The 55,815-nt window shown below is 65.4% G+C and carries 52 protein-coding genes and 1 pseudogene; 27 read left to right on the top strand and 26 right to left on the bottom strand.

Annotated elements, in window-relative coordinates:
- Nucleotides 1-82: 82 nt before the first annotated feature.
- Together D8Z78_RS02880 and D8Z78_RS02885 are read left to right on the top strand one after the other, a co-directional pair.
- Nucleotides 83-433, top strand: a complete 351-nt coding sequence (locus tag D8Z78_RS02880) for a hypothetical protein (protein WP_121629219.1) — start codon at nt 83-85, stop codon at nt 431-433.
- Nucleotides 430-2,280: a putative bifunctional diguanylate cyclase/phosphodiesterase gene (locus tag D8Z78_RS02885; RefSeq protein ID WP_121629218.1), complete on the top strand. Its 1,851-nt coding sequence runs from the start codon at nt 430-432 to the stop codon at nt 2,278-2,280. Before D8Z78_RS02880 ends, D8Z78_RS02885 begins: the two co-directional genes overlap by 4 nt.
- A gap of 29 nt (nt 2,281-2,309) precedes the next feature.
- Here D8Z78_RS02885 and D8Z78_RS02890 read toward each other — a convergent pair whose 3' ends face one another.
- Nucleotides 2,310-3,200 (bottom strand): LysR family transcriptional regulator, encoded by an 891-nt coding sequence (locus D8Z78_RS02890; protein ID WP_121629217.1) that lies wholly within the window; start codon nt 3,198-3,200, stop codon nt 2,310-2,312.
- 144 nt (nt 3,201-3,344) lie between these two features.
- On the opposite strand from D8Z78_RS02890, the gene D8Z78_RS02895 reads away from it, so the two are divergent.
- Nucleotides 3,345-4,571 (top strand): metallophosphoesterase family protein, encoded by a 1,227-nt coding sequence (locus D8Z78_RS02895; RefSeq protein WP_121629216.1) that lies wholly within the window; start codon nt 3,345-3,347, stop codon nt 4,569-4,571.
- On the opposite strand, the gene D8Z78_RS02900 is transcribed toward D8Z78_RS02895, so the two are convergent.
- The 5 genes and pseudogenes from D8Z78_RS02900 to D8Z78_RS02920 form a co-directional block, all read right to left on the bottom strand.
- Nucleotides 4,547-7,438 carry an error-prone DNA polymerase gene (locus D8Z78_RS02900; protein WP_121629215.1) on the bottom strand — a complete coding sequence of 964 codons (2,892 nt, stop codon included), beginning with the start codon at nt 7,436-7,438 and terminating at the stop codon, nt 4,547-4,549. The two genes, D8Z78_RS02895 and D8Z78_RS02900, sit on opposite strands and share 25 nt — an antisense overlap.
- A gap of 71 nt (nt 7,439-7,509) precedes the next feature.
- Nucleotides 7,510-8,418 carry a metal ABC transporter permease gene (locus tag D8Z78_RS02905; RefSeq protein WP_121629214.1) on the bottom strand — a complete coding sequence of 303 codons (909 nt, stop codon included), beginning with the start codon at nt 8,416-8,418 and terminating at the stop codon, nt 7,510-7,512.
- Between the two features lie 14 nt (nt 8,419-8,432).
- Nucleotides 8,433-9,296, bottom strand: a pseudogene (locus D8Z78_RS02910) (metal ABC transporter permease); the annotation flags it as partial.
- Complete coding sequence (locus tag D8Z78_RS02915; RefSeq protein WP_121629212.1) at nt 9,293-10,042, bottom strand: metal ABC transporter ATP-binding protein; 750 nt, start codon at nt 10,040-10,042, stop codon at nt 9,293-9,295. The pseudogene D8Z78_RS02910 and the gene D8Z78_RS02915, both read right to left, overlap by 4 nt.
- Nucleotides 10,039-10,989, bottom strand: coding sequence for a metal ABC transporter solute-binding protein, Zn/Mn family (locus D8Z78_RS02920; RefSeq protein ID WP_121629211.1), 951 nt, complete (start codon nt 10,987-10,989; stop codon nt 10,039-10,041). Before D8Z78_RS02920 ends, D8Z78_RS02915 begins: the two co-directional genes overlap by 4 nt.
- 210 nt (nt 10,990-11,199) lie before the next feature.
- Here D8Z78_RS02920 and deoC point away from each other — a divergent pair, with 210 nt between their 5' ends.
- The 5 genes from deoC to rlmH all read left to right on the top strand — a co-directional run bounded on the left by deoC (nt 11,200) and on the right by rlmH (nt 15,884).
- Nucleotides 11,200-12,192, top strand: a complete 993-nt coding sequence (gene deoC / locus D8Z78_RS02925; RefSeq protein ID WP_121629210.1) for a deoxyribose-phosphate aldolase — start codon at nt 11,200-11,202, stop codon at nt 12,190-12,192.
- A gap of 50 nt (nt 12,193-12,242) precedes the next feature.
- Nucleotides 12,243-12,533 (top strand): hypothetical protein, encoded by a 291-nt coding sequence (locus tag D8Z78_RS02930; RefSeq protein ID WP_164932865.1) that lies wholly within the window; start codon nt 12,243-12,245, stop codon nt 12,531-12,533.
- Nucleotides 12,530-14,860: an aldehyde dehydrogenase family protein gene (locus D8Z78_RS02935; RefSeq protein WP_121629208.1), complete on the top strand. Its 2,331-nt coding sequence runs from the start codon at nt 12,530-12,532 to the stop codon at nt 14,858-14,860. The genes D8Z78_RS02930 and D8Z78_RS02935 overlap by 4 nt, the downstream gene beginning before the upstream one ends.
- A gap of 183 nt (nt 14,861-15,043) precedes the next feature.
- Entirely contained in the window at nt 15,044-15,409 is a 366-nt protein-coding gene (gene rsfS, locus D8Z78_RS02940; RefSeq protein ID WP_121629207.1) for a ribosome silencing factor, read from the top strand.
- 4 nt (nt 15,410-15,413) lie between these two features.
- On the top strand, nt 15,414-15,884 hold the full coding sequence (gene rlmH / locus D8Z78_RS02945) for a 23S rRNA (pseudouridine(1915)-N(3))-methyltransferase RlmH (RefSeq protein WP_121629206.1): 471 nt from the start codon (nt 15,414-15,416) through the stop codon (nt 15,882-15,884).
- 60 nt (nt 15,885-15,944) lie between these two features.
- Here the strand turns inward: rlmH and D8Z78_RS02950 are convergent, their stop codons facing one another.
- A complete protein-coding gene (locus D8Z78_RS02950; RefSeq protein WP_121629205.1) occupies nt 15,945-16,748 on the bottom strand; it encodes an undecaprenyl-diphosphate phosphatase in 804 nt (267 codons plus the stop codon).
- Nucleotides 16,749-16,969: 221 nt separating this feature from the next.
- Between D8Z78_RS02950 and D8Z78_RS02955 the strand changes: the two genes are divergently transcribed.
- The 10 genes from D8Z78_RS02955 (at nt 16,970) to D8Z78_RS03000 (ending at nt 31,420) form a co-directional block, all read left to right on the top strand.
- Complete coding sequence (locus tag D8Z78_RS02955) at nt 16,970-18,409, top strand: NAD(P)-dependent oxidoreductase (protein WP_121629204.1); 1,440 nt, start codon at nt 16,970-16,972, stop codon at nt 18,407-18,409.
- The gene (locus D8Z78_RS02960; RefSeq protein WP_240671971.1) at nt 18,406-18,861 is read left to right on the top strand and encodes a GFA family protein; all 456 of its coding nucleotides are present in this window, start codon (nt 18,406-18,408) and stop codon (nt 18,859-18,861) included. The genes D8Z78_RS02955 and D8Z78_RS02960 overlap by 4 nt, the downstream gene beginning before the upstream one ends.
- Before the next feature lie 129 nt (nt 18,862-18,990).
- Entirely contained in the window at nt 18,991-23,523 is a 4,533-nt protein-coding gene (gltB, locus tag D8Z78_RS02965; RefSeq protein WP_121629202.1) for a glutamate synthase large subunit, read from the top strand.
- Nucleotides 23,524-23,844: 321 nt separating this feature from the next.
- The gene (gene mtgA, locus D8Z78_RS02970; protein ID WP_121629201.1) at nt 23,845-24,570 is read left to right on the top strand and encodes a monofunctional biosynthetic peptidoglycan transglycosylase; all 726 of its coding nucleotides are present in this window, start codon (nt 23,845-23,847) and stop codon (nt 24,568-24,570) included.
- Nucleotides 24,571-24,721: 151 nt separating this feature from the next.
- Nucleotides 24,722-25,390, top strand: a complete 669-nt coding sequence (gene fzlA, locus D8Z78_RS02975; RefSeq protein WP_121629200.1) for an FtsZ-binding protein FzlA — start codon at nt 24,722-24,724, stop codon at nt 25,388-25,390.
- Nucleotides 25,391-25,465: 75 nt separating this feature from the next.
- Nucleotides 25,466-26,518 carry a tRNA epoxyqueuosine(34) reductase QueG gene (gene queG / locus D8Z78_RS02980; protein WP_121629199.1) on the top strand — a complete coding sequence of 351 codons (1,053 nt, stop codon included), beginning with the start codon at nt 25,466-25,468 and terminating at the stop codon, nt 26,516-26,518.
- 212 nt (nt 26,519-26,730) lie between these two features.
- Nucleotides 26,731-27,177, top strand: coding sequence for a peptide-methionine (R)-S-oxide reductase MsrB (gene msrB, locus D8Z78_RS02985; RefSeq protein ID WP_121629198.1), 447 nt, complete (start codon nt 26,731-26,733; stop codon nt 27,175-27,177).
- Entirely contained in the window at nt 27,177-27,683 is a 507-nt protein-coding gene (gene msrA / locus D8Z78_RS02990; RefSeq protein ID WP_121629197.1) for a peptide-methionine (S)-S-oxide reductase MsrA, read from the top strand. The genes msrB and msrA overlap by 1 nt, the downstream gene beginning before the upstream one ends.
- 157 nt (nt 27,684-27,840) lie before the next feature.
- Complete coding sequence (locus D8Z78_RS02995; RefSeq protein ID WP_128910596.1) at nt 27,841-29,319, top strand: methyl-accepting chemotaxis protein; 1,479 nt, start codon at nt 27,841-27,843, stop codon at nt 29,317-29,319.
- A gap of 76 nt (nt 29,320-29,395) precedes the next feature.
- The gene (locus D8Z78_RS03000) at nt 29,396-31,420 is read left to right on the top strand and encodes an NADPH-dependent 2,4-dienoyl-CoA reductase (RefSeq protein ID WP_121629195.1); all 2,025 of its coding nucleotides are present in this window, start codon (nt 29,396-29,398) and stop codon (nt 31,418-31,420) included.
- A 5-nt stretch (nt 31,421-31,425) separates the two neighbouring features.
- On the opposite strand, the gene D8Z78_RS03005 is transcribed toward D8Z78_RS03000, so the two are convergent.
- Entirely contained in the window at nt 31,426-31,950 is a 525-nt protein-coding gene (locus D8Z78_RS03005) for a hypothetical protein (RefSeq protein WP_121629194.1), read from the bottom strand.
- 138 nt (nt 31,951-32,088) lie between these two features.
- Between D8Z78_RS03005 and D8Z78_RS03010 the strand changes: the two genes are divergently transcribed.
- A complete protein-coding gene (locus D8Z78_RS03010) occupies nt 32,089-32,649 on the top strand; it encodes a type 1 glutamine amidotransferase domain-containing protein (protein ID WP_121629193.1) in 561 nt (186 codons plus the stop codon).
- Between the two features lie 40 nt (nt 32,650-32,689).
- Here D8Z78_RS03010 and D8Z78_RS03015 read toward each other — a convergent pair whose 3' ends face one another.
- Nucleotides 32,690-33,094 carry a DUF4399 domain-containing protein gene (locus D8Z78_RS03015; RefSeq protein ID WP_121629290.1) on the bottom strand — a complete coding sequence of 135 codons (405 nt, stop codon included), beginning with the start codon at nt 33,092-33,094 and terminating at the stop codon, nt 32,690-32,692.
- Nucleotides 33,095-33,330: 236 nt separating this feature from the next.
- Between D8Z78_RS03015 and D8Z78_RS03020 the strand changes: the two genes are divergently transcribed.
- Nucleotides 33,331-34,236 (top strand): LysR family transcriptional regulator, encoded by a 906-nt coding sequence (locus D8Z78_RS03020; protein WP_121629192.1) that lies wholly within the window; start codon nt 33,331-33,333, stop codon nt 34,234-34,236.
- 144 nt (nt 34,237-34,380) lie between these two features.
- On the opposite strand, the gene D8Z78_RS03025 is transcribed toward D8Z78_RS03020, so the two are convergent.
- The 4 genes from D8Z78_RS03025 to D8Z78_RS03040 are packed head-to-tail and all read right to left on the bottom strand — an operon-like array spanning nt 34,381 to nt 37,324.
- Complete coding sequence (locus tag D8Z78_RS03025) at nt 34,381-35,283, bottom strand: OmpA family protein (RefSeq protein WP_164932866.1); 903 nt, start codon at nt 35,281-35,283, stop codon at nt 34,381-34,383.
- Nucleotides 35,283-35,852: a peroxidase-related enzyme gene (locus D8Z78_RS03030; protein WP_121629191.1), complete on the bottom strand. Its 570-nt coding sequence runs from the start codon at nt 35,850-35,852 to the stop codon at nt 35,283-35,285. The genes D8Z78_RS03025 and D8Z78_RS03030 overlap by 1 nt, the downstream gene beginning before the upstream one ends.
- Complete coding sequence (locus D8Z78_RS03035) at nt 35,849-36,595, bottom strand: GNAT family N-acetyltransferase (protein ID WP_121629190.1); 747 nt, start codon at nt 36,593-36,595, stop codon at nt 35,849-35,851. The genes D8Z78_RS03030 and D8Z78_RS03035 overlap by 4 nt, the downstream gene beginning before the upstream one ends.
- 3 nt (nt 36,596-36,598) lie before the next feature.
- Nucleotides 36,599-37,324, bottom strand: a complete 726-nt coding sequence (locus tag D8Z78_RS03040; RefSeq protein WP_121629189.1) for a competence/damage-inducible protein A — start codon at nt 37,322-37,324, stop codon at nt 36,599-36,601.
- A 48-nt stretch (nt 37,325-37,372) separates the two neighbouring features.
- Between D8Z78_RS03040 and sfsA the strand changes: the two genes are divergently transcribed.
- A complete protein-coding gene (gene sfsA / locus D8Z78_RS03045; RefSeq protein ID WP_121629188.1) occupies nt 37,373-38,077 on the top strand; it encodes a DNA/RNA nuclease SfsA in 705 nt (234 codons plus the stop codon).
- Between the two features lie 82 nt (nt 38,078-38,159).
- Here sfsA and D8Z78_RS03050 read toward each other — a convergent pair whose 3' ends face one another.
- The 3 genes from D8Z78_RS03050 to mutY form a co-directional block, all read right to left on the bottom strand.
- On the bottom strand, nt 38,160-39,080 hold the full coding sequence (locus D8Z78_RS03050) for a manganese-dependent inorganic pyrophosphatase (protein WP_121629187.1): 921 nt from the start codon (nt 39,078-39,080) through the stop codon (nt 38,160-38,162).
- Nucleotides 39,081-39,268: 188 nt separating this feature from the next.
- The gene (locus D8Z78_RS03055; RefSeq protein WP_121629186.1) at nt 39,269-40,399 is read right to left on the bottom strand and encodes an alkane 1-monooxygenase; all 1,131 of its coding nucleotides are present in this window, start codon (nt 40,397-40,399) and stop codon (nt 39,269-39,271) included.
- Between the two features lie 164 nt (nt 40,400-40,563).
- Nucleotides 40,564-41,616, bottom strand: a complete 1,053-nt coding sequence (mutY, locus tag D8Z78_RS03060) for an A/G-specific adenine glycosylase (protein ID WP_121629185.1) — start codon at nt 41,614-41,616, stop codon at nt 40,564-40,566.
- A gap of 84 nt (nt 41,617-41,700) precedes the next feature.
- Here mutY and D8Z78_RS03065 point away from each other — a divergent pair, with 84 nt between their 5' ends.
- The 3 genes from D8Z78_RS03065 to D8Z78_RS03075 are packed head-to-tail and all read left to right on the top strand — an operon-like array spanning nt 41,701 to nt 44,057.
- Nucleotides 41,701-42,213 carry a DUF721 domain-containing protein gene (locus D8Z78_RS03065; RefSeq protein ID WP_121629184.1) on the top strand — a complete coding sequence of 171 codons (513 nt, stop codon included), beginning with the start codon at nt 41,701-41,703 and terminating at the stop codon, nt 42,211-42,213.
- A gap of 36 nt (nt 42,214-42,249) precedes the next feature.
- Nucleotides 42,250-42,945 carry a DsbA family protein gene (locus tag D8Z78_RS03070; protein ID WP_420824299.1) on the top strand — a complete coding sequence of 232 codons (696 nt, stop codon included), beginning with the start codon at nt 42,250-42,252 and terminating at the stop codon, nt 42,943-42,945.
- Complete coding sequence (locus D8Z78_RS03075) at nt 42,942-44,057, top strand: CaiB/BaiF CoA transferase family protein (protein WP_121629183.1); 1,116 nt, start codon at nt 42,942-42,944, stop codon at nt 44,055-44,057. Before D8Z78_RS03070 ends, D8Z78_RS03075 begins: the two co-directional genes overlap by 4 nt.
- 24 nt (nt 44,058-44,081) lie before the next feature.
- Here D8Z78_RS03075 and D8Z78_RS03080 read toward each other — a convergent pair whose 3' ends face one another.
- The 5 genes from D8Z78_RS03080 to D8Z78_RS03100 form a co-directional block, all read right to left on the bottom strand.
- Nucleotides 44,082-44,534, bottom strand: a complete 453-nt coding sequence (locus D8Z78_RS03080; protein WP_121629182.1) for a hypothetical protein — start codon at nt 44,532-44,534, stop codon at nt 44,082-44,084.
- Nucleotides 44,531-45,661: a saccharopine dehydrogenase family protein gene (locus D8Z78_RS03085; RefSeq protein ID WP_121629181.1), complete on the bottom strand. Its 1,131-nt coding sequence runs from the start codon at nt 45,659-45,661 to the stop codon at nt 44,531-44,533. The genes D8Z78_RS03080 and D8Z78_RS03085 overlap by 4 nt, the downstream gene beginning before the upstream one ends.
- 4 nt (nt 45,662-45,665) lie before the next feature.
- Nucleotides 45,666-46,712 carry a saccharopine dehydrogenase gene (locus D8Z78_RS03090; protein ID WP_121629180.1) on the bottom strand — a complete coding sequence of 349 codons (1,047 nt, stop codon included), beginning with the start codon at nt 46,710-46,712 and terminating at the stop codon, nt 45,666-45,668.
- 210 nt (nt 46,713-46,922) lie between these two features.
- Nucleotides 46,923-47,573 (bottom strand): histidine phosphatase family protein, encoded by a 651-nt coding sequence (locus tag D8Z78_RS03095; RefSeq protein WP_121629179.1) that lies wholly within the window; start codon nt 47,571-47,573, stop codon nt 46,923-46,925.
- Nucleotides 47,574-47,633: 60 nt separating this feature from the next.
- Entirely contained in the window at nt 47,634-48,572 is a 939-nt protein-coding gene (locus D8Z78_RS03100) for a mechanosensitive ion channel family protein (RefSeq protein ID WP_121629178.1), read from the bottom strand.
- A gap of 125 nt (nt 48,573-48,697) precedes the next feature.
- Between D8Z78_RS03100 and map the strand changes: the two genes are divergently transcribed.
- A complete protein-coding gene (map, locus tag D8Z78_RS03105; protein WP_121629177.1) occupies nt 48,698-49,510 on the top strand; it encodes a type I methionyl aminopeptidase in 813 nt (270 codons plus the stop codon).
- 80 nt (nt 49,511-49,590) lie between these two features.
- Here map and D8Z78_RS03110 read toward each other — a convergent pair whose 3' ends face one another.
- A complete protein-coding gene (locus D8Z78_RS03110; protein ID WP_121629176.1) occupies nt 49,591-50,559 on the bottom strand; it encodes an MBL fold metallo-hydrolase in 969 nt (322 codons plus the stop codon).
- Nucleotides 50,560-50,859: 300 nt separating this feature from the next.
- On the opposite strand from D8Z78_RS03110, the gene D8Z78_RS03115 reads away from it, so the two are divergent.
- A complete protein-coding gene (locus D8Z78_RS03115) occupies nt 50,860-51,897 on the top strand; it encodes a TRAP transporter substrate-binding protein (RefSeq protein ID WP_121629175.1) in 1,038 nt (345 codons plus the stop codon).
- A 34-nt stretch (nt 51,898-51,931) separates the two neighbouring features.
- Here the strand turns inward: D8Z78_RS03115 and rsmD are convergent, their stop codons facing one another.
- Together rsmD and D8Z78_RS03125 are read right to left on the bottom strand one after the other, a co-directional pair.
- A complete protein-coding gene (gene rsmD, locus D8Z78_RS03120; RefSeq protein ID WP_121629174.1) occupies nt 51,932-52,483 on the bottom strand; it encodes a 16S rRNA (guanine(966)-N(2))-methyltransferase RsmD in 552 nt (183 codons plus the stop codon).
- Nucleotides 52,480-53,685, bottom strand: a complete 1,206-nt coding sequence (locus tag D8Z78_RS03125; protein ID WP_121629173.1) for an NAD(P)/FAD-dependent oxidoreductase — start codon at nt 53,683-53,685, stop codon at nt 52,480-52,482. The genes rsmD and D8Z78_RS03125 overlap by 4 nt, the downstream gene beginning before the upstream one ends.
- 82 nt (nt 53,686-53,767) lie before the next feature.
- Between D8Z78_RS03125 and D8Z78_RS03130 the strand changes: the two genes are divergently transcribed.
- Nucleotides 53,768-54,256: a peroxiredoxin gene (locus D8Z78_RS03130; protein WP_121629172.1), complete on the top strand. Its 489-nt coding sequence runs from the start codon at nt 53,768-53,770 to the stop codon at nt 54,254-54,256.
- 88 nt (nt 54,257-54,344) lie between these two features.
- Here the strand turns inward: D8Z78_RS03130 and D8Z78_RS03135 are convergent, their stop codons facing one another.
- Together D8Z78_RS03135 and D8Z78_RS03140 are read right to left on the bottom strand one after the other, a co-directional pair.
- Nucleotides 54,345-54,635 (bottom strand): 4a-hydroxytetrahydrobiopterin dehydratase, encoded by a 291-nt coding sequence (locus tag D8Z78_RS03135; RefSeq protein ID WP_121629171.1) that lies wholly within the window; start codon nt 54,633-54,635, stop codon nt 54,345-54,347.
- Entirely contained in the window at nt 54,632-55,810 is a 1,179-nt protein-coding gene (locus tag D8Z78_RS03140; protein ID WP_121629170.1) for a GNAT family N-acetyltransferase, read from the bottom strand. The genes D8Z78_RS03135 and D8Z78_RS03140 overlap by 4 nt, the downstream gene beginning before the upstream one ends.
- Nucleotides 55,811-55,815 lie beyond the last annotated feature (5 nt).

Genomic DNA, 55,815 nt, shown 5'->3' on the forward strand with positions numbered 1-55,815 from the left:
AAAGGGTGGAACGCATAGTCTGGCCGCAAAGCCATGTCGAGATAAGCCCGTGTTCGTCACACGGATGACAGGAGACGCCGTGTTGCGCCGGAACGCCTTGCAAATCATCGGTTTGCCCTGCCTGATCACGGGATTCGCGATCGTATGGTCGCTGGGACTGATCGCGATGCGCGGTGCGGGCGAGCCAAGGGCGCTTTCGCTCGCCGTCTTCCCGCCTTGGTGGGGCGAAAAACGCGTCTTCATGGCCGCCGCCGCAAGCGGCAGCCGAATCGTCGGACCGGGGCCGGTCGACTGGCTGCTGATCGTCTCGCCCGATACCCGCTCGCAAACTCTGGGCCTGAAGGCGGAGGGCGCCGTCTTCCTGCTGAACGCGACCGCAGCCAAGGCATGTTCGACCGGGGCGACGGCCCTTTCAGGTGACCAATCCACATGATGATGTCGTCGCAATTCCGCCAGCAGGACCTGCGGGGCGAGCGTCTGGACGAGCTCCGCAGCATATGCAGCCGGGTGATCGTCGCCTATTACTGGCTGATGACGCTTGGCGTCTCGGGCATGGCCGTGTTCATGGATATCCCGGTCGAAAGCGTCGCCGTGCCGATGATCGTGATCGGAGTGCTGGCCATGATGCGCTGGTGCCAGCACCGCCACGAACTGGCCACCCGGCTGGTGCTGACGGTGGCGATCAATACCACGTGGATGATGGCGCTTTACGTCGTGGCGGACCTGCATGGCGGGCAATACATGCTCGAAGTGCACATGTTCTATTTCATCAACAGCGGGCTTGTCGTCGCCTTTGCCTGCTGGCGGTCGGTGGTCACGACGCTGGTTGTCGCGCTGGTGCATCATGGCATCCTGAGCTTTGCGCTGCCCTCGCTGGTCTGGCCTGCCGACAGTTACCAGTGGATTCACTTCCTCAATCACGTGGGGCTTGGGGGGCTGAACTGCGCGCTTGGTGTGACCATGGCGATCCTGATCGCCGGCTATCTGCGCCGGATGGAGTACCAAGCCAGCCATGACGAGCTGACGGGATTGCTGAACCGGCGCGGCATCTACCGCAAGCTGCGTCAGGAACTGAACGTCGGCAACGCCGTCCTGCATGTGCTCGAGATGGATCTGGACGGATTCAAGCAGATCAACGATACGGCCGGGCACGCGGTCGGTGACGAATTGTTGCGCGAGATGGCGCAGGAGCTTGGCAGGCTGGCGCCGCGCCACGCGTTTCTGGGCCGGACCGGCGGGGACGAGTTCATCGTCGTGATTCCCGGCGGCAAACAGGAAGTGGCGGATAAGCTGGCCGAGGACATCGTCGCGTGGGCGCGCAGGCCGCTGATGTTGCGGGGCCGCGAATTGCGCTTCGGGGTGTCCGTGGGTCTTGCCAGCACGTTGCTTGGCACCCGTGATCCCGATGCCCTGATCGTCGAGGCCGATTTTGCGCTATACCGGGCGAAGGCGGCGGGAAAGAACCAGACCCACGCCTACAGCACGGCGCTGCGCAAGCAAGCCCAAAAGCGGAAATGCCTCGCCGACGAGATCGTGCGCGGCCTCGAACGGGATGAATTCATCCCGTATTTCCAGACGCAGCACGACGCCGAGGATGGCCGGGTCGTCGGCCTTGAGGCGCTGGCGCGCTGGCAGCACCCGACGCGGGGGCTGATCGGACCGGACGGCTTCATCGACATCGCCGAGGAAATGTCCCGGATCGGCGATATCGACGCCGTCATCATGAAGAAGGCGGCGCAGCAGGTCTGCGCGCTGGAGCAGCAGGGGCTGGATATTGGCAAGCTGTCGGTCAATGTCAGCTTTGCACGGCTGCGCGACCCGCTGCTGGTCGAGACGACGCTGACGCTGCCCGAGATGCGCGCCGAACTCGCGCTCGAAATCGTCGAGACGGTGCTGATCGACAAGCTGTCCGTGCGCGATCAGTGGATGATCGACAAGCTGCGCGAACGTGCCATCAGGATCGAGATCGACGATTTCGGGACCGGGCATGCCTCGCTGGTCGCCCTGACCCGCCTGCGCCCGGACCGGGTCAAGATCGACCGCGAGCTGGTGGCCCCCATCGTGCAAAGCGCCGAACAGCGGTTGATCGTCCGCGCGATCATCGACATGGCGAGCGCGCTTGGCGTCGCCACGACGGCGGAAGGGGTCGAAACCCCCGAACAGGCCGCGCTGCTGAAGGAGATGGGCGTGACCTCGCTGCAGGGGTTCCTGTTCAGCAGGCCGATGCCGTCAGAGGAGCTGTCCGCCTACCTGTGCAAACGGTCGCGGATTGCCTCCTGACGAACTGACTGATTGGCGGGTGCAAGGGCTCAGGCCTTGGGCCGCGACAGGCGATCGGCGGCGGCCAGCAGGGCCTCGATGACCGGGGTATGCGGGTCGCGATGCGGCACCACGAGCCCGACCGAATGGCGCTGGGCATCGCCCTCGATCGGAACGATGCGCAGCGGCTGCCCGCTGGCCAGAAACCGCGCGATGTCATCGGGCAGGACGGTCATGCACCGCCCGCCCAGCACGCTTGAGACGAGAGCGATCAGGGAATTCGATTCGATCAGCGGGGCCGGGGCCGCGCCGTAATCCGCGAAGACCTGGTTGATGATGCGGCGGTTCTGCATTTCGGGCGTCAGCAGGGCCAGCGGCTCGGCGTCGAGGTCTTCCCATGTGACCGATTTGCGGCTGGCAAGGCGCGCGTCGTCCCGGCACAGCAGGACGTAGCGTTCGCGGTACAGGGCCGCCGTGTCGACCCGGCCCAGCGGCTCGTTGTCGAGATAGGAGATGCCGGCATCGGCCTCGAAACTGTCGAGCATCACTTGGATCTCGCGAGAGCTGTGCGACAGGATGGTGAAGCGCACATTGGGATGCCGGTCGGCGAAACGGCTGGACAGGTGCGCAGCCCATGTCAGCGCGGTCGGGATCACGGCGAGGCGGATTTCCCCGGACAAGCCGTGGCGCTTGGCGCGCATCTCGTCGCGCAACTGCCGGGTGTCGGCGGTGATGCGCCGCGCCCAGACCAGCGCCGACTGACCTTCGGGCGTCAACCCGCCATAGCGCGAGCCACGGATGACCAGTTGCACGCCCAGTTGCTCTTCGAGTTGTTTGATGCCCGCCGACAGGGTCGGTTGCGAGATGTTGAGGCTTTCGGCAGCGCGGCCAAAATGGCTTTCGCGGGCCAGCGCGATGAACATTTCCAGCTTGTCGAGCATGATCGGGTGTCCTGAGCGCGGGCGTGGGGTCGATCGGAAAGGTGAGGCCAACGGGCGGGCAGGTCAACCGAGGCTGTGACCGTGGTCATTGGCAGGTGCGCTTTGCCGTGCAACCTTGCCGTTTGTCCAACTGGAGAAAATCTCATGAAGCGTGTCATTCCGTCGGGCCTTGTTGCCCTTTGCTTGCTGGCCGCGCCAGCGCAGGCCGATGTGGCCCATGCCTGGGTCCAGCTTTTGCCCGACGGCAAGGCGACGCTGCGGGTCATTGCCTCGGGCGAGTGCGCCTCGGTTGGCGCCTCGGTGCCGCTGAGCCTGCGCAACCGCGACGGCTTGCAGGGTATGGTCGACGGGGCAGGTGCGGCCTTGTCGGTCTGCGAGGCGACCTTCGACCGCGCGGCGCAGGCTTCGGTCACGGTGGGCGGCCAGACCTTGACGGTGCCGCAAGAGGCCCCGCGCCGCGTCGCCGTGATCGGCGATACCGGCTGCCGCAAGGAGCACCCGGACAGCGGGCAGCGCTGTGCTGCGCCTGACTGGATATTCGACACCGTGGCGCAGGGGGTTGCTGCGGCGGGGCCGGATCTGGTCGTGCATGTGGGCGATTTCGTCTACCAGTGGAATTGCTGGAATGGCGATGAGGGCTGCGGGACGGAAAGCCAGCTGCGCGAATGGGAGTATTGGCAGTCGGATTTCTTTTCCAAGGCCAAGACGTTGCTGCCCGCCGCGCCGTGGGTCTTTGTCCGGGGCAACCACGAGGATTGCCGCCAGACGGATCGCGGCTGGCGCGGCTGGTCGATCTTTTTCGCGCCGGAGGGGTCGGAAAGCGATCAGGCAACCTGCGCCAAGGATCAGGCGGCGGATCTGTCCTACATGATCTCGCTGCCCGGTGGCACCGCGCCCGCGCTGGACTTGCTGGTCTATGACAGCGCCGATGAAATCCCCTTCAAGGCCAGCGATTTCGCCAAGGCCGAGGGGCGCAGCGATGCGGTCTGGCTGCTGACCCATGTGCCGCTCTGGTCGGTTTACCAGACCTATGATGACAGCTTGCCCGACAGCATTCAGATGGTCCTCAGCGGTCACGAGCACCTGTTCGAGATGGTGCAGGCCAGCGCGGAGGACCCGCCGCAACTGGTCGTCGGCGGCAGCGGGACCAAGCTGGAAGCTCCGCATAGACGCCCGCGCTTCCACCTGTTCGAGATGGATTTCTACAATTTCAGCTTTGTCATCATCGACCGCCCCGCCAGTGGCCCGGTGGTGGTGACGGAATGCATCGTGCCGGCCTCCGGTCAGGTGCAGGCGGCGAAAAGCTGGACGGTGCAGGGGCGCACCATCAGCGCGATCACGGCGGTTCAGGACGCCTGCGTGCCGTCCTGAGGCGTCAGGATGTGCCGCAGCAGGGCCACCGGGTGACGGCGCAGGGTCAGGCGGGTCGCGATGTAATCCTCGACCACCTCCTGACCTTCGGTCATGGCGGGCAGGTTCGGCGCGGCCTCGTCATGCACCTCGCCATCCATGTCCTGCGCGAACAGCGGCAGTTCGGGGCCTTTGGACAGGGCCTTGGCCTGCCACAGCGCCTCGCGCCGGGTCAGGCCGAGGCAGGCAAAGACATCGGCCTCTGACAGTTTTTCCAACAGATGCGGGGCGGTGCCAGCGCGGCGCCAGACGTCGCGGACGGATTGATAGCCATTGCCGCGCGCGGCGGCGATCCAGGCTGCGTCTTCCTCGGCCAGCCCCTTGAGCTGCCGGAACCCCAGCCGCAACGCCAGCCCGCCCAGACCATCCGGCTCCATCACGTTGTCCCAATAGCTGGCATTGATGCAGACCGGGCGCACTGTGACGCCGTGTTCGCGGGCATCGCGGACGATCTGCGCGGGGGCGTAGAAGCCCATCGGCTGGGAATTCAGCAGCGCGCAGGCGAAAATGCCGGGATGGTGGCACTTGATCCAGGCCGAGGCATAGACCAGTAGGGCGAAACTGGCGGCGTGGCTTTCGGGAAAGCCATAGGACCCGAACCCCTCGATCTGGGAAAAACACCGCTCGGCAAAGTCGGGGGCATAGCCGTTGCGCGCCATGCCCAGCAGAAAGCGGTCGCGGAATTCGCTGACATTGCCGTGCTTCTTGAAGGTGGCGAGGCTGCGGCGCAGGCGGTCTGCCTCGGTCGGCGAAAACCCGGCACCGATGATGGCGATCTGCATCGCCTGTTCCTGAAACAACGGCACGCCCAGCGTCTTGCCCAAGACTTCCCCAAGCGCATCCGACGGAAACGACACCGGCTCTTCGCCGTTGCGGCGGCGGATATAGGGGTGGACCATGTCGCCCTGGATCGGGCCGGGGCGGATGATGGCGACCTCGATCACCAGATCGTAAAACGTGCGCGGGCGCATACGCGGCAGGAAGTTCATCTGCGCGCGGGATTCGACCTGAAACACGCCGACGCTGTCGGCGCGGCAGAGCATGTCGTAGACCTTGGGGTCTTCGGACGGGATCGACGCCAGATTGTGGCGGATACCGTGATGGGTGGCCAGCAGGTCCAGCGCCTTGCGGATGCAGGTCAGCATGCCAAGGCTCAGCACGTCGACCTTGAGGATGCCGAGCGCGTCGATATCGTCCTTGTCCCAGCAGATGACGGTCCGCCCCTCCATCGTGGCGTTCTCGATGGGGACCAGTTCGTCCAGCCGCCACTCGGTCACGATGAAGCCGCCCACATGCTGGGAGAGGTGCCTTGGAAACCCGATGATCTCTTGGATCAGGTCCAGCGTCATCAGCAGGTGGCGGTCGGTCGGGTCAAGGCCGATCTCGCGCAGGCGTTCGGGCTGGATGCCGTCCGAGGAAAAGAACCCCCACAACTGAGAGGACAGCGCGCCGACAGTGTCTTGGCTCAGGCCCATGGCGGTGCCGACCTCGCGCACGGCGCGCTTGCCGCGATAGTGGATGACGGTGGCGCACAGCCCCGCGCGGTGCCGCCCGTAGCGGTCATAGATGTGCTGGATCACCTCCTCGCGGCGTTCATGCTCGAAATCCACGTCGATATCGGGCGGCTCGTCGCGCGCCTCTGACACGAAACGCTCAAAGACCATCGTACCGATCTCGGGCGAGACCGAGGTCACGCCGAGGCAGTAGCAGACCACGGAATTGGCGGCGCTCCCGCGCCCCTGACACAGGATATTGCGCGAGCGGGCAAAGGCCACGATGTCGCGCACGGTCAGGAAATACGGTTCGTATTTCAGCTTGGCGATCAGGTCCAACTCATGCGCGAGCATGGCGCGCACCTTGTCCGGCGCGCCATGCGGATAGCGCCAGTTCAGCCCCTCATGGGCGAGGCGGGACAGGCGTTGGGTCGCGGTCTCGTCCCCGGTGATCTCGGAGGGGTATTCATAGCGCAACTCGCCCAGATCGAAGCTGCATTGCTCGGCAAGGGCGGCGGCGCGGGTGACGGCCGTTTCATGGCGACCGAGGATGCGGCGCATCTCGGCCTCGGAGCGCAGGCGCTGTTCGCCATTGGGCAGGGCAAAGCGGCCCAGTTGGTCGATCCGGCAGCCCTGTCGGATGGCGGTCAGCACGTCGGCCATGCGGCGGCGACGGCCATGATGCATCATGGGTGCGGCGCTGGCGAGGGTGGGCACGTTCAGCCGTTGCGCCAGCTTGTCATGGGCGTCGAAGCGGGCCACGTCATGCCCGTCATAGCGGGGCGTCAGGGCAAGGTGGCAGGCATGGCGGGCCAGCATCTGGGCCTGCGCCATCCAGTCGTCAGACGGGGTCAGCGCGGCGGGCGGGTGCAGGATCAACTGCACCCCGTCCAGCGTCTTGGGCAGGTCGGTCAGGTGCAGCTCGCACGCGCCCTTGGGCGCGCGGCGGCGGCCCAGCGTCAGCAGGCGGCAGAGCGTGGCCCAGCCCTGACGGGTGGCGGCAAGCGCGGTGGCTTCGATCCCGTCGGTGAAGCACAGCCGCGCGGCGGGGATCAGCCGGGGCAGGTTGGTGACGGGCAGGCTGGCGGGGCGGGGAATGTGCTCGGGGCAGGGCGGGCCGATGGGGCCGTCTGGCAAGGCGGCGGCGCGTTCGGCGATCTGGTGGCGAATCTCGCGCAGCTGCGACCACGCCCGGACGATGCCCGCGACGGAATTGCTGTCGGCGATGGCGATGGCCGAGAGGCCGATCAGGGCGGCACGCTCGGCATATTCCTCGGGGTGGGAGGCCCCGGTGAGAAAGGTGAAGTTGGATGTGATGCAGAGCTCGGCGAACATGTGCCCGAGTTTAGTTCCTGATTTGTTCTTTTTGGAGTCCTTTTCGGAGGGGGGCGGGGCGCAGCCCCGCCCTACGCCATGTTCCGCCGAAACGGAGTCAGCAGCGCCGCTGCGCCCAAGAGCAGGCCCGAGACGGTGGCGATCATTCCCGCCGCAGACACCGCGCTGTCATGGCCCAGCCAGAGCGGCAGATAGGTGGCGAGCACAAAGCCCGACACCGCCGAGGCCAGTGCAAAGACCAGCGACCACGCGATCTGCGCGCCCAGCCGGTCGGTGATCAGCCGAGCCGTGGCGGGGGGGCAGATGAACATGGCGATCGGGATGATCGCCCCCACCGCGTCAAACGCCGCCACGGCGGCCAGCGCGGCGGACAAGCTGACGCCCAGCCCGATGGCTGCCACCGGCAGGCCGAGCGCGCGGGCAAAGCCTTCGTCGAAGCTGCTGAGCGCGAGCGGACGCCAGAACACCCATGTCAGGACAGTCAGGACCAAAAGCGCCCCGACCATGCGCGGCAGTTCCGGCGGCAGGCCCTGCAAGGCCTGCCAGTCCAGCAGCGAGCCCCAGCCGGTCGCATCGATCCAGATCAGGCTTTCGAGATTGCCGTAGAGCGCGTGTTCCACATCGAGATGGACGCTCGACGTATCCGTCTGTTCTAGCAGCAACACCCCGGCGGCGAACAGCGTGGTAAAGACCACGCCCATCGCCACACCGTTCTCGACGCCCGCGCGGCGCAGCGCCTCGATCAGGGCCACGGCCAGCACGCTGGCCCCGGCCGCGCCCAGCAGCATCGGCCATGTGCTGGCGCTGCCGGTCAGCAGAAAGCCCAGCACGATCCCCGGCAGGACGACGTGGCTGATGGCATCGCCCAAAAGCGCCTGCCGCCGCAGGATCAGGAAATTGCCGGGAAGGGCGCAGGCCAGCGCGGCGCAGATCCCGATCAGCAGCGGGGCGAGCGAGAGCATGACGAAATCCGCCCCCATCACGCGCGTCTCCACAGCAGGCCGCGCGCCGGGGCGGCAAACAGCGACAGAGTGAACAGCGCGCTTGCTGTCAGCACGATCAGCGGGCCCGTGGGCAGGTCCGGTGCCGTGGCCGACAGTGCCGCGCCCACATAGCCCGACAGAGCGCCGATCCCGCCCGAGATGGCGACCACGCGGGCCGCGCTTTCGGACCAGAACCGCGCGGCTGCTGACGGGATGATCAGCAGCGCCACGATCAGGATCAGGCCGACGATCTTCAGCCCCGTCACGGTCACGGCCAGCACCAGCAGCATCAAGGCGCGGTCCAGCCGGTCGGTGTCGATGCCCGTCACGCGGGCATAGCCGGGGTCGAAGGCGGCGATCAGCAGCGGGCGGCGCAGCGCCAGCGTGGCCGCCAGCACCAGCGCACCCCCGGCGGCAATGGTCAGCGCCTCGCTGCGCAGCATCCCGGCGGTGGCACCAAGGAGGAAGTCTTCGAGCCCGGCCTGCTGGCCCGTCGACAGGGTCTGGATCACCGTCAGCAGAACGATTCCCGCCCCGAAGAAGACCGACAGGATCGCGCCGATCGCGGTGTCTTCGGTCAGGCGGGTGCGGCGCGTGAGCCAGCCCATGACCCACAGGCCCGCAGCGGCGGACAGCGCCGAGCCCAGCATCAGGCCGGGCAAGAACCGCCCGTCGCCGCCAAGCGACACCATGACCAGAAAGGCCAGCGCCAGCCCGGGCAGGGTGGCATGGCTGATCGCATCCGAGACGAGCGCGCGCTTGCGCAGGGTCAAAAACGCCCCGACCGTGCCCGCCGCCAGCCCGAGTGCCGTGGCACCAAGGGCGACCAGCGTGGCGTTATAGCCCAGTTGCAGCGTCAGCGCGTCCAGCATCAATGCCCCGGCAGGGTGCCCCCATAGGTGCGAGCCAGCGTGGCGCGGGTAAAGGTGGTGGCGACAGGGCCTTCGGCCATGGCATGGCGGTTGAGCAGGAAGACCCGGTCGAAATAGGCCTCGACCGTGGACAGGTCGTGATGCACGGCGACCACGGTCTTGCCCGCGTCGCGCAGGCCCTGAAGCACGGCGATGATCGCCGCTTCGGTGGCGGCATCGACCCCGGCCAAAGGTTCGTCGAGCAGGTAGAGGTCGGCCTCTTGGGCCAGCGCCCGCGCAAGGAAGACGCGCTGCTGCTGGCCGCCCGAAAGCTGGCCGATCTGGCGGGTGGCGTAATCCTCCATGCCCACGCGGGCAAGGCAGGCCTGCGCGCGGTCCAGATGCTGCGCCTTGACCCGGCCGAGCAGGCCCAGATCGCGGTAGAGACCCATCATCACCACGTCGAGCGCCCGGGCCGGAAACTCCCAATCGACCGAGGCGCGCTGCGGCACATAGGCGATGCGGGCGCGCTGACGGGGCAGGGGGTCGCCCCAGAACCGCACCAGCCCGCTGCGGGCCGATACAAGGCCGAGGCAGGTCTTGAGCAGGGTCGATTTGCCCGCGCCGTTGGGGCCGATGATCGCGGTCATCTGGCCCGGCGCGATGGTCATGTGGATGCCGTCCAGCACCGGCGCGCCGCGATAGGCGACGGTCAGGTCCTGCACCGAAAGCGGGCTATGGATCTGGCGCGCCACGTCGAACGGGCTCATGCCGGGCCTCCGAGCTTGCCGAAGAGGCCGGTTTCCGGTGCTTCGCCACCAAGCGCGCGGGTGATCGTGGTCACGTTATGGTCGATCATGCCCAGATAGGTGCCCTCATAGGTGCCGGGCTGGCCCATCGCGTCGGAATAGAGCGTGCCGCCGATCCGAACCTCGTGGCCCTCGGCGGCGGCGCCTTCGATCAGCGCGCGGATGTTGCGATCGGAGACCGAGCTTTCGACGAAGACCGCCTTGATTTGGCGGGAGACAAGAGTGTCGACCAGTTCGGCAATGCGGGCAAGCCCCGCCTCGGACTGGGTCGAGAGGCCTTGGATGCCCATCACCTCAAACCCGTAATCGGCGCCGAAGTAGCCGAACGCGTCGTGGGCTGTGACCAGCACGCGCGCCGCGTCCGGCACCGTGGCCAGCGCCGCGCGGGCGCGGGTGTCGCAGGTGTCTATGGCGTCGAGGTAGCGGGCCGCGTTGGTGCCGAACTCGGGGGCGTCCCGCTGTGCTGAGATCGCGTCGCGCGTGGCGGCAACCGCGTAGCGCCACAGGCGCGGCGCCATCCACAGATGCGGATCGGCGCGGCCCTCGTAATCGGCGTGGCGCAAGAGATGCTCGGCCGGGGTGGCCTCGGCCACGGCGGTCACCGGCACGCGCCGGGACAGGTCCGTCAGAAGGCGTTCCAGTTGCGCCTCCAGATAGAGGCCGTTCCACAGCACCAGATCGGCACGCGCGAGCGTGGCCACATCGCTGCGGGTCTGGCGGTAGGCGTGGGGGTCGACGCCGCTGCCCATCAGCTGGGTGACCTCGACCAGATCGCCGCCGATGGCGCGGGCCGCGTCGGCGATCATGCCGGTCGTGGCCACCACGTTGAGACGGGTTTGAGCAAACGCCGGGCGCGCCAGCAAGGGCGCGGCAAGGGCTCCGGTCAGGAATGAGCGACGTGTGGGCATGGGGCCTCCTTTGATTGTGCATATGCGAGGCACTCGCAACAAGTCAAGGTTTTTGAGAATGATTCTCAAAAGGGGGTCGGGGCAAAGCCCCGACCTACAGGCCGTCGTGAGGATATTGAGGACATGCATGGCCCCGAGGGAAGGCTTGAACTCGGGATCAGGGCAAGGCAGGCTTGGCAGGTTCCGGCCTGATGCCGTGCGGAGACTGCGATGACCTCAAGCCCTTTGAAACCCGGGATCGATCACCTGCCGCAGGTGCAGGATGCGCGCAATCCCGGCATGGAGCTGGACATGGACTGGGTGATGCGGGCGCGGGCGAACCGCTCTGCCATCGAGCGGCGCGCGGCGACCCTGCCGGGGCGGAGGTCGGTCAAGAAGGACTATCAGGCTGCATGGCTGGCGCGGGCGATTTCCTGCATCGACCTGACGACGCTGGCCGGGGATGACACGCCGGGCCGTGTCGCGCGGCTGTGCGCCAAGGCGCGCCAGCCGGTGCGCGCCGATCTTTTGCAGGCTTTGGGGCTTGAGGGGCTGACCGTGGGCGCGGTCTGCGTCTATCACGACATGATCGCCCCTGCGGTTGCGGCGCTTGAGGGCTCGGGCATCCCGGTGGCCGCTGTCAGCACCGGTTTTCCGGCGGGGCTGTCGCCGATGCATCTGCGGGTTGCCGAGATCGAGGAAAGCGTCAAGGCCGGTGCAGAGGAGATCGACATCGTGATTTCCCGCCGCAAGGTGCTGAGCGGCGATTGGCAGGGGCTTTATGACGAGATGCGGGCCTTTCGCGCCGCCTGCGGCCCGGCCCATGTCAAGGCGATCCTCGCCACGGGCGAGTTGGGGACGTTGCAGAACGTGGCAAAGGCCTCTCTGGTCTGCATGATGGCGGGGGCGGATTTCATCAAGACCTCAACCGGCAAGGAAAGCGTCAACGCGACGCTGCCCGTGTCGCTGGTGATGATCCGCGCGATCCGGGAGTATCATGAAAAGACGGGCTGCCGTGTCGGCTACAAGCCCGCGGGCGGGATTTCCAAGGCCAAGGACGCGCTGGTCTACCTGTCCCTGATCAAGGAGGAACTGGGCGACCGCTGGCTGCGCCCGGATCTGTTCCGCTTTGGGGCCTCGTCGCTATTGGGCGATATCGAGCGGCAGTTGGAGCATCATGTGACGGGCGCCTACTCCGCCTCGTGGCGGCACGCGATCGGGTGAGCGGGCATGGGTATTTTGACCAAGAAGAAACAGGGGGTCCGGTCGGCATGATGCGGAGCAATCCCTATATGCTGCTGTTCGGCCTGTTCTTTGCCCTGTTTCTGGGCGCGCGGGGGTGGCGGCGGCGCGTGTTGAAGCGCGCGGTGCGTGATCTGCCGACGCGGTTGCGGCGCAGGGTGGGCGAGGAGCCCGGCTATGAGCCGCCCGACGATCTGCCCGAGGAGATGGAGGGATATGCCGCCCTGCATCGCCGCTCGGCGCGGATCATGCATGCCGTCTGGGCCGTCGCCTTTTGCTGGCTGGCTTACGTGATTTACCTCCTGTTGGAGCATCTGCAATGACCGTCAAAGAGATATTCGAGACCATGGAGTACGGCCCTGCCCCCGAAAGCGCGGGCGACGCGCTGGCTTGGATCACTGATCAGGGCGCGCGGTTCGGTTGCTTCATCGACGGGGCCTTTGCCGCGCCGGGCGAGGTGTTCGAAACCCGCAACCCGGCCACCGGCGAGGTGCTGGCGGAAGTGACGCAGGCGTCGCAGGCGGATATCGATGCGGCGGTTCGGGCGGCGCGGGCGGCACAGCCGAAATGGGAAAAGCTGGGCGGACCGGGGCGGGCGCGGTATCTGTACGCGCTGGCGCGGCTGGTGCAGAAACACGCGCGCCTGCTGACCGTGCTGGAAACGCTCGACAACGGCAAGCCGATCCGCGAGGCGCGCGACATCGACGTGCCCTTGGTGGCACGGCATTTCTATCACCATGCCGGGATGGCGCAGCTGATGGAAACGGAACTGCCCGGGCGGCAGGCGCTGGGCGTGTGCGGGCAAATCATCCCGTGGAATTTCCCGCTGCTGATGCTGGCATGGAAGATCGCGCCGGCCTTGGCCATGGGCAATACGGTTGTGCTGAAACCGGCGGAGTGGACGTCTTTGACCGCCTTGTGCTTTGCCGATCTGTGTCGGCAGGCGGGCTTGCCCAAAGGTGTGGTGAACATCGTCACGGGTGATGGGGCGGTGGGCGAGAGGATCGTCGCGGCGGATGTGGATAAGATCGCTTTTACCGGTTCGACCGAGGTGGGGCGCAAGATCCGCGCGGCCACGGCGGGGCGCGGGATCGCGCTGACCTTGGAGCTGGGGGGCAAGTCGCCCTATATCGTCTTCGACGATGCCGATCTCGACTCGGCAGTCGAGGGGCTGGTGGATGCGATCTGGCTGAATGGCGGGCAGGTCTGCTGTGCTGGCTCGCGCCTGTTGGTGCAGGAAGGCGTGTCCGAGACGTTCTATACCCGCCTGCGCGAACGCATGGACAAGCTGCGCACCGGCAACCCGCTGGACAAGTGCATCGACGTGGGGGCCATCGTCGATCCGGTGCAACGCGAGAGGATCGCGGCGCTGGTCGAGGGCTGCGGCGGGCAGGTGCATCGGGGCGCAGCGCCCGAGGGCTGTTTTTATCCGCCGACGCTGATCACCGGCCTGTCGCCAGCGGATGCGCTGATGCAGGAGGAGATCTTTGGGCCGGTGCTGGTGGCCACGACCTTCCGCACGCCAGCCGAGGCGGTGCAGGTGGCGAATGACACGCGCTATGGGCTGGCGGCGAGCGTCTGGTCCGAGAACATCAACACCGCCTTGGATGTCGCGCCGAAACTGGCGGCGGGCGTGGTCTGGGTGAACGGGTCGAACATGTTCGACGCGGCCGCGCCCTTTGGCGGCGTGCGCGAAAGCGGCTTTGGCCGGGAAGGCGGCTGGGAAGGCTTGCAGGCCTATACGCGGCCCATGGGCAAGGCGAAGGCGCTGAAGCGGGTCGAGCCCTTTGCCGGGGACGAGGCCGAGCCGCAGCCCGTGGACCGCACCGCCAAGATGTATATCGGCGGCAAGCAGGCCCGGCCCGATGGCGGCTACGCCCGGAACGTCTTTGACAAGCGGGGGCGGCTGATCGGGCAGGCCCCGCTGGCCAATCGCAAGGATATCCGCAACGCGGTCGAGGCGGCGCGCGGGGCCTCGGCGTGGTCCGGGGCGAGCGCCCATAACCGCGCGCAGGTGATCTATTACATCGCCGAGAACATGGCTGCCCGGAGCAAGGAGCTGGCGGCGCGGATCGACGCGCTGACCGGCGGCAAGGAGGGCGCCAAGGAGGTCGATCTGGCGGTGAACCGCCTGTTCACCTACGGCGCTTGGGCGGACAAGTTCGATGGCCGCGTGGCGCAGGCGCCGGTGCGCGGGCTGGCCGTGGCCTTGCGCGAGCCATGTGGCGTGATCGGAATGCTCTGCCCGGATGAGGCGCCCTTGCTGGGGATGATCTCGCTGATCGCGCCTGCGATTGCCATGGGCAACCGGGTGGTCTGTGTCGCCTCCGATCCCTTCCCGTTGATGGCGGCGGAGCTGATGCAGGTGCTGGAAACCTCGGATGTGCCGGGCGGCGTGGTGAATCTGCTCACCGGCGATCACGAGGAACTGGCGGGGACCTTGGCCACGCATATGGACGTGGACGCGGTCTGGTCCTTTTCGGGGGCGGATGTCTCGCTTGAGATCGAGCGCGGCGCGGCGGGTGTGCTGAAGCGGACTTGGGTCAATGACGGCATGGCGCGTGACTGGTCCGGGCCGGAGGGCGAAGGGCGGGCGTTTCTGGACGCCGCGACGGAGGTCAAGACCGTCTGGGTGCCCTATGGGGCGTGACGTTGGGGAGGATGGGTTGAAACCCATCCTACGGACAGGCCTGCCTACATTGAGATTTCACGACTCCGGTGTTATATCTGGGATAGGCCCAGCGTCGGGGCGTGATCGACGTGTGACCCATAGGAGGACAATGTCCTGTCATCTTTGGCAAATGCGGGTTCACCCGCAGAACGGGGACAGCCCATGGCGGGTGTGACCCTTAACGCAGTGACCAGCGAGATGATCCTCGCCAAGGTGCTGGAAATTCTCGACGACAACAAGGCCGAGGACGTCGTGCAGGTCGATCTGCGCGGCAAATCGTCCGTGTGCGATCACATGGTGATCTGCTCGGGGCGGTCGTCGCGTCAGGTCGCGGCGATCTCGGAAAAACTGTCGGAACAGCTCAAGGCCGATCTGGGCGTGATGTCCAAGATGGAAGGCAAGGAGACCGGCGACTGGGTGCTGATCGACACGGGCGACGTGGTCGTGCATGTCTTCCGGCCCGAGGTGCGAGAGTTCTACCAGTTGGAGAAGATGTGGCTGCCCGCAGCGCCGGGGGCGCAGGCCTGAGGCCATGCGCGTGCATCTTTGCGTGGTCGGGCGCCTGCGAAAGGGGCCCGAGCGCGAGCTGATCGACGATTACCTGACACGGTTCGACAAGACCGGGCGGTCCATGGGACTTGGCCCGGTTTCCGTCGTCGAGGTCGAGGACAAGAAGGGCGGCGGCATGGCGGCCGAGGCGGCGCTGCTGCGCGCCAAGCTGCCCGCCGGGGCTGTTCTGTGTTGTCTGGATGAGCGGGGCGAGGTGATCTCATCTCCGGATTTCGCCGACCGTCTGGCGCGCTGGCGCGATACCGGGCGGCAGGATTTGGCCTTGGTCATTGGCGGGGCGGACGGGATCGACCCGGCCCTGCGGGCCGAGGCGGATATGCTGCTATCCTTCGGCAAGATGGTCTGGCCGCATATGCTGGTGCGGGTCATGCTGGCCGAGCAGTTGTACCGGGCGGCCTCGATCTTGGGCGGTTCGCCGTATCATCGGGTGTAAGGGGCTTTGCCCCTCGGCCCTGCGGGCCTCACCCCACGGTATTTCGGGCCAGAAGAAGCGTTATGTATACGCAATCCACAGCAGGATGACGCCGAGGATCACGCGGTAGACCACGTAAGGCGTAAAGCTGACCGAACGCAGCAGGCGCATCATCAGGGTCAGGGCGAGCAAAGCCGAGACGAAAGCAAGTGCGGCGGCAATCGCCCCGTCCTTGGCGGCCTGCAGATCGGCGGTGCTGGCGACTTCGAGGCCGAGCAGCGTGCCCGAGGCGATGATCGTCGGGATCGACATCAGCATCGAGAGTTTCGCAGCGTCGTGGCGCTTGTAGCCCAGTTGCCGCGCGGCGGTGATGGTGATGCCCGAACGGGATGTGCCGGGGATCAGGGCGATGGCCTGCGCCACGCCCATATACATCGCGTGTTTCAGAGACCAGTCGCGATCCTCGCGGATTTCGGGGGCGCGGGTGTCGGCCCACCACAGCACGATACCAAAGCCAAGCATCGTCCAGCCGATCACCGCGATCGAGCGCAGGCTGTCGTCAAGGCCGGTGAGTTTCAGGGCGAGGCCGAACAGCACGACGGGGATGGTCGCCATGATCAGCAGAAAGGCCAGTCGGCTGCCCGGGGTGTCGATCTTGCCGGTGACGAGGCGTGGCAGCCCCGCGACGGCGGTGCGCACATCGGCCCAGAAATACAGGATCACCGCGAACAGCGTGCCCACATGCACGGCAACGTCGATGACCTGTCCTTGGTCCTGCATGCCGCTCAGCGAGGGCAGGAGAATCAGGTGGCCCGACGAAGAAATCGGCAAGAACTCGGTAATGCCCTGAATAAGGGCGAGAATCAGAAGCTGGGTAAAGGTCATGGCAATGGGTCCGTCGCGTCGATGTCCGTGGTATAAACCCTTGGTTTGCAGGGGGAAGGAGATAATTGGGTCCGGTTTGTAACCTAAAATCGCCGCGATGCCGCAAGATTTCGATGGGGCGGCAGGCTGTTTCTGCAATATAGGTCAGTATAATTGACTTTTATTCCATTTGGACATTGTGTAACAGGCTGCAAACGGATCTTCAGGAGAGGGCGTGGATTATGGCCAAGCAGCCGATGCTCAAATTCGTCAACGTCGAACGGCAGATGCCGGAAAAGCGCGAGGCGACCGTCCGCCGCGCGGATTTCGACGAGATTTATGCCGAATACGCCGCCGCCAAGGCCGAGGAACAGGCCGCGCGGTGCAGCCAGTGTGGCGTGCCCTATTGCCAGTCGCATTGTCCGCTGCACAACAATATCCCGGACTGGCTGCGTCTGACCGCGACCGGCCGTCTGGAAGAAGCCTACGAGATCAGCCAAGCCACCAACACCTTCCCGGAAATCTGTGGCCGCATCTGCCCGCAGGATCGCCTGTGCGAAGGCAATTGCGTGATCGAACAGTCGGGCCACGGCACCGTGACCATCGGCTCGGTCGAGAAATACATCACCGACACCGCGTGGGAGCGCGGCTGGGTCAAGCCCGCCGCCCCCGCACAGGAACGCCCTGAATCGGTTGGCATCATTGGCGCAGGCCCCGGGGGCCTTGCCGCCGCCGACATGCTGCGCCGCGCCGGTGTGCAGGTCACGGTCTATGACCGCTACGACCGTGCGGGCGGCTTGCTGACCTATGGCATCCCCGGCTTCAAGCTGGAGAAGGACATCGTGATGCGCCGCAACCAGCAGTTGACCGATGGCGGCGTGCGCTTTGTGATGAACTGCAACGTCGGCGAGGACATGTCCTTTGACGAGATCCGCGCGCAGCATGACGCGGTCATCATCGCCACAGGCGTCTACAAGTCGCGTGATCTGGGCGGGCCGGGTGCCGGGGCCAAGGGCATCGTCAAAGCCATCGACTATCTGACCGCGTCCAACCGCGTGGCCAATTTCGGTGACAGCGTGGCCGAGTACGAGTCGGGCGAGCTGAACGCCAAGGGCAAGAAGGTCGTCGTGATCGGCGGCGGCGACACGGCGATGGACTGTGTGCGCACCGCGATCCGTCAGGGTGCAGAGTCGGTGAAGTGTCTCTATCGCCGCGACCGTGCGAACATGCCGGGGTCGCAGCGCGAAACGCAGAACGCCGAGGAAGAAGGCGTGATCTTCGAATGGCTGACCGCGCCCGCAGGCTTCAAGGGCGGTGACGTTGTCAGCGCCGTCACCGTGCAAAAGATGCGCCTTGGCGCGCCGGATGCCACGGGTCGCCAAAGCCCGGAACTGGTCGAGGGCAGCGACTATGACGAGCCCGCCGATCTGGTGATCAAGGCGCTGGGCTTCGAGCCGGAAGAGGTGCAGACACTCTGGGGCGCGCCCGAGCTGGAAGTGACCCGCTGGGGCACCGTCAAGGCCGAGTTCACCACGGGTCGCACATCCTTGGATGGCGTCTACGCGGTGGGCGACATCGTGCGTGGCGCGTCTCTGGTGGTCTGGGCGATCCGCGACGGGCGCGATTGCGCCGAGGCGGTTCTGGCCGATCTGAACGCCAAAGCCTCGGTCGCGGCGGAGTGACCGGCGCGGTTCGTCAGGGCGGCTGCATGTGTGGCGCGGTGCGGTTCGAGGCGCGCGACGTGCCGTCGAAATGCGGGGCGTGTCATTGCGAGATGTGTCGCCGCTGGACCGGATCGGCGCTGATCGGGGTGACGGTGCCGACCGATAGCATCACCTGGACCGGGCCGGTCAAAACGCTCCAGTCCAGCGACTGGGCCGAGCGGGGGTTTTGCCCGGACTGCGGCACGGGGCTGTTCTTTCGGGTGACGATGCAGGGCCAGTGGTTCGGCTCGACGGAACTGCCCGTTGGCGTGTTCGACGACCCGAACGGTTTCGAGATGACGAACGAGATCTATATCGACCACAAGCCCGACAGCTTTGCCTATGAGGGCCAGTCGGGGCGGCGGTTGCTGACGCGGCAGGACTGCGTGGAAAAGTACGGTGTGCTGGAAGGTGGCGGGCCGGAAGATTGACGGGACGGGACCGGGGGCCAGCCCCCGGACCCCCGAGGTATTTGGGGACCAAAGAAGCCGAGGCGGTCTTCACGGTCCGAGACGAGATAACGGTGCCGCGCAAGTGGCCATTCATGGAGGATGTGAACCATGACCAAGTATGATGCAGACTGGGCGGCAGCCGAGGAAGCCAAGCGCAAGTGGATGTCGGAAAACGGCATGTACCACGAAAGCGAGGAGCATTCTTCGTGCGGGGTGGGCCTTGTGGTCAGCCTGAATGGCAAGCCGTCGCGCAAGGTGGTCGAGGCGGGCATCACCGCGCTGAAGGCCGTCTGGCACCGGGGCGCTGTCGATGCCGATGGCAAGACCGGCGATGGCGCGGGCATCCATGTGCAGATCCCGGTTCCCTTCTTCTACGACCAGATCGAGCGGACGGGGCATACCCCGCGCAAGAACGAGCTGATCGCCGTGGGGCAGGTCTTTCTGCCGCGTACGGATCATGGCGCGCAGGAGATGTGCCGGACCATCGTCGAGTCCGAAGTGCTGCGCATGGGCTACTACATCTATGGCTGGCGGCATGTGCCGGTGAAGGTCGACTGCCTTGGTGAAAAGGCCAACGCGACCCGGCCCGAGATCGAGCAGATCCTGATCTCCAACGCCAAGGGCGTGGATGAGGAGCAGTTCGAGCGCGAGCTGTATGTCATCCGTCGCCGCATCGAAAAGGCCGCTGCTGCCGGTGGCGTGAACGGGCTGTATATCGCCTCGCTGTCCTGCCGGTCGATCATCTACAAGGGTATGATGCTGGCCGAGCAGGTGTCGGAATTCTATCCCGACCTTCAGGATGACCGTTTTGAATCGGCCTTCGCGATCTACCATCAGCGCTATTCGACCAACACTTTCCCGCAGTGGTGGCTGGCGCAGCCGTTCCGGATGCTGGCCCATAACGGCGAGATCAACACGCTCAAGGGCAACGTCAACTGGATGAAGTCGCACGAGATCCGCATGGCGAGCGGCACGTTCGGCGACACAGCCGAGGACATCAAGCCGATCATCCCGAACGGCTCGTCGGATTCGGCGGCGCTGGATGCGGTGTTCGAGGTGCTGGTCCGCGCCGGGCGCAACGCGCCGATGGCCAAGACGATGCTGGTGCCGGAATCGTGGTCCAAGCAGGCGGTCGAGCTGCCCGAGGCGTGGCGCGACATGTATTCCTACTGCAACTCGGTGATGGAGCCGTGGGACGGCCCCGCCGCCCTTGCGATGACCGATGGCCGTTGGGTCTGTGGCGGTCTGGACCGTAACGGGTTGCGTCCCATGCGTTATGTCGTGACCGGCGACGGACTGCTGATCGCCGGATCGGAAATCGGCATGGTGCCGACGGACGAGGCGACCGCGCGCGAAAAAGGCGCGCTTGGGCCGGGCCAGATGATCGCCGTCGACATGAAAGAGGGCAAGCTTTACCACGACGTCGAGATCAAGAACGCGCTGGCGGCCAGCCAGCCGTTCGGCGAGTGGGTCGGCAAGATCAACGAGCTGGACGAGGAACTGGCCAGCGTGACCGAAAAGCCGATCTACGAGGGCGCAGAACTGCGCCGCCGCCAGATCGCTGCCGGCTACACCATCGAGGAACTGGAACAGATCCTTGCGCCCATGGCCGAGGATGCCAAGGAAACGCTGGCGTCGATGGGTGACGACACGCCCTCTGCCGTGCTGTCGAAAAAGTACCGCCCGCTGAGCCATTACTTCCGCCAGAACTTCAGCCAGGTGACCAACCCGCCGATCGACTCGTTGCGCGAATTCCGCGTCATGAGCCTGAAAACGCGGTTCGGGAACCTCAAGAACGTGCTGGATGAATCCAGCGCGCAGACCGAGATTCTGGTCGTGGACAGCCCGTTTGTCGGCAATGCACAGTTCGAGGAGCTGACCAAGCAGTTCAACGCGCCCTGCACGACCATCGATTGTACCTTTGGCGACGGGCCGAACGCCCTGCGTGACGGGCTGGCCCGCATCCGCGCCGAGGCCGAGGATGCCGTGCGCTCGGGTGCCGGCCACCTGATCCTGACGGATCAGAACGTGTCCGAAGACAAGGTCGCGATGCCGATGATCCTTGCCACCAGCGCGGTGCACAGCCACCTGACGCGCAAGGGGCTGCGGACCTTCTGCTCGATCAACGTGCGCTCTGCCGAATGCATCGACCCGCACTATTTCGCCGTGCTGATTGGCGCCGGCGCGACCGTCGTGAACGCCTATCTGGCCGAGGACAGCCTTGCCGACCGCATCAATCGCGGCCTGCTGGATGGCACCTTGACCGAAAACGTCGCGCGCTATCGCGAGGCGGTGGACCAAGGTCTGCTCAAGATCATGGCCAAGATGGGGATTTCCGTCGTGTCGTCCTATCGCGGCGGTCTGAACTTCGAGGCGGTGGGCCTGTCGCGCGCCATGTGCGCCGAATACTTCCCCGGCATGATCTCGCGCATTTCCGGCATCGGTCTGAACGGCTTGCAGCGCAAGGCGGTGGATGTGCATGCGTTGGGTTTCAAGGGGACCAATGTCCTGCCCATCGGTGGCTTCTACAAGGCGCGCAAATCGGGCGAGACGCATGCTTGGGGTGCGCAGACCATGCACCTGATGCAGGCGGCCTGTGACAAGGCGTCGTTCGAGCTGTGGAAGCAGTATTCCAACGCGATGCAGGCCAACCCGCCGATCCATCTGCGCGACCTGCTGGCGATCAAGCCGCTGGGCAAGGCGATCCCGATCGAAGAGGTCGAAAGCATCACCTCGATCCGCAAGCGGTTCGTGACGCCGGGCATGTCGCTGGGCGCGCTGAGCCCGGAGGCACACAAGACGCTGAACGTCGCGATGAACCGCATCGGGGCCAAGTCGGACTCGGGTGAGGGAGGCGAAGATCCGGCACATTTCGTGCCGGAGCCGAATGGCGACAACCCGTCGGCCAAGATCAAGCAGGTGGCCTCGGGTCGCTTTGGTGTGACCGCCGAATACCTGAACCATTGCGAGGAACTGGAAATCAAGGTCGCGCAGGGTGCCAAGCCCGGCGAGGGTGGCCAGTTGCCCGGCATGAAGGTCACCGACCTGATCGCGCGTCTGCGGCACTCGACCAAGGGCGTGACGCTGATCTCGCCGCCGCCGCACCACGACATCTACTCGATTGAGGACCTCGCGCAGCTGATCTACGACCTCAAGCAGATCAACCCCACCGTGAAGGTGACGGTGAAGCTGGTGGCGTCTTCCGGTGTCGGCACGATTGCCGCTGGTGTGGCCAAGGCCGAGGCCGACGTGATCCTGATCTCGGGTCACAATGGTGGTACAGGCGCGTCGCCCGCGACCTCGATCAAATATGCCGGTCTGCCGTGGGAAATGGGCCTGACCGAGGCGCATCAGGTTCTGGCGATGAACAACCTGCGGAGCCGCGTGCTGCTGCGGACCGATGGTGGTCTGCGCACGGGTCGTGACATCGTCATGGCCGCGATGCTGGGGGCCGAGGAATACGGCATCGGCACGGCGGCGCTGATCGCCATGGGCTGCATCATGGTGCGCCAGTGCCAGTCGAACACCTGCCCGGTCGGTGTCTGCACGCAGGATGAATCCCTGCGGGCCAAGTTCACCGGCAATGCGGACAAGGTCGTGAACCTGATCACCTTCTACGCGCAGGAAGTGCGCGAGATACTGGCGTCGATTGGTGCCCGGTCGCTGGAAGAGGTCATCGGTCGCGCCGATCTGCTGTCGCAGGTCAGCCGTGGCTCTGAACACTTGGACGATCTCGACCTGAACCCGCTGCTGATCCGCGTCGATGGCTCGGACAAAATCAAGTACGATCTGAACCGCCCCCGCAACGAGGTGCCGGAAACGCTGGACGCGGAAATCGTCCGCGATGCCGCGCGCTTCCTGAAGGATGGCGAAAAGATGCAGCTGTCCTACGCGGTGATGAACACGCACCGCACCGTGGGCACGCGGGTGTCGTCGCATATCGTGCGCAAGTTCGGGATGCGCAACGCGCTGCAGCCCGATCACCTGCACGTCAAGCTGACGGGCTCTGCCGGTCAGTCGTTGGGCGCGTTCGCCGCACCGGGGCTGAAGCTGGAAGTGTCGGGCGATGCCAACGACTACGTGGGCAAAGGGCTTTCGGGTGGTCTGATCGTCGTGCGCCCGCCGCTGGTCTCGCCGCTGGAGGCGTCCGAGAACACGATCATCGGCAACACCGTGCTGTACGGCGCGACCGATGGCCACCTGTTTGCCGCCGGTAAGGCGGGGGAGCGGTTCGCTGTGCGCAACTCGGGCGCCAAGGTGGTGATCGAGGGCTGTGGATCGAACGGCTGTGAATACATGACCGGCGGTGTCGCTGTCATTCTGGGCGAGATCGGTGCGAACTTTGGCGCGGGCATGACCGGCGGCATGGCGTACCTGTACGACCCCGAGGGCAAGTCGGCGGACATGATGAACATGGAAAGCCTCGTCACCTGCAAGGTGCGCACCCCGGAATGGGAAGCGCAGCTCAAGGGCTTGATCGAAGCGCATGTGACCGAGACTCGCTCGCGCAAGGGCGAGTCGATCTTGCAGAACTGGGACCTGGAAAAGGACAACTTCGTTCAGGTCTGTCCGAAGGAGATGCTCAACAAGATCGAGTACCCCTTGGGAATCGAAGAGGACCTCGCCGTTCCGGCAGAGTGATCCGATCCGAGCAAAGACACGAAGCCCGGGCGATTGCCCGGGCTTTTTCGTCGCAGGGTTGCACGATGCGCGCCCGACGTGCATCCACTTTAGGTTTCAACCTGACGTTGGGTCAAATTCCATAATTTGGCCACAGTTCAAACGCCCCGGGAACCAATTGCGCGGGCATAAAGAAACTGTTCTCACGTGGTATCAAGCGTATCCGGTTCAGGTAGATGGTCAGTGAATGCCGCATGGGCGTTTCGGTGTATGGCGGGGTCCCCTTGCGGGGCCTCGCCTTTTTCCTGTCGCAAAACCGGCCATGCAGGGTATGAAAAAGCCATGGCGAAAAAGGCAAAACAGGCAAGGAAAACCGGCAATACGCCGCGCCGGGTGCGCCCGGTGCGCTGGCTGTTGCGGCAATGCTTGCGGATCGGGGGGCTGGCCGTGGGTCTGATACTGGCGATGGTGGTGGTCTATGCCGGGTTGAACCCGCCCACCACGCACACGATCTGGAGCGAGGGCCGCCGCCTTGGCGGTGTCGACCGCAGTTGGGTCGAGATCGACCGGGTGGCGCCGGTCATGCTGCGCTCTGTCGTGGCGGCAGAGGATGCGAATTTCTGCAATCACTGGGGGTTCGACATGTCGGCGATCCGCGCGGCGATCGCCGATGGCGCTGCGCGTGGCGGATCGACGATCAGCCAGCAAGTGGTCAAGAACGTCTATCTCTGGCAGGACCGCAGCTGGCTGCGCAAACTGCTGGAAGCGGGCATGACACCGCTGGTCGAGGCGGTCTGGTCGAAACGGCGCATTCTGGAGGTCTATCTGAACGTGGCCGAGTTCGACGAGGGCGTGTTCGGGGTCGAGGCTGCGGCGCGGCATTATTTCGACACCGGTCCGGACAGGCTGACGGCGCGACAGGCGGCCTTGCTGGCGGCGGTGCTGCCCTCGCCGAAACGCCGCGACGCGGCGAACCCGACGGCGGCGGTGTCGCGCCGGGCGCGATCCATTCAGGACGGGGCGGCGACGATCGCCGCGGATGGCCGCGCCGCCTGTTTCGAAAACTGAGCAGGTGCGCGGGGCTCAGCCCCGGCCCGCCATCGGACCGGTGGCCGAAAGGCCCCGGCGCGCGTGATCCCGCCGGCGCGCGGGCGGCGCTTGAATCCGGGGCGGCTTCGCCTGTATCAGGGGGCGTATTCCCCAAGTCTCAGGGTTCTCGATGGCTGCCATCCTCTATCACGTTCCGCTCTCCCCATTCTGTCGCAAGGTGCGCCTGTCGCTGGCGGAGAAGCGCATCGAATGCAATCTCGAGAGCGAGCCCTACTGGGAAAAGGACCCGGATTTCCTGCGCCGCAACCCGGCGGCCAAGGTGCCGGTGCTGAAGATCGACGGCAAGACCATGGCCGAAAGCGCCGCCATTTGCGAATGGCTGGAGGAAAAGTACCCAGAGCCCGCCTTGATGCCCAAGGGCGCCGATGCGCGGCTCGAAGTGCGGCGGCTGGTGGGGTGGTTCGACGACAAGTTCCACAACGAGGTCACCTCGAAGCTGCTCTATGAGCGGGTCAACAAGAAGGTGATGAAGATGGGCTTCCCCGACAGCGGCAACGTGAAGGCCGGGGCCAAGGCGATCAAGTATCATCTCGATTACATGGCTTGGCTGCTGGATCACCGGCGCTGGCTGGCCGGGGATAGCATGACGCTGGCGGATTTTGCCGCTGCGGCGCACTTGTCGTCGCTGGATTATATCTCGGATGTGGATTGGAACCGCAGCCAGACCGTGAAGGACTGGTATGCCAAGATCAAGTCGCGCCCGGCCTTCCGCAGCATCCTGGCTGACCAGGTACCGGGCTTTCCGCCGCCGCCGCATTATGCCGATCTGGATTTCTGAGATCGGCTGTCGGAGCGAGGGGCCAGCCCCTCGCGCTCCCCGAGGTATTTGGGGACCAAAGAAGCAGGGGGTTTCGTGCAGGATCTCGCGGCACGGCTGAAGGCGGAGGCAGAGGCGGTCGGGTTCTCGGCCTGCCGGGTCTGCAAGCCTTGGGATGTGCCGCAGGTGGCCGAGCGGCTGGCGGCGTTCGTGGCGCAGGGGCGTCATGGGCAGATGGGCTGGATGGCTGAGCGGATGCATTGGCGCGGCGCGCCGGATGTGCTTTGGCCAGAGGCGCGGTCGGTGATCATGCTGGCAGAGGAGTACGGGCCGGATCACGATCCGCTGGAGGTGCTGGGCCAGCGCGACCGCGCGGCGATTTCTGTCTATGCGCAGAACCGCGACTATCACGACGTGGTCAAGAAGCGGCTGAAGCGGCTGGGGCGCTGGTTGATCGAGGCTGCGGGCGGGGCGCCGGAAATCAAGGTTTTCGTCGACACGGCGCCGGTCATGGAAAAGCCGCTGGGGCAGGCGGCGGGCCTTGGCTGGCAGGGCAAGCATACCAACCTCGTCAGCCGCGATCTGGGGTCGTGGTTTTTCCTGGGCTGTATCTTTACGACCTTGGAATTGCCGGTGGACGGGGCCGAGGTCGATCATTGCGGCTCCTGCAGGCGCTGTCTGGATGTGTGCCCGACCGATGCCTTTCCGGCGCCCTACCAGCTGGATGCACGTCGCTGCATTTCCTACCTGACGATCGAGCATCACGGGCCGGTGCCGGTCGACTTGCGCGCGAAAATGGGCAACCGGATCTATGGCTGTGACGATTGCCTTGCGGTCTGCCCGTGGAACAAGTTCGCCCGGCAGGCCCACGAGGTGAAGTATCATGCGCGCGACGATCTGCGCGCGCCCGAGTTGCGCGGTTTGGCAGGGCTGGACGATGCGGGGTTTCGCGCGCGGTTCTCGGGCTCGCCGATCAAGCGGATCGGGCGCGACCGCTTCGTGCGCAATGTTCTGTATGCGATCGGCAATTCCGGCGATTCCAAATTGCTGGACGCGGCGCAAGCGCTATGTGAGGATGCGGACGAGGTGGTCCGGGATGCGGCGCGATGGGCCGTGGACCGTCTCGGGGGGATCCACGGCGGGTCATGACGGGCGCCAGGCTGCCATCCCAGCGCCCGGAGCGACTCCTTCGATCCTTGGGAGAAAAAAGAATGTCACCCGCCTGTTAGATAGGCGGGCCATCCCCGTTCGCGCAAGCACAACGCACACAGATGTGCGTGTTGTTTCAGATGGGTTCCCTTTTTGCATCCATGCCCCATTTAAGGAACTGAGTTTGAGCCTGCACTAAACAGGAGGGGAAATTGGCAAAATATGAGCGAAGACCGGAGGTTATCCACAGCCTGACGCCCGAGCAATACCGCGTGACCCAAGAGAACGGGACAGAGCGGCCGGGCACCGGCGAATATCTGCACAACAAGGCGTCTGGCCTGTATGTGGACGTGGTTTCGGGCGAACCGCTGTTCGTCAGCGCCGCCAAATACGAATCGGGCTGCGGCTGGCCGAGCTTTGTGAAGCCGGTGGAACCTGACAATATTGTCGAGCTGCGCGATACCACGCACGGGATGATCCGGGTCGAGGTCCGCTCGCGCCACGGCGACAGCCATCTTGGCCATGTCTTTCCGGACGGGCCGCAGGACCGGGGCGGGCTGCGCTACTGCATCAACTCGGCCTCGCTGCGCTTCATCCCCAAGGAAGAGATGGAAGCCGAGGGCTATGGCCAATATATCGACCAAGTGGAGGATTTGTGATGACCGAACGCGCCGTTCTGGCGGGGGGCTGCTTCTGGGGTATGGAAGAGCTGATCCGCAAGCTGCCGGGGGTCGAAAAGACCCGCGTCGGCTATACCGGGGGCGATGTGCCCAACGCGACCTATCGCAACCATGGCACCCATGCAGAGGGGATCGAGATCCTGTTCGATCCCGAGCGCATCAGCTATCGCCGCATCCTGGAATATTTCTTTCAGATCCACGATCCGACCACGATGAATCGTCAGGGCAATGACGTGGGCATGAGCTATCGCTCGGCGATCTACTACTGCTCGGACGAACAGCGCGCCTGCGCGCTGGAGACCATCGCCGATGTCGAGGCCTCGGGCCTGTGGCCGGGCAAGGTGGTGACCGAGGTCGAGCCGGTGGGCGATTTCTGGGAGGCCGAGCCCGAGCATCAGGATTACCTGCAACGCTATCCGGGCGGCTATACCTGCCACTTCCCGCGGGTCGACTGGGTCTTGCCGCGACGGGATGCCGCCGAATAGCGGGCGTTAATCTCGTCGTAAACGCGGTCGGATATCAGGGGGTTACAAATCGAAGGAACCCCCAGTGACGACCCGACCAAACTTGGACACGCTCAAGGACCGCAAGCTTGCGGTCCTTTCCCTTTTGTTGATTGCGCCCTTTCCGATCGGGGCGGCCATGGTCGCAGGCAATGCGATCATGCCGGAGGCCATCGCGGCCGTGCTGCTGCTCGGGCTGGGTCTGGCCTGCACCCGCCTGAAGGCAAGCGCGGCGGAGTATGGCCTTGTCGCGGCGCTGGTCGGGATGCCGATGCTGGCGGTGGCGGCGGCCTCCGGGCAGGCTTGGCAGTTGGACATGCATATGCTGTTCTTCGTCCAGTTGGCTGCGGTGTCGATGCTGTCGCGGGTGCGGCTGCTGATCTGGGGGGCGGGGCTGATCGCCGTGCATCACGTGCTGTTGACGGTCGTCATGCCGCAGCTTGTCTATCCCTCGTTCGACCTGTGGGCGAATGTGCTGCGCAGCGGTCTGCATGCTGTCGTCGTGGTGATCGAGACTTTCGGTCTGGCTATGATCGTGCTCAACCGGAACGCGGCGCTGTCACAGGCCGCGACCGCCGTGCAGGAGGCGGCCCGTCAGACCGGGCTCGCCAGCGAGGCGCAGACGGCCTCTGCCCGTGCCGAAGAGGCGGCGAACACCGTGGTCGACCTGCTGCGCGCGCATCTGGGCCGACTTGCCAATCGCGACCTGACCTGCACCATCGAGGCCCCGCTCGATGGCCGGTACGAGGCGATGCGGCAGGACTTCAACCGCGCGGTGGATATCCTGCGCGACACGATTCGCGACACCGCCGAGGCCGCCTGCGCCTTCCGAGACGAGGCATCGGGCCTGAACGGCGCAGCGATCGAGATGTCGCAACGCGGTGAGCGGCAGGCCAGCGACCTGAGCGCGGCGAATGAGGGCTTTGCCGCCATGTCCGGCAGCGTCCGCATGACCGCGCAGCGCGCCGCCGAGGCATTTCGGCTGGCCACCGAGGCGAACGAGCGCGCGGCGCGCTCGGGCGAGGTGACGACGCGGGCGGTCGAGGCGATGAAATCCATCGAGTCCTCGTCGGGGGAGATCGCGCGGATCATCGACCTGATCGACGACATCTCTTTCCAGACCAACCTGCTGGCGCTGAATGCCGGGGTCGAGGCCGCGCGGGCTGGTGTCGCGGGCAAGGGCTTTGCCGTGGTGGCCACCGAGGTCCAGCAATTGGCGCAACGCACCGCGCAGGCCGCCAGCGGCATCCGCACGCTCATCGTCGACAGCGAGCAGCGGGTCAGCGAGGGCGTGGAACTGGTGTCCAACGCCATCGCCTCGCTGGGGGAAATCCGCGAGACGGTGCATGCGGTCAGCCGGGTCAATCAGGATATCAACGCCGAGAGCGCCCAGCAGAGCAAGGCGCTGGATGCCTTCACCGATACGATTGGTGCGATCGACAGCAATACACAGGCGAATGCCGCCATGGGCGAGCAGATGGCCGCCCTGTCCGAACGCATCGCCACCGCGGCGCAGGAACTGGCCCAGCGGATGAGCGGGTTTGGCGTGGCGCAACCGGCCGAGGCTGGCTTTGCCGCCCCCGACCCGCACCGGGAGGCGGTGTTGGCGGTGGCGTGACGGCTCTGACGCGACGTTTCACCGTGACAGCGCGGGCCGGATCGGGTGAGGTGCGGGACAAACAGGGAGGCCCGCCATGACCGACTATCCGCATATGCTGTCGCCGCTGGACCTTGGGTTCACCACGCTGAAGAATCGCGTGTTGATGGGGTCCATGCACACCAATCTCGAAGAGCGCGGCGACTGGAACGCCGTGGCCGAGTTCTATGCCACGCGGGCGCGCGGTGGGGTCGGCCTGATGGTCACCGGAGGTATGGCACCAAACCGCGAGGGCGGGGTCTTTCCGGGGGCCGAGGGGCTTTATACCGACGCGGATATCGCCAACCATCGCATCGTGACAGACCGGGTCCATGACGCGGGCGGCAAGATCTGCATGCAGATCCTGCATGCGGGGCGCTATGCTTATGGGCCCGAATGCGTGGCGCCCTCGCCGATCAAGTCGCCGATCTCGCCCTTTCCGCCGAAGGAGCTGGACGAGGATGGGATCGAGAAACAGATCGCCGATATCGTCACCGCCGCCGTTCGCTCACGCGAGGCGGGCTATGACGGCGTCGAGGTGATGGGGTCCGAGGGGTATTTCCTCAACCAGTTCCTCGTGACGCATACCAACAAGCGGACGGATCGCTGGGGCGGGTCCTACGAGAACCGCATGCGCCTGCCGCTGGAGGTGGTGCGCCGGGTGCGCGCCGCCGTGGGGCCGGATTACATCGTGATCTATCGTCTCAGCATGATCGACCTCGTCCCTGATGGCTCGACCTTCGACGAGGTGGTGCAGCTGGCGCAGGCGGTGGAGGCTGCGGGCGCGACGATCCTGAACACTGGCATCGGCTGGCACGAGGCGCGGGTGCCGACGATTGCCACATCTGTGCCGCGCGCGGGCTTTGCCTGGGTGACGCGGAAATTGATGGGCAAGGTGGGAATCCCGGTGATCACCTCGAACCGCATCAACACGCCGGATGTGGCGGAACAGGTGCTGGCCGAGGGCTGCGCCGACATGGTGTCGATGGCGCGGCCCTTCCTTGCGGACCCGGATTTCGTCGCCAAGGCCGAGGCGGGCCGGGCGGACCTGATCGCGCCCTGCATCGCCTGCAATCAGGCCTGTCTGGATCACACCTTCTCGGGCAAGGTGTCGTCCTGTCTGGTCAACCCGAAGGCCGCGTTCGAGACGAGTTTGGTCGTCGAAAAGGCCGCAACGGCCAAATCGGTCGCGGTGGTGGGCGCGGGGCCTGCGGGCCTGTCGGCGGCGATCACCGCAGCAGAGCGCGGGCACAAGGTCGTGCTGTTCGACAAGGCCGACCAGATCGGTGGGCAGTTGAACATGGCCAAGGTCGTGCCGGGTAAGGAGGAATTCCACGGGCTGGTCGATTGGTTCGCCGCCATGTTGGCCGAGCGCGGCGTCGAGCTGCGGCTGGGCGCAGCGGCGGGGGTGGACGACCTGACCGGCTTTGACGAGGTGATCGTGGCCACGGGCGTGAACCCGCGCGATCCGGAGATCGCCGGGCAGGATCATCCGTCGGTGGTGGGCTATGTCGATGTGTTGCGCGGCGGGGCAGAAGTCGGCAAGCGCGTCGCGGTGATCGGCGCGGGCGGCATCGGCTTTGACGTCAGTGAATATCTCGTGACCGGCGACAGCCCGACCTTGGACGTGGCCGCGTGGCGGCGCGAATGGGGCGTGGCCGATCCGGCCGAGGCGCGTGCGGGGCTGGCCCCCGAGGGGCCGCAGCCCGACCCTGCCGCGCGGCAGGTGGTGATGTTCCAGCGCAAGGCGGAAAAGCCGGGCAAGCGGCTGGGCAAGACCACCGGCTGGATCCACCGCGCGGCGCTGAAGATGAAAGGCGTCGAGATGCGCGCCGGGGTGAATTACGAGCGGATCGACGATGCGGGCCTGCATGTCAGCTATGGCGAGGCCCGCGAGCGCCCCGAGGTGGTCGCGGTCGATACGGTGGTGCTGTGCGCCGGGCAGGTCAGCGAGCGGTCGCTGGCGGATGCTTTGGAAGCGGCGGGCGTGTCCTGCCACGTGATCGGCGGCGCGGATGTGGCGGCGGAACTGGATGCCAAGCGGGCCATCGACCAAGGCGTGCGGCTGGCGGCGGGGCTATAACGGCGCTAGCGGTCTTCGAAGAAGTCCTCGGGCAGGCGGTCGCGGATCGCGTGTGCGAAGAGGTCGACTTCGAGCGCGAGACCGACTTCGAATTCGTTCAGCTCGGGCCCGCTCCAGCGGCGGGTTTCGAGCTGGGCCAGAAGGCTGCGCCGGGTCTGGTCGTCGCGCGGGTCGAGCTCGAACGCGCCTGCGGCACGCAGCAGGTCGATGCGCTTGTGGACTTCGCGCATGGCGGCGAAGGCCTCGATCATGACGCGGGTCAGGCGCGGTTCGGTCTGCCAAGACCGGCCGTCGAACACCTCTTGCACCACGCGGTTGCCAGCGCCGAGGCAATCATAGGCGACACAGCCTTTCATGCCCCGTTCGGTCAGGTCGTCATGGATGGCGCAGTCATAGCCAGACAGGTTGCGGCACGGCTCGCCCGGGTTCTTGTCGAAGGCAAAGTCGCGGCCCTTGTCGAAGGCCAGCGCGAGGCAACACAGGGCAGCGCATTGCGAGCAGTCGGTCCGGAGGGGGGCGGTGCGGGGCATGTGCGGTGTATCCGATGGAACGGGCCAAGAATGCAAGGGGCTGCGGAAGGGGGCACCTGTCCACGGCCTGTCGGTGGGTGGCGGAACGTTGTGGCCGGTGGCGGGTTGGGCCTGTGAACGCCTGATATGGAGGGTACCATGACAAAGATTACAGACGCCAAGATCGTCCTCATTTCCAGCCACGGTTTCGAGCAGTCGGAACTGGAATTCCCCCGTGACCAGCTGCGCGCCAAGGGCGCGGAACTGCACGTTGCCACGCCCGACGGCAAGGCCGTCAAGGGTTGGGAAGGCAGCGACTGGGGCCGTGAGGCCGAAGCCGATCTGAAGATCGCCGATGTCGATGCGACGCAATACGACGCGATCGTCATTCCCGGCGGCCAGATCAATCCGGACCTGCTGCGGGTCGACGCTGCGGCGGTCGAACTGGTGCGGTCCTTTGCCCGGCAGGGCAAGGTCATCGCGGCCATCTGCCACGCACCGTGGGTGCTGATCGAGGCGGACATCGTGGCGGGACGCGAAATGACGTCCTACCCGTCGCTGCGCACCGATCTGAAGAATGCGGGCGCACGAGTGATGGACGAGCCGGTGGTTGCCGATAGCGGCATCGTGACGTCGCGCAACCCCGACGATTTGAAGGCTTTCGTCAGCAAGATCGTCGAAGAAATCGAAGAAGGCCGCCACAATCAAAAGGCGGCGTGATCCGGGGTAGGATGGGTTCAGACCCATCCTACTTTTTTTGTCAGTCGACCGTGATCGTGATCCGCTCGGACACGATCGGGGTGCTGTGCGGCACGTGCCCCGCATCACCCATGACCAATTGCAGCGTGTGGTCCCCCGGGGCCAGATCGAGCGAGACCTCGGTCTGTCCGCCGCCGAAATGCCTGTGATTGTCGTCGGCGGGCAGGCCCATGGCCATCTCGCCCTCTTCGCCTTCGCCAAACGCAGGGCGGTCGATCAGCAGGTGGTGATGACCGGTGTTCTCCTTGTCCGTTCCGGCCGGGGCGACGCCCATGCCTTTCAGGCCAAAGACAACCGTGACCGGTGCGCTGACCGTGTCACCATCCGACAGATTGACGAAGTAGACCTGCGCGCCGTCAGGTGCGGGCGTCTCTCCGCCCTCTTGCGCGACAAGCGACAGCGGCATCAGCAACAGACCCGTGGCCACGACCGTTTTCCAAAGCATGACAATCCTCCCATGTGTTCGCGCAGGAACGATAACACGATTCCGCGTCCCTCGGTGTGAGCCGCATCACGGCGCGCCGTTTCCAGCCTACAAACGGCTGACCCAGATTCCCCTGAATTGTCGCTGCGCTGCCCCAGTTGCGCCCCTTTTGCCGGGCAAACCTGTACGGGACAGTGAACGAGTGATGGGAGACGCGCATGGATCGTCTGACCGAAATGGAGGCCTTCGCGACCGTGGTGGACCAAGGTGGTTTCACGGATGCGGCCAAGAAGATGGGGATTTCCAAATCCGCCGTCTCCAAGCACGTCTCCAGCCTTGAGGCCCGCCTTGGCGCGCGGCTTCTGAACCGGACGACCCGGCGGGTATCCCCCACCGAGATCGGCCTAGCCTATTACGACCGCGCCCGGCGCGTGCTGAACGATGCGGGCGAGGCGGATGCGCTGGTGACCTCGATGCAATCGGCGCCTTCGGGGTTGCTGCGGATTTCCGTGGCCACCGATTTTGGCGTCAATCACCTGTCGCCGGTTCTGGGGGAGTTCCTTGCGGAATTCCCGGACATCACCGTCAACATGGTGCTGAACAACCGCTACGTCGAACTGATTTCCGAAGGCTTCGACATGGCCGTGCGCATCGGCGAGTTGGAGGACAGCACCCTGCGCGCCCGCAAGCTGACCGAGACGACGAAGCGCATGATCGCCGCGCCGTCGTATTTCGAGAAATTCGGGCGGCCGCAGCGGATCGATGATCTGAACGAACACAAGCTCTTGCACTACTCCAACCAAGCGTCTGGCAACGTGTGGAAGCTGACCGCGCCCTCGGGGGAAAAGCGTCAGGTGCGGACTGCGGGCTGGCTGACGGTCAATGACGGCCAGTCGCTGCTGAACGCCTGTATCGCGGGCCTCGGGATCGCCTACCTGCCGTCCTACCTGTATCACGATGCGATGGAGCAGGGGCTGGTCGAGGACGCGATCCCCGATCTGCCGATGGAGACGCAGGGCGTCTATGCCGTCTATCCGCCGGGCAGGTTCACCCAGCCGAAGGTGCGTGCCTTCATCGACTTCCTTGCGCATGCCTTTGCCGAAAAGGGTCCGCAGAAGTGGTGAGATGCGTGTGGGCCGTCCGGCCCGCGCCAACATTGTTCTTCCCCAGCCTGAGATGAACACGGGCCACCTGAATGCCCCGGACCGCGTGTCCGGGGCTTTTTCTTGGGCGGCCCGGCATTGCAGACCCTATCTGCTCGGGCAAGATCATTCGGTCGACAGCAACACCGCCTCGACGCGGCGATTGGCCTCGCGCCCCTCGGGGGTCAGGTTCGAGGCGACCGGCGCCATGTATCCCGCGCCCTCGGCCGAGAGTTGCTCGGCAGGCACGCCTTGGGCGCGCAGATAGGCCACCGCCGCCTGCGCGCGGGCCAGCGAGACCTTGCGGTTGGCGTCGAGCGAGCCGGTCGCATCCGTATGTCCGACCAGCAGCACGCGCCGCGCCGGATTGGACTTGAGATAGGTGGCAATCGCGTCCAGCGAGGGGATCGCGCCGTCCCCAAGCCGGGTGGAGCCCGAGGCGAATTCCACATCGCGCAGCACCGCGTGCCCCGCCAGTTCCAGCCCCTTGGCCACGTCGCCCAGATCGCCCGGCGCGGCCAGCGGCAGGGCAGGGGCGGCGGGCTTGGTCGCGCTGGGGGGCGCGCTTCCGGCGCGGATGATCTGGACATAGCCACGGCTGCGGTCGCGGCTGGCGAGGATCGACACCGCGCCCTCGGGCGCGCGGGCCGAGACGAAGTGATAGTCGGTCAGCGACACGAACATTTCGGGCGCGGGCAAGACCAGCGTGGCAAAGCGGAAGTCGAAGCCGCCGCAGGCGCGCGCCGCGCAGTCCAACAGGATTTCGAACCCCGAATCCTCCAACGTGTCGCGCAGCGGCTGCACCAGTTGGAACGGCGTCTGCGACGAGCCGGGCAGGCGCCATGCCTCGACCTCGATCCGGCCTTCGACGCGGGTGGTGGGCAGGCCGTCCACCGTCCACGGGCCGGTGGGCAGATCATAGGCGCCGGGATCGCGCACCGTCTGAAAGCTGCGCTCGGCACCGGCAGGCAGCGACAGGTCCTGCGCCTGTGCCGCCCCCGCCAGCAGGCAGAGCCATAGGCGCCACATCACCGCGCCTGCGCGTGATACTCGTCATTGGGGCGCATATCGGTGGCCGAGGCCACGCGGTTCGTCATGTTGAAGAACCCGGCCACGTTGGCAATGTCCCAGATGTCACGATCGGAAAAGCCCGCATCGCGCAGCGCCTCGCGGTCGTATTCGGCGATCTTGAACGACTCGACCGTCATTTTCTCGGCAAAGGTCAGCATCGCGCGCTGGCGGTGGTTCAGGTCGGCCACGCGCCAGTTCATCACCAGCATCTCGCCCAGTTTCGGATCGCCCGACAGCTGCCGCACGGCGGCGCCATGGGCGGTCAGGCAGTAAAAGCACTTGTTGATCGAGGAAACGACCACCGCGATCATCTCGCGTTCGAGCTTGGTCAGACCGCTATTGGCCAGCATCAGGTCGTTATACATCGCCGTGAAGCTGTTGAGCTTGTCGATGTCGAAGGCATAGGCACGCAGGACGTTCGGTACCATGCCCAACTTGTCCTGGCAGATGTCGAAGTAGTTCTGCGTCTGCTCGGGCAGCGGGTCGACCATCGGCAGATTGAGCGCGGTGGGAGAAGTCTCGGTCACGTGTCGTCACTTTCTGCATCGTTCAGGATGCGGTAATGGTACTGCCCCACGACCTGCATCCGCAAGGTGGTGTAAAGCGCGGCGGCGGCGGTGTTCTGCTCAGTGGCGGCGAGGCTCATCCAGCGCGCGCCCTTGCGCCGTGCCCATAGCGCGGCACAGCGGGTCATCCAAGCGCCAAGGCCCTTGCCCCGGTGCTGGTCGAGGATCGTCAGCGCGTGCAGCATGGCGATGCCGTCATGGCTGGCGACGAAGCCGGCCCCTGCGGATTTGTCGCTGACCCGGCCAAACAGCGCGGTCTTGGGCAGCGGGCAGCGGTCCATCACGGCAAAGCGTTCCGGACCGATGCCGCCATCGGCCCAGATTTCATGCATGATCGCCAGCGGTTCCCAGATCGCAAAGGCGGTGACGGGCGGCAGCTTGCGGTCGGTCAACAGGTCGATGTCGCAGACCCACAGGTTGGTCACGTCGCGCTTGGCATAGCCACGCGCCGCCAATTCGCGGTCCAGTTCCATCTCGCCGGGGCGGATCATGAACAAGGGCGCCTGCCCCATCAGGCGCATGGATTTCTCGGCGGCGGCGATGTCCTCGGGGCGCCACGGTCCGCGCAGGGTCGCCGCCGACACGCGGCTGCCGCCCCCGCGCCCCTCGCGCAGCGTCCAAGGCCCCGCCTCGACCCGTGCCGCGGCGGGCCATGTCGCGTCGAGCGTGGTCAGCAGGCGGTTCGCGTCGGGGGCCATGGCCATGCGTCACGCCTCCGGGAACAGGGCGGCGAGCCGCCCGATCGCGGCATCGACTCGCGCGCCATCCGCACCCCGGATGACGATATTGGCGCCGAACACGCCGTTCTGGCTGTAGGGATAAGAGCCAAAGGACAGGTCGCTGAACTCAGCCGCCAGTTCGCCCAGCGGCCCGGCAATGTCGCCTTCGCCGCGCTGGATCCGCAGGGTCTGGGACAGCAGCGGCTGGCCGCCGGTCAGGGTCGGCAGGATGCTCGCGACCATCGCCTGAAAGATCGCCGGGACTCCGGCCATCACGTGCACGTTCTCCATGGTAAAGCCGGGCGCGATCGAAACCGGGTTCTCGATCAAGGTGGCCCCGTCGGGGATGCGGGCCATGCGCTTGCGGGCATCGTTGAACTCGATCCCGCGCGCGTCGTAATGCGCCTGCAAGAGGGCTGCGGCATCGGCGCGCACGTCGATCTGCGCGCCAAAGGCCTCGGCCACGCAATCAGCGGTGATGTCGTCATGGGTCGGCCCGATACCACCGGAGGTGACGACGGTGTCATAGGCCCCGCGCAGCGCGTTCAACGCCCCGACGATGGCGGCGCGGTCATCGCTGACCACCCGGACCTCTTTCAGGTCGATGCCGTGCTTGGTGAATTCCTGCGCAAGGTAATGCATGTTCGCGTCGCGCGTCCGCCCTGACAGGATCTCGTCCCCGATGACAAGCATGGCGGCGGTGGGGTTGGGCATGGCGGGCTCCTTGGCGACGGGGTTCGTGATCGGTATAGGACGCGGATGATGCGCTTTCAATCTGACCTGATCCCCGCGACGCTCTTGCGGCGCTACAAACGCTTCCTCGCCGATTGCCGGCTGGAGGATGGGCGCGAGGTGACCGCCCATGTGGCCAATCCCGGCTCGATGCTGGGATTGAAGGACGAAGGGCTGCGCATCTGGCTGGAACCCAATGACGATCCGAAGAAGAAACTGAAATACGCTTGGCGGCTGGTCGAGCATCCCGGCGGGCAGTTCACCGGTGTCGATACCGGGGTGCCCAACCGGATGCTGCGCGCCGCGCTGATGGCGGGCCAGGTGCCGGGCCTCGACGGCTACGACCTTGTCCGCCCCGAGGTGAAATACGGCGAAAACTCCCGCATCGACTTTCTGCTGACAGGCCGGGACCGCACCGATTGCTATGTCGAGGTCAAATCCGTCACCCTGTCCCGCCAGCCCGGCCTTGCCGAGTTCCCCGACAGCGTCACCGCGCGCGGGGCAAAACACCTCGCGGAACTGGCCAATATGGCCGCGCAGGGGCATTGCGCCGTGATGCTCTACCTCGTGCAGCGCACCGATTGCGACCGCGTCACGCTGGCGCGTGACCTCGACCCGGCCTACGCGCAGGCCTTCGCCCAAGCCGCCACGGCGGGTGTCCAAGCCTTGGCCTTTGGCTGCGCCATCACCCCGCAATCCGTGACTCTCGGCCCCAAACTGCCCTTCACCCCATAGAAAAAGGGCCGCCGCAACTGCGCCGACCCTTGTTTCTTCTTGGCTCAAATACCCCGGGGGTTCGGGGGCTGGCCCCCGATCCTCAGACCTTGAGATTCGGGATGATCTGCTTTTTCCGGGACATGATCCCCGGCAGCACCACGGTATCGCCGGTCACGGTTGCGCCAAAGCTCTTCTCGGCCACGGTCTTCACCAGGTCGTTGGGGACGAGCAGGGTGGCTTCCTCGTTGAGGATATCGACGACAAACAGCAGGACCTGATCGGCGCCATCTTCCTTGGCCACGTCGACCATCGACGCCATCAGGCTGTCCTTGCGGTCCAGCACCAGCTTGGGCGCGGTGGTTTCCAGCACGGAAACGCGGAAGTCCTTGCCGTCGACGGTGTATTCCTTGGAATCCATCCGCAGCAGTTCGGCATCGGAGAAGGCCGAGACGTCGGACTTGGCTTCGAACATCTGGCTGGCATAGGCGGACAGGTCGACGCCCAGATCATCGGCCAGCGCATGGGCGATGGCCATGTCTTCCTGCGTCGTGGTGGGCGAACGGAATTCCAGCGTGTCCGACAGGATGCAGGACAGCATCGCACCCTTGATCGCCTTGGGGGCCTGCGCCAGATCGTCGCCGATCATCTTGTGCATAATGGTGGCGGTGCAGGCCAGCGGCTCGATCCGGATGTCGATCGGGCCCTTGGTTTCCAGCCCACCCACCAGCTTGTGGTGGTCGATGATGGCGCGGATGTCGGCGCTGTTGATGTCGGCGGGCAGTTCGGCGGGGTTGTTGGTGTCGACGATGACGACGGGGGTGCCGGCGTCCACGCCCGAGATGATCTCGGGCTTGTCGAGACCCCAATGGGTCAGGACAAAGGCGGCTTCGGTATTGGGTTCGCCCAGCAGGACGGGCTTGGCGGTTTCGCCTTTGATTTCGTTCAGGTACCAAGCCCAGATGATGGGCGAGCCGGTGGAATCGGTGTCTGGCGACTTGTGGCCGAAAACGAGGGTGGTCATGCGGGAATCCTCTGTCTGAAAGGCTGTTCGCGCGCGCTATAGCCGCGCGCGCGCCGCTTGTCACCCCGGGTGCGACCTTGAGGCCGGGCAAGGCCCTTCGAAGGGCCTTGGATCAAGCGCATTGCAATGCGCTTGTGACGCATCTTCGAAGATGCGTGTCCCAAGGCGCTTCGAAGCGCCTTGCGCGCCTAATTCGGGGCGGGGTGCCGCGCCTTGTTGTAGGGGTGCCAATCGGTGATCTCCGGGTAATAGCGTTGCCGCCACGCCCGGACGCGTGGGTTCATGATGCGCCTCCACAGCGGCGGGATCATCGCCGCCAGCGCCATCAAAGGGTAGCCGTAGGGCAGTTGCGGGGCCTCATCCTCGGCATAGGTCTGGAGCAGCGGAAAGCGACGGTCCGGTTTGTAATGGTGGTCCGAATGCCGCTGCAGGTTGATCATCAGCCAGTTGGTCGCGGTGTGGCTGGCATTCCAGCTGTGACGCGGCAACACGCGTTCGTATTTGCCATCGCCCAGATATTTCCGCGTCAGGCCGTAATGTTCGACATAGTTGACCACCTCCAGTTGCCAGATGGCAACGCCGGCCTGCAACATGAACAGCCCCAGCCCCGCCCAACCGGACAGTGCCAGCGCCAGCGCCAGCATGGCGCCTTGCAGAGCGAGATAGGTCCAGAACGGATTGCGGCGGTCCCACCACGGGCGGCCCTTCCGGGCCAGCATCTCGCGCTCGGCCCGGAAGGACGACAGCAGGCTTTGCCGCAGCACACGAGGATAAAACCGGTGGAACCCCTCGTTGTAGCGCGCCGTGACGGGGTCGCGGGGCGTGCCCACATGGCGGTGATGCACCAGAAGATGCTCGGACCGGAAATGTGAATAAAGCACCATGGCGAGCAGCAGGTCGCCGAGCCTGCGCTCGGCCCGGTTGCGCTGGTGCAGCAGTTCGTGGGCATAGACGATGCCCACGGTGCCGGTCATCACCCCGGTCCCGAACACCACGCCAAAGGTTTCCCAGCCATTCAGCCCGGCGCGCGGCACATACCAGACCAGACCGAACAGGGTGGCCGCTTGCAGCGGCACCCAGAGTTGCGTCAGCAGCTTGTACCAGAACAGCTGGTCCTCGGAGGTGTCCGGATCGGCGTTTTCGCCATTCAACCCGATGGCAAAGTCGATGGCGGTGAACAGGTACCACGTACACAGCGGCGTCAGCAGCACCCACCAGTCGCCCCAAAGCGCCCCGATCCAGACCAGCGGGACGAGGATGAACGACAAGAAGAACGGGGCGGCTGCGGACAGCCGGGCGATGTGCTGGGCGGGGATCATGTTTCTGCTCCGGTGATACCCTTTTGGCCAGCATAGCGCAGGCAAGCGGCGGTTTCGCGCCTTGCGCGAGGTCAAATCGCGGCAATTTGAGGGGGATTTGTCGGAAATCGCCAGTGCTGTGGGCTTTGCGGTGTCGGATTTGGGTATTTTGACCAAGAAGAAACCTATTTCGCGCCTTTGGTCAGGTCGAAAGCCTTGCGCATCACCGTTGGAAGGTCGGCGGGCGAGAAGTCCTCGAGCGGGATGAAATCGCCGCGATCGGGGCTGCGTTCCATCGGGACGAGGGCGGTTTTGACCGTCAGGTGCAGGTGGAAATGGGTGAAGGTGTGGCGGGCCTCACCCGGCAGGGTCTTCCATTCGGCGCGGATCGGCGGGGCTTCGGCGGGTATGTCCTCGGACCAGTCGGTGCCGGGCCAGCCGAGCATGCCGCCGAGCAGCCCCTTGTCGGGGCGGCGTTCCAAAAGCCACGCACCGTCGACGCGGCGGGCGAGATAGGCGGTGCCTTGGCGCGTCGGTTTGCGTTTCTTGGGGGCCTTGCGCGGCAGGTCGGCGGCGGTGCCATTGACCCATGCCGCACAGGCGGGGCGCCACGGGCAGAGGCCGCAGGCCGGGCGTTTCGGCGTGCAGATCGTCGCGCCGAGGTCCATGACCGCCTGCGCGTAATCGCCGGGGCGCTGTTGCGGGGTCAGGGCGGCGGCGTATTGCGTGAAAAGCGGCTTGGCACCGGGCAGAGGGGTCGGGTCGTCATGCAGGCGGGCCATGACCCGCTCGACATTGCCATCCAGCACGGTCTGCGGGTCGTCGAAGGCGATGGCGGCGATGGCGGCAGCGGTATAGGGTCCGATGCCTGGCAGGGTCAGCAGCGTGGCGTGATCGTTGGGGAATTGCCCGCCATGATGCTCCACCACCGCGCGGGCGCATTTCAGCAGGTTGCGGGCGCGGGCATAGTAGCCGAGCCCCGCCCATGCGGCCATCACGTCCTCGTCCCGCGCGGCGGCCAGCGCCTGAACCGTCGGCCAGAGCGTGGTGAATTTGTGGAAGTAGTCCTTGACCGCGGCCACCGTCGTCTGTTGCAGCATGATCTCTGACAGCCAGACCCGGTAGGGGTCGGGCAGCACCCCCGCCTTGCGCGCGGCGGGGGGCACACGCCATGGCAAACTGCGTGCATGACGGTCGTACCAGTCGAGCAGGTCGGCGGCTTGGGCGGTTTCACGCAAGGGTGAGGCTCCGTTATGGATAAGGGGGCTGGCATGCCCCTGTCGCATGCCCCTAGAATAGGCTCCGAGAGAGGGATTCAACCCATGTCGCGACGCAATACAAGCACCTATGGTTTCAAGCCGACCTCGACCTTCCTGACGGGGCAGGTGCGGGCGGCGTCCGAGCAGCGCGGATTCGCGCAGTCTCGTATCCTCACCCATTGGGAGGAGATCGCCGGTGCGGAGATCGCCGCCATGGCGCGCCCCGTCGAGGTCAATTATGGGCGCGGCAGTTTCGGGGCGACTCTGGTCTTGCTGACCACGGGCGCGCAGGCGCCGCTGGTGCACATGCGATCCGAGGAAATCCGGGCAAAGATCAACGCGGTCTACGGCTACAACGCCATCACCCGCATCCGGGTGACGCAGACCGCCGCCACGGGCTTTGCCGAGGGCAAGGTCTCGTTTCAGCATCGGCCAAAGCCGAAAGCGCCCGCCGTGCCGCCCGAAGAGGTGCAGGCCCGGGCGCGGGATGTTACGGGCGAGGTGGGTGATCCGGGGCTGCGGGCGGCGCTTGAACGGCTCGCGGCAAATGTCATATCGAAAGGGGGGCGGGGATAACCCCGCCCGACGCAAGGACAGGAGAGGTTCTCAGGCATGAAGATGGTACAAACCGCAGGCGCGCTGGCGCTGGTCGCGCTCGCCGGTGGGGCGTGGTTCTACACGCAGGAACAGGCCGTGCAAGGTCCGCAATTCACGCTGCCCGGCGCGGCGATCGCGCAGGAAGGCGATGCCGCCGCCGAGGAGGCCGAGGCCTATGTCGTTCAGGAGATGACCCTCGGTGCCGAGGATGCGCCGGTCGAGGTGATCGAATACGCGTCCTACACCTGCCCGCATTGCGCCAGTTTCCACCAGAACGTCTTCAAGGACATCAAGGCGAATTACATCGACACCGGCAAGGTGAAGTTCACCTATCGCGAGGTCTATTTCGACAAGTTCGGCATGTGGGCCAGCATGATCGCGCGCTGCGGCGGCGACACGCAGCGCTTCTTTGGCATCACCGAGATGATGTATCAGGGTCAGTCCACATGGGCGCGGGCCGGGTCCGAGGCGGCCATTGCCGACGAGCTGCGCAAGATCGGGCGCTTGGCCGGGATCGAGAAGGATGAGCTGGACGCCTGCCTGTCCGATGGTGACAAGCTGCGCGCGCTGGTCGGCTGGTATCAGGAAAACGCCACCGCCGACGGAATCGATTCGACCCCGTCCTTCATCATCAACGGAGAGAAGGCGTCGAATATGAACTACGCCGATTTCTCGGCGCGGCTGGACGAAGAACTGGCCAAGGCGGAATGACCTCTGCCCCACGCGGCCCGCTGGAGGGCGTGAAGGTCATCGAACTGGCCCGCATTCTTGCGGGCCCGTTTGCCGGTCAGACATTGGCCGATCTGGGGGCAGAAGTCCTCAAGATCGAGGCCGAGGCGGGCGATGACACCCGCCAATGGGGGCCACCTTTCATCGAGCATGACGGTCAGCGGACGGCGGCCTATTTCCATTCCTGCAACCGGGGCAAGGCGTCGGAGGTGGTCAACATCGCAACCGAGGCCGGGCAGGCGCGGCTGCGCGAGTTGGTGGCGGATGCGGATGTGCTGATCGAGAATTTCAAGGTCGGCGGGCTGGCGAAATACGGGCTGGATTATGCCTCGCTCAGCGCGGTGAACCCGCGGCTGATCTATTGCTCGATCACCGGTTTCGGGCAGGACGGGCCTTATGCGCATCGCGCCGGGTACGACTATATCATCCAAGGCATGTCCGGTTTCATGTCGATCACGGGCGACCCGGATGGCCAGCCGCAGCGCGCGGGCGTGGCGATCACCGACCTGTTCACGGGTCTCTATTCGGTCAACGGCATCCTCTCGGCGCTGTACCAGCGCGAGCGGACGGGCAAAGGCCAGCATGTCGACATGGCGCTGCTGGATTGCGCGGTGGCGGCGATGGCCAATCAGGCGCTGAATTACCTGAGCACCGGCACGCCGCCGGGACGGACGGGGAATTATCACCCGAACCTGACGCCCTATCAGGTCTTCGACTGTGCGGACGGCCATATCATCATTGCCACGGGCAATGACGCGCAATACCGGCGGCTATGTGGGCTTTTGGGGCTGGAGGAGATGGCCGAAGCGCCGGAATTCCTGCGGAATGCAGACCGCGTGGCCAATCGCGAAGAGATGATCCGCCGCCTGACTGAGGCGACCTTGCAGCGGACCAAGGCCGAGTTGCTGGCCGCCTGCGAGGCGCAGGGCGTGCCCGCCGGGCCGATCAACGACATGGCCGAGGTGTTTGCCGACCCGCAGGTCGTGGCGCGGGGGATGCAGATCGCTCCGGGCGGCGTTCCGGGGGTGCGGACACCGATCCGCTTTTCGGATGCGGAACTGGTTCTGGATCGGCCCGCCCCGAAACTTGGGTAGGATGGGTGATCACCCATCCTACTTTCAATCGACGTAGCGCAAACAGACGGTGATCGCCCCGTCATTGTCGTCCAACAGATCATCCCCTTCGTTGATCCGGAACTCCATCCGGTCGAGGTTCATGTTGAACGCGCCGGATTGCTCGGTGAACGCCAAGAGCCGCGCCCACGGCATCATCCGCGTCTCGCCCGCGATCTCGAACCGCACCAGCAGCGCGCCATGGCCGGCATTGGGGTCGATCCGCGCGACCCCTTCGTCGAACAGCATCTTGCCGGCATCGCCGCCATGGCCCCGTGTCCCCACCGGCCCAAGCTCTCCGGCGCGGGTCGTCCAGAAGCCCTGCGCATACAGCACTTGCACGAGGCCCTCGGGGAACGCCCCGGCCTGCCACCCGGCCTTGGAAGATATCTCGTGGCAGATATCGGCGGCGGCGACCGGCGCGGCCGCCAGAACCAACGCCAGTGCCAGCCGCGTCATGCCAACTGGTCCACGACCATCAGGTGCTGCGCAAGCTTCTGGACCTCATCCAGCCAGCGGCCCACCAGTTTGGGGTCGCTGGGCGCGGCATGCACACCCGGCGCCATCTCGCGCGCCATGACCGCCTCGACCGCGAGCGAGACCGGTACCGAGACCAGCCGCGCCATTGCCGTGCCGCGCGCATCGCCCCATGCGTCCATGACATAGCTCTTGTGCCAGACGGTCTCGCCCTCCCGCTCGGCCTTCAGGTCGACGCACAGCACGACGCGGTCCGGCTCATCCGGTTTATAGCTGTTCTCGGCCAGAAGCCGATCCGCGATCTCCTGCAGGCGCGCATCCGTTGCGTTGGGGGCCTCGGCAAAGATGTCCTTCCACGCCTCGGCCCAGCCGTTCAGGCGCAGGGTGCCGCGCACGAAATTCTTGACCTTCCAGTCCTCACCAAAGCCGTATTCCGCCATGAAGGGCAGAGAGTCGCGGTTCGGATAGACCTCGAACGCCTCGGGGCTGGGCAGCGGCGCGTCGTAGCGGGTCAGCGCGTCCCACGGGCGGTTGACCTCCAGCACCGAGAAGTGCCGGATCGACCGCGAGGGCGAGCGCAGCGCCTTGAGCACGCCGACGGGCGCCCAAGAAAACTTGTAGCGGAAGGCGTTGGCGATCTTCGGCACGCCGCCGCAATAGGACAGGAAGCTGAGCTCGTTCTCCTTGGAGAACGCAGATGATGAGGTGTAGTCGGCGACAAGGGCATGCGCCATCAGGTGGTCGATGCCCGGGTCCAGACCGACCTCGTTGACCAGCCGTGCGCCCGCTTCGCGCGCCTTGGCATCCAGCGCGCGCATCTCGGGGGCGATGTAGCTGGACGAGACGAAATGCGCGCCCGCGTCGATGGCCATGTCGGCCAGCGTCACGTGCCAGTCGCCGGGCAGCATCGAGACGACGATATCGTCCTTGGCCAGCGCGGCGCGCAGGGCGTCCGGGTCGAAGGCCCGGATGTCGTCGGTCAGGTCACCCACGGCGGCGCGGGCCTTGTCGGTGGTCCGGTTCCAGACGGTGACCGGGTGGCCTGCCTCGATCAGGCGGCGCAGGCCCGGGATCGAGGACAGGCCGGTGCCACACCAGTGTACAGTCATGTCGTCAGCCTTTCTTGTGTTGGTCGTAGATCGCCGCCGCGCGGCCCCAGACCCCGGCTTCGGGGTCGGTCAGCGTCTCCAAAGACGGCAGCAGTTGCGCCGCGAAATCCTGCGAGCTTTCCAGCGGCAGGAGCGAGGGCAGGTTGTCGATGGCCATCACGTCGAGCGGCGGATCGGTGAACACCCGCGTGACGGGCGTGTGCCAGTCGGTTTCCCGGTCATAGACCTTGATGGGCGAGAAATCCGATTGCGGGTCACAGGCGATGTCCCCGATGACGCGCAGTTTGCGCGGCATCGCGGCGGCAGAGGCCGGGACGAAGACCGGGCAGCCGGGCGCGGCAAGGATGCAGTTGAAGAACAGTGCGTGGTCAAGGACTTCGGGGAAGGGACCGCCATGGGCGGTCTCGGCCATGTCCCATCGGGTCACGGGGATGTCGAGTTGCTCACACAGGTCCGACGCGCCAGTGCCGACGCGCCCCAGCGCGCCGATCACCAGCGCGTCTGCGGGGCGCTGGCCGTCCAGCGCGGCGCGCAGATCGGCCAGCATGGCATCGGAGTTGGGCCAGGTGGTCACAGTCGGGCAGATCTCGCCACGCTGTTGCGCTGCCCAGGCCAGCACGCTGACCGCCGCCCCCGCATAGCCCGCCCAGTAACCAAAGGCGGCGACGCGCCGCCCGGTCTCGTCCAGCAGGTATTCGAGGTCGTACAGCCGCCCGCCTCCGGCGGCGAAGCGGTCTAGCAGACGCTGGCCCGCGGTCTGCCCCTTGTAGGCATGGCCGAACATGATGTGGCGGTGGGGCAAGGGCGTGCCGTCATCGGGCAATTCCTTGAGGCCGAAGATGATCGCGTCGCGCGGCGCGTCGGGCCAGCTGCCCTCTTGGGCAAGCGTCGCACCGGCATCGACGAAGGCCTCCGAGCCGATCACTCGGGTCGGACTGTCCTCGACGGTGACATGAATGCCGCGCGCGATCAGGGTGCGCACACCGTCCGGGGTGATGCCTGTGCGCTCCTCGTTGGGGCGGCTTTCGGCGCGGATCCAGAGATGGGTCATGGGGGGCCTCCGTTTGCCGGGACTGTCGCCAAGACGTAAGCCGAGGGCAAGGGGGCGTGGCGTCGAAATCGCGCGGTTCAAAAATCTTCGAAGATTTTTGGCAAATTCCTTTCAAGGAATTTGATCGCGCAAGCTGCCAGCCAGAGCGCCCTTTTTTATGTCCCGACTTCGTCGCGCGCGCCCTCAAAATTCTTCGAAGAATTTTGCCCCTCAAAGATGGCTGCGGGCGTGCTGCCGTTCCGGCGTATCCAGATGCGGGATGGCGTTGAACTGGGTCAGCGCCAGCCCGGTCTGCAGCGGTTGCACCCGATGCAGCGAACTGTTCTCGATCGACAACATCGCATGGGCCAAGGCGCCGATATCGAGTCGCATGATCACGCGCATCGCCATGCCGATCAGCCCGCCCGACGTGACCACCAGCGCGCGCCCGTCTCCGGCCGCGATTTCGCGCAGCACATCCGTCACGCGCGCCTCGAATTCCGAGAACCGCTCCGGCGCGCCCTCGATCCGGTCCGCCTGCCAATGTTGCAATAGCACCGGAATATGGGGAATGAACGTCTCGCGATCCGTGGGCATGGCGATGCCGTGCTGCTCTTCGAGCAGGCTTGCCAGCGTGAAATAGGTCATCTCGTTCAGGCGCGGATCCTGTTCGGGCGCGTCGAATCCGATCCCCGCCGCAGTTTCCACATGCCGCCGCAACGTGCCGCTATAGACCCGCGCAAACCGGTCGCCCGCCTGCGCGAAATACGCGCCCAGCCAGCGCGCCTGCTGCCAGCCAAGGTCGCTCAGCTTGTCATAGCCCTCTTCGTCGCGGGCGCCGGAATTGGCCTGACCGTGGCGAACCAGCGTGATGAAGGACATGGGCAAGCTCCTGTTCTGCTCGCCCGTGCCTTACCCCGCCGGCTGCCGGTTGAAAAGCCGTCAGGCCGCGTTGTCCTGACCCTCGTCCTGCCCGTCGAGACCCTTGCGCGGGCGGGGCCGCGACCGCTCCTGAGCCGCGTCATCCGACGCGTCGTCCCAAACCAGCGTCCGCGTAGGAAAAGGGATGTCGACCCCAGCCGCGTCCAACGCCTCCTTGACCGCGCGCTTCATGTCCGCCTGATACTGGAAGTAATCGGCGCTATCGACCCAGACCCGTACGAGGAAATCGACCGAACTGTCGCCCAGCCCATTCACTTGGATGAATGGGGCGGGATCGTCATGCGAGCGTGGATCGCCCATGATCGTCTCGCGGATCACCTGCTCGGCCTGTTTCAGATTCGCCCCATAGCCCACGCCAAAGGTCCATTCCGCCCGCCGTGTCGGGTAGATCGAATAGTTCTCGATCGTGTTTCCCCAGACCTCGGAATTGGGGATGATGATCTGCACATTGGACAAGCTCGCCAGCTCGGTGGTGTTCAAGGTGATGTCCTTGACCGTACCCATCTCGCCCCCAACCTCGACGAAATCGCCGATCTTGATCGGGCGAAAGGCGATGATCATGACCCCCGCCGCAACATTCGACAGGGTGCCCTGCAAGGCCAGCCCCACCGCCAGACCCGCCGCGCCGATCGCTGCGACGATCGAGGTCGTCTGCACGCCGAAAGTGTTCAGAACGAACAGAATGGCAAAGGCCAGCACCACGTAGCGCGCCCCATTGCCAAGAAAATGGAACAGCGTCCGGTCAAAGCGCGCATGCCGCTCGCCGATGCCCTGAATCCGCCGACGCACCCAGTTGGCGACGATCCAGCCCACCAGCAGGATCACGATGGCCGCAAGAACGTTGCCCAGCATCTGGGCAAGGAATTCAAGCGTCAGCACGTCCGAGATCGATGTTCCGTTATGGATTTCCGTATTCAACAGCTGCTGCAGCCGATCCATATGTCCCTTCTCCGTCTTGCCAGTTGGCCTAACGATTTCGCGACCCAACGGTTCCCGCCGCCTGCCTCTGGCAAATCGCGCCGGGCGCGGTTAAATAGCGCAAAGACAACCGAAAGGACGAGACCTTGAACGCAGATGGCGGCCGAGTGACCCGCGACGGGATCCGGATCTACGACGACAGCGACTTTGCCGGGATGCACAAGGCGGGCCGCGTGGCGGCGCAGATCCTCGACGAGGTGGCGGAGCATGTCTTTCCCGGCCAGACCACCGGCGCGATCGACGATTTCATCCGCAACCGCGTGGTCGAACTGGGCTCGACCTCGGCGACGATCGGCTACAAGGGCTACCAGCACGCCTCCTGCATCAGCGTCAACCACGTGGTCTGCCACGGCATCCCCGGTGACAAGAAGCTGAAGGAAGGCGATATCCTCAACATCGACGTCACGGTGATCGTCGATGGCTGGTTCGGCGACACCTCGCGCATGTACGTGGCGGGCAAGCTGCCCCGCAAGGCCGAGCGCCTGATCCAAGTAACGCACGATGCGCTGATGCTGGGGATCGAGGCGGTCAAGCCGGGCAACACCTTCGGCGATATCGGCTTTGCCATCCAAAGCTATGTCGAGGCGCAGCGCATGTCTGTCGTCCGCGACTTCTGCGGCCACGGTCTGGGCCGCGTCTTCCACGCCCCGCCGAACGTGCTGCATTACGGGCGCGCGGGATCGGGCCCGGTCCTCGAAGAGGGCATGTTCTTCACCATCGAACCGATGGTCAATATCGGCCGCCCGGAAACCAAGGTTCTGGCCGATGACTGGACAGCCGTCACCCGCGACAAGTCGCTATCCGCGCAGTTCGAACATTCGGTCGGCGTGACGGCGGACGGGGTCGACATCTTCACCCTTTCGCCCGCAGGCAAGTTCCACCCCACTTACCAAGGCTGACGCGCCCCCGTCTTCTTTGGTCCTCAAATACCTCGGGGGTCCGGGGGCAGAGCCCCCGGTTCCGTCCGATCAGCTTGCGCTCACCACTGCCACAGCGCCGGAACGAACTGATATGCTTCGCCCTCGCGCCGCACATGGCCGACGCCGGGGAAGGGGAAGTGATAGCCCAGCACCGCCATCCGGTCGGTCGCCGCCATGTCCAGCAGGCGCAGACGGGTGGCCACGGTTTCCATCCCGTCCATGTCGAAGCCGTTATACCAGTCTGGGCGGGCGAAGTTCATGTAGGCATGGTTCATCGCATCCCCCAGCGCGATCAGCTGCTGGCCGTTCGATTCCACGATCACCGACATGTGGCCCGGCGTATGACCGGGCGTGTCGATGACGCGCACGCCGGGGGCGATTTCCTGCTCGTTTGACAGCATCTCCCATTCGGCGCCCTCGGCGGTCAGCGAATTGACCGCCCCCACGACGAACTGTTGCAACTCGGTGGGCACCGATGTGGCCAACCCGTCCTGCATCCAGAAATCGTACTCGGCCCCGCCGATGAAGAATTGCGCATCGGGCAGGATCGCCTCGTCGAAATCGTCGCGGATGCCCCAGACGTGGTCGGGATGGGCATGGGTGATGATGACATGGGTGATCGAGGCCGGATCGATTCCGGCGCTTTCGAGATTTCCCATCAGGTCACCGGCGGTGGGCAGAAAGCGATTGCCCGAGCCGACATCGACCAGTACCACGGCCCCGCCGATCTCGATGACGAGGTGGTTGGTGTGGGAATAGTTGGTCTCGGGCGAGAGGAAATAACTGGTCAGAAAGGCCTGTACCTCGGCGGGATCGATATTGACGCCCAGCCCGCTGGCCGGCGTTTCGAGATGCCCGTCGCTGACGACGGTGATCTTGGCCTCTCCGAGCGTAAAGGAGAAATGCGCAGGGTTCGAGACGCCGGGCGCGCCAAGCGTCTGTGCGCGCAGGCTGACCGGCAGGGTCAGGGCGGGGGCTGCGGCGGCCATGGTCAGGATCTCGCGGCGGGTGGGTTTCAGGATCGTCATGGGGCCTCCCTTTATTCATGCATTCGCATGAGATGATATCATCGGCGCGGCGCTTTGCCACGATTTCTTGACGGGGGCCGGCCACTGCGCCGACCTGCGCCCTGTCACCCGCGCGTAGGGTGTCGCGGATCGGGAAAAGCGTTTCGATATTCCCCGTTTGACGCGAAAAGGAAACTTTATCAATTGGTTAAAAGCGGAATTGCACTGCGGTGCAGCCGGGTTTGCCTTGTGAAGCCCGGCGGGGTGCATTATCTGAACCGCGTCGCTGCACCGCAGCACCATCGAAAAGGAGATCGCCCCATGTCGATCAAACCGATTCTTTCCCTTGCCATCGCCGCTGGTCTGCTGGGCTCGACCGCCTTCGCACAAGAGGTCACCCTGCGCTTCCAGCATTTCGTGTCGCCCAATTCCGCGAACCCGAAATATTTCATCGAACCGTGGGCCGAGAAGGTCGAGGCGGACTCGAACGGGCGCATCAAGGTCGAGATCTATCCCTTCATGCAGATGGGCGGTTCCGCGCCGGACCAATTCGACATGATCCAGGATGGGGTGATCGATGGCGGCTGGGTGATCCCCGGCTACCAAGCCGGGCGATTCCCGGAAACCGAGGCGCTGGAACTGCCCTTCATGGTGACCAAATCCGCCGAGGAGGCGAGCCGCGTGGCTTGGGACTACACGCAGGAATACCTTGCCGACGACTTTGAGAACGTCCACCTGATCGCGGCGCATATGCATGGGCGCGGGCTGGTCCACAAAAAGGGAGCGCCGGTTTCGGACCTGTCCGATTTCGAAGGGCTCAAGCTGCGCGGCCCGTCGCGTCCCGCGACCTTGTTGCTGGAGAAGCTGGGCGCGCAGCCGATCGGCATGCCCGTCCCGCAATTCACCGAGGCGCTGTCCAAGGGCGTGGTCGATGGTGGCGTGATCACGTGGGAGATGTCGCCCTCGCTCAAGCTCGACGAGTTGACCGACAGCCATACGGATGTGGCGGGGGATTACTCGCTGTATAATCTGTTCTTCATCTGGGCGATGAACAAGGACGTCTATGACAGCCTCCCCGACGACCTGCGCGCGGTGATCGACGCCAATTCCGGGGCCGAGACCTCGGCTTGGGCGGGGCGCGCGCATGATCTGGGCGATGCGGATGGCAAAGCGGCGATGATCGCGGGCGGCAACGTGGTGGCCGAGATGTCGCCCGAGGTGACCGAGGTGATCCGCGCGCGCGGCGAGGAGGTGGTTCAGGACTGGATCGCCGACATGGAGGCCAAGGGCCTGCCGGGCGCGCAGATGGTCGAGGATGCGCGGGCGCTGGTGGCCAAGCATACGGGCGCGGCGCAGTGAAACATCCAGTAGGATGGGTGATCACCCATCCTACCTAAGCTTCGAGCAGCGTCACCGTCGTATCGCCGTAGCGCCGGGTTTCCAGCAGCCCAAAGCCCTCGGGCGCGGCCTGCTCGGCGTTTTCTTCCCAAACGATCAGCGCGCCGGGGGCGATCCAGCCGCGCGCGCGCGCCGCCGCCAAGGCCTTGTCGCCCAGACTCTTGCCATAGGGCGGGTCGAGGAAGACGAGGTCGCATGGCCGCCCCTCGGGCAGCCGCGTCGCATCGGCCCCGATCAGCGTGGCGCGTGGGCCCGTGCCCAACAGCTTCATGTTGTCACGGATCAGTCGCGCGCCCACGCGGCCGTTCTCGACGAAGGTCACATGGGACGCGCCGCGCGACAGCGCCTCCAGCCCCAGCGCGCCTGTGCCTGCAAACAGGTCCAGCACGCGCGTGCCGTCGAACGGCTCGCCAAAGCGCCCGCCCGCCAACATGTTGAACAGTGCCTCGCGCACCCGGTCGGTGGTTGGGCGCAGATGCGCGCCCGCGTCGCCCTTGCCCACCGGCGTCAGGACGCGCCCGCGCCATTCTCCGGCGACGATCCTCACGCCTTCAGCAGTGCCTTGAGTTCGGTCGCAGGGTCCGCCACGGCGGCCTTGTCCGCCGTTTTCCCGCTTTCGATCAGGCGCTTGGCGACCATGTAGGCGCGGCTGTCATTCATCGCGTCCACCGCCAGCAGCTTGTCGCCCGCGTAGTACCAGAAGGACACCGTGCCCTCACCCTGCCGCGTGACGATCTCGTCATAGCCTGTCGACAGGCCCGCGATCTGCAATTTCACGTCGTATTGATCCGACCAGAACCACGGCTTGGCGATATAGGCCTTGCCCGCGCCAAGGATGTTTTCCGCGACAAGCTCGCCCATGTCGATGGCATTGCCGACACTTTCCAGCCGCAGCCGGTCCTCGCCCACGGGGAAGGAGGCGCAGTCGCCCGCCGCCCAGATCGCCGGGTCCGAGGTCTGGCACAAGGCGTTGACCTTGATGCCGTTCTCGATCTCAAGCCCCGCCTCTTCGGCCAGTTGGCTCGCCGGGGTGATGCCGACGCCGACGATGGCAAAGTCGATGTCGAGTGTCGTACCGTCGCCCAGTTCCGCCCCGGTCACATGGGTCTCGCCCAGCAGGCGCACCAGCCCGGTGCCCTCGCGGATATCCACCCCATGCGCGCCATGCAGCTTGCGGAAATAGTCCGAGGTCTCGGGCGAGGCGACGCGGCCAAGGATACGCTCGGCGGCCTCGACCAGCGTGACCTTCATGCCCAGCTTTGCGGCGACGGCGGCGGCCTCCAGCCCGATATAGCCGCCGCCGACGACCAGCACGCGCTTGCCTTCGGTGAACCCAGGCGCCATGGCATCCACATCCGCCAGCGTGCGCACCACACGCACCCCCTCCAGCGCGCCGCCGATGGCGGCGGGCAGCTGGCGGGGGACCGAGCCGGTGCACAGCACGAGGTCGTCATAGGCGTGTTCATGCCCGCCCGCCTGAACCACCTTGGCGTCGCGGTCGATCCGCGTCGCGCGCTCGTTCAGATGCACGGTGATGGCATTGTCGGCGTACCACTGCTCGGGGCGCAAAAACAGCCGGTCCAGCGTCATGTCGCCCAACAGGTAGCCCTTGGACAGCGGCGGGCGCTGGTAGGGCAGGGCGGGTTCCTCGCCGATCAGCGTGATGCTGCCGTCAAAGCCGCCCGACCGCAGTTTCGCCACGCAGGACGCCGCCGCCTGCCCGCCCCCGATGACCACAACCTTGCGCATCCGTCATTCTCCCATTTCCCTCTGTGTGGCGCACCCTATAGTCCCGGTCACGGGAAACGCAATTCCAAGGAGGGATCAGTTCATGGCAATTTCCGAAGGCGACAGCCTGCCCAACGCAACTTTGTCGCGGATGGGCGCCGAAGGCCCCGAAACGGTCGAGCTTTCGACCCTGACGGCGGGCCGCAAGGTGGTGATTTTCGCGCTGCCCGGCGCCTATACCGGCACCTGCACCACGGCGCATGTGCCGAGCTTCATCCGCACCATCGGCGACTTCAAGGCCAAGGGCGTGGACGAGGTGATCTGCCTGTCGGTCAACGATCCCTTCGTCATGGGGGCTTGGGGCGAGTCGACGGGCGCGACCGAGGCCGGGATCACCATGCTGGGCGATCCGGCGGCCGAGTTCACCAAGGCGGTCGGCATGGATTTCACCGCACCGCCCGCGGGCCTGATCGACCGGTCCAAGCGCTATGCGCTGATGGCCGAGGATGGAGTCGTCAAGGTGCTGCATGCCGAGGAAAACCCCGGCGTCTGCGAGACCTCGGGCGGCGAGGCGATGCTGGCGGCGATCTGAGCCGTCGGTCTGCGTGGCAGTCGTCACGCCGTGGGGGCTCTGCCCCCACACCCCCGAGGTATTTGGGGACCAAAGAAGCAGGGGGGCGTCAGAGGCCGTCCATCTTGCGGGCCAGTTTCGCGTCGAGCGAGGAGAGGCCATCGACATCATGGGTGGTCAGCGTGACCTGCACGGTGTTGTAGGTGTTGGCCCATTCCGGGTGGTGATCCCACTTTTCCGCAAAGAAGGCGGCGCGGGTCATCCAGCCGAAGGCTTCGGTGAAGTCCTTGAACTTGAACGTTTTCGAGATGGCATCGCGGCCTTCTACCATGGCCCAGCCGTTTTCCAGCAAGGGGGCGAGCACGGTCTTGCGGGCGGTGTCTGACAGTTTCTCGGTCATGGCTGTTCCTCCTCATGGGTTTTGCGGAAGGGGCCGTAGCTGGTGAGGATCTCGATATCCTCATCGACCGCTTCGCGTTCCCTTTGCAGGTAGTGGTCCACCGCCTCGCGGAAAGAGGGGTTGGCGATCCAATGCAGCGAATGCGTGGCGGCTGGCAGGTATCCGCGTGCCAGCTTGTGTTCGCCCTGCGCGCCGGCCTCGACCCGTTTCAGGCCGTTTTCAATCACAAAGTCGATGGCCTGATAGTAGCAGGCCTCGAAATGCAGGCAGGGGTAGTGTTCCACGCAGCCCCAATAGCGCCCGAACAGCACGTGGCGCCCGATGAAGTTCAGCGCGCCCGCCATTGGCCGCCCGTCGCGTTCGCAGATCACCAGCGCGATGTCGTCACGCATCGTTTCATGCGCCATGTCGAAGAAGGCGCGGGTCAGGTAGGGCGTGCCCCATTTGCGGCTGCCGGTATCCATGTAGAACAGCCAGAAGGCGTCCCAGTGGTGGGGTTTGATGTCGTCGCCGGTGAGCGTGCGGATGGTGCCGCCGAAGTCCTGCGCGGTGCGGCGTTCCTTGCGGATGGTCTTGCGCTTGCGCGAGCTGAGCGCGCTCAGGAAATCGTCGAACGTGGCGTAGCCGTCGTTCAGCCAGTGATACTGGGTCGTGATGCGGTGCAGCAGGCCCATCTCCGCCCCCGCCAGCGCCTCGGCCTCGGTGCAGAAGGTGGCATGGACCGAGGACAGCTCGTTCTGCGCGGCCAGTTGCACCGCGCCTTGGATCAGTGCCGACATGCCGGTGATGTCGTGGCCCGGTTTCGTCAGGAACCTGCGCCCGGTGGCCGGGGTGAAGGGCACGGCGATCTGGAGTTTCGGGTAGTAGTCGCCGCCCGCGTTTTCCAGCGCATGCGCCCAAGAGTGGTCGAAGATGTATTCGCCCTGACTGTGATGCTTGCCGTATAGCGGCGTCACGGCGATGATGTCATCCCCGTCCTGCACCGTCAGATAGCGCGGGTCCCAGCCCGAGCGCCCGCCGACCGAGCCGCTTTGTTCCAACGCATACAGGAACCTATGCGTGGTGAACGGGTCGCGCGGGCGGCCCGTTTCGGCTTCGGGGCAGGCGCAGGCATCCCAGTCGGCCTCTGCGATCTGGGACAGGCTGGTGAGGACATTGACGCTGAGTTCGCTCATTGTGG

The sequence above is a fragment of the Tropicibacter alexandrii genome, assembly GCF_003667315.2.
GTDB classification, from domain to species: Bacteria; Pseudomonadota; Alphaproteobacteria; order Rhodobacterales; family Rhodobacteraceae; genus Tropicibacter; species Tropicibacter alexandrii.

Bases quoted from the DNA above. Each gene is read 5' to 3' on its own strand.
- D8Z78_RS02885 (WP_121629218.1), top strand. From the start codon at position 430: ATGATGATGTCGTCGCAATTCCGCCAGCAGGACCTGCGGGGCGAGCGT.
- D8Z78_RS02890 (WP_121629217.1), bottom strand. From the start codon at position 3,200: ATGCTCGACAAGCTGGAAATGTTCATCGCGCTGGCCCGCGAAAGCCAT.
- D8Z78_RS02895 (WP_121629216.1), top strand. From the start codon at position 3,345: ATGAAGCGTGTCATTCCGTCGGGCCTTGTTGCCCTTTGCTTGCTGGCC.
- D8Z78_RS02900 (WP_121629215.1), bottom strand. From the start codon at position 7,438: ATGTTCGCCGAGCTCTGCATCACATCCAACTTCACCTTTCTCACCGGG.
- D8Z78_RS02905 (WP_121629214.1), bottom strand. From the start codon at position 8,418: ATGGGGGCGGATTTCGTCATGCTCTCGCTCGCCCCGCTGCTGATCGGG.
- D8Z78_RS02915 (WP_121629212.1), bottom strand. From the start codon at position 10,042: ATGAGCCCGTTCGACGTGGCGCGCCAGATCCATAGCCCGCTTTCGGTG.
- D8Z78_RS02920 (WP_121629211.1), bottom strand. From the start codon at position 10,989: ATGCCCACACGTCGCTCATTCCTGACCGGAGCCCTTGCCGCGCCCTTG.
- deoC (WP_121629210.1), top strand. From the start codon at position 11,200: ATGACCTCAAGCCCTTTGAAACCCGGGATCGATCACCTGCCGCAGGTG.
- D8Z78_RS02930 (WP_164932865.1), top strand. From the start codon at position 12,243: ATGCGGAGCAATCCCTATATGCTGCTGTTCGGCCTGTTCTTTGCCCTG.
- D8Z78_RS02935 (WP_121629208.1), top strand. From the start codon at position 12,530: ATGACCGTCAAAGAGATATTCGAGACCATGGAGTACGGCCCTGCCCCC.
- rsfS (WP_121629207.1), top strand. From the start codon at position 15,044: ATGGCGGGTGTGACCCTTAACGCAGTGACCAGCGAGATGATCCTCGCC.
- rlmH (WP_121629206.1), top strand. From the start codon at position 15,414: ATGCGCGTGCATCTTTGCGTGGTCGGGCGCCTGCGAAAGGGGCCCGAG.
- D8Z78_RS02950 (WP_121629205.1), bottom strand. From the start codon at position 16,748: ATGACCTTTACCCAGCTTCTGATTCTCGCCCTTATTCAGGGCATTACC.
- D8Z78_RS02955 (WP_121629204.1), top strand. From the start codon at position 16,970: ATGGCCAAGCAGCCGATGCTCAAATTCGTCAACGTCGAACGGCAGATG.
- gltB (WP_121629202.1), top strand. From the start codon at position 18,991: ATGACCAAGTATGATGCAGACTGGGCGGCAGCCGAGGAAGCCAAGCGC.
- mtgA (WP_121629201.1), top strand. From the start codon at position 23,845: ATGGCGAAAAAGGCAAAACAGGCAAGGAAAACCGGCAATACGCCGCGC.
- fzlA (WP_121629200.1), top strand. From the start codon at position 24,722: ATGGCTGCCATCCTCTATCACGTTCCGCTCTCCCCATTCTGTCGCAAG.
- msrA (WP_121629197.1), top strand. From the start codon at position 27,177: ATGACCGAACGCGCCGTTCTGGCGGGGGGCTGCTTCTGGGGTATGGAA.
- D8Z78_RS02995 (WP_128910596.1), top strand. From the start codon at position 27,841: ATGGTCGCAGGCAATGCGATCATGCCGGAGGCCATCGCGGCCGTGCTG.
- D8Z78_RS03000 (WP_121629195.1), top strand. From the start codon at position 29,396: ATGACCGACTATCCGCATATGCTGTCGCCGCTGGACCTTGGGTTCACC.
- D8Z78_RS03005 (WP_121629194.1), bottom strand. From the start codon at position 31,950: ATGCCCCGCACCGCCCCCCTCCGGACCGACTGCTCGCAATGCGCTGCC.
- D8Z78_RS03010 (WP_121629193.1), top strand. From the start codon at position 32,089: ATGACAAAGATTACAGACGCCAAGATCGTCCTCATTTCCAGCCACGGT.
- D8Z78_RS03015 (WP_121629290.1), bottom strand. From the start codon at position 33,094: ATGCCGCTGTCGCTTGTCGCGCAAGAGGGCGGAGAGACGCCCGCACCT.
- D8Z78_RS03020 (WP_121629192.1), top strand. From the start codon at position 33,331: ATGGATCGTCTGACCGAAATGGAGGCCTTCGCGACCGTGGTGGACCAA.
- D8Z78_RS03025 (WP_164932866.1), bottom strand. From the start codon at position 35,283: ATGTGGCGCCTATGGCTCTGCCTGCTGGCGGGGGCGGCACAGGCGCAG.
- D8Z78_RS03035 (WP_121629190.1), bottom strand. From the start codon at position 36,595: ATGGCCATGGCCCCCGACGCGAACCGCCTGCTGACCACGCTCGACGCG.
- D8Z78_RS03040 (WP_121629189.1), bottom strand. From the start codon at position 37,324: ATGCCCAACCCCACCGCCGCCATGCTTGTCATCGGGGACGAGATCCTG.
- sfsA (WP_121629188.1), top strand. From the start codon at position 37,373: ATGCGCTTTCAATCTGACCTGATCCCCGCGACGCTCTTGCGGCGCTAC.
- D8Z78_RS03050 (WP_121629187.1), bottom strand. From the start codon at position 39,080: ATGACCACCCTCGTTTTCGGCCACAAGTCGCCAGACACCGATTCCACC.
- D8Z78_RS03055 (WP_121629186.1), bottom strand. From the start codon at position 40,399: ATGATCCCCGCCCAGCACATCGCCCGGCTGTCCGCAGCCGCCCCGTTC.
- D8Z78_RS03065 (WP_121629184.1), top strand. From the start codon at position 41,701: ATGTCGCGACGCAATACAAGCACCTATGGTTTCAAGCCGACCTCGACC.
- D8Z78_RS03070 (WP_420824299.1), top strand. From the start codon at position 42,250: ATGAAGATGGTACAAACCGCAGGCGCGCTGGCGCTGGTCGCGCTCGCC.
- D8Z78_RS03075 (WP_121629183.1), top strand. From the start codon at position 42,942: ATGACCTCTGCCCCACGCGGCCCGCTGGAGGGCGTGAAGGTCATCGAA.
- D8Z78_RS03080 (WP_121629182.1), bottom strand. From the start codon at position 44,534: ATGACGCGGCTGGCACTGGCGTTGGTTCTGGCGGCCGCGCCGGTCGCC.
- D8Z78_RS03085 (WP_121629181.1), bottom strand. From the start codon at position 45,661: ATGACTGTACACTGGTGTGGCACCGGCCTGTCCTCGATCCCGGGCCTG.
- D8Z78_RS03090 (WP_121629180.1), bottom strand. From the start codon at position 46,712: ATGACCCATCTCTGGATCCGCGCCGAAAGCCGCCCCAACGAGGAGCGC.
- D8Z78_RS03095 (WP_121629179.1), bottom strand. From the start codon at position 47,573: ATGTCCTTCATCACGCTGGTTCGCCACGGTCAGGCCAATTCCGGCGCC.
- D8Z78_RS03100 (WP_121629178.1), bottom strand. From the start codon at position 48,572: ATGGATCGGCTGCAGCAGCTGTTGAATACGGAAATCCATAACGGAACA.
- D8Z78_RS03110 (WP_121629176.1), bottom strand. From the start codon at position 50,559: ATGACGATCCTGAAACCCACCCGCCGCGAGATCCTGACCATGGCCGCC.
- D8Z78_RS03115 (WP_121629175.1), top strand. From the start codon at position 50,860: ATGTCGATCAAACCGATTCTTTCCCTTGCCATCGCCGCTGGTCTGCTG.
- D8Z78_RS03125 (WP_121629173.1), bottom strand. From the start codon at position 53,685: ATGCGCAAGGTTGTGGTCATCGGGGGCGGGCAGGCGGCGGCGTCCTGC.
- D8Z78_RS03130 (WP_121629172.1), top strand. From the start codon at position 53,768: ATGGCAATTTCCGAAGGCGACAGCCTGCCCAACGCAACTTTGTCGCGG.
- D8Z78_RS03135 (WP_121629171.1), bottom strand. From the start codon at position 54,635: ATGACCGAGAAACTGTCAGACACCGCCCGCAAGACCGTGCTCGCCCCC.
- D8Z78_RS03140 (WP_121629170.1), bottom strand. From the start codon at position 55,810: ATGAGCGAACTCAGCGTCAATGTCCTCACCAGCCTGTCCCAGATCGCA.